We start from the raw sequence: 55818 nt of genomic DNA on the forward strand, positions 1-55818 counted from the left end.
GATACTATTTTGCGGTGATCAGAACCTATAGGTTCTGATCACCGTCCTCAACCGCCGGCGCCAACATTCGTTGGCTTGGCTACGCCGCACGTGCGGTGCTGTGGCGGTCGCCGCCGGACCAATTTGCGATGAGTTCTACTCATCGCAAATTGGTATCAGGCCGGCACGAACGGCAGGCGCAGCCAAAAGCGGCTGCCGTCGCCTTCGGCCGGCTCGTACCCGATGGTGCCGCCCATCGCCTGTGCCAGTTGGCGGCAGATGGCAAGCCCCAGGCCGCTGCCGCCGAAGCGGCGGCTGTGCGAGGCGTCGGCCTGGTAGAAGGCCTGGAACAGCCTGTCCCGCCGCTCCGGCGCAACACCGATGCCGGTATCCACCACATCGGCCCGCAGCCATGACCGCCGGTCATCCTGCGCGTCAAGGCGGAGCGTGACGGTGATGCCGCCCTTGTCGGTGAACTTGGCGGCGTTGAACAGCAGGTTGCCCAGAATCTGCTGCAACCGCAGCCCATCGCCCCGCAACCGGTCCGGCAGGCGGGGGTCGATCGTCAGTTCCAGTGACAGACCCTTGTCCTGGCACACCTTCTCCACAAGCCGCTGACTGCGCTGCGCCACCTCGGCCGGCCGAAAGGGCCGGTCCTCCAGTTCGACGGTGCCGGATTCCAGCTTGGCATAATCAAGCGTGTGGTTCAGCAGGTGCAGCAGGTCGCGGCCCATCTCATGCACGGTGCGGGCATAATCACCCAGCGGTTCGGGCAGGCCGGCACGGTCCAGCAACTCCCCGAAACCCACGATGCTGTTCAGCGGTGTCCGGATCTCGTGGCTCATCACGGCCAGGAAGCTGGCCCGCGCACCGGCCATGCGCTCCGCCGCCTCCCGTGCGGCCGCAGCGTCCCGCAGGGCCCGGTCCAGGGCAAGCTGATCCATGGCGATGCCGGCCAGGGTTTCCAATGTCTCGACCTGTTCCGGTCCGAAATCCAGCCGGGGGCGTCTGTCCAGCACACAGAATACGCCCAGCGTCTGTCCGGCGGGCGTGCGGATGGGCGCGCCCGCGTAGAAGCGCAACCCGTCAGCGGCGGCCACGGCGGGCAGGGCCGCGAACCGGGGATCGGCGGACAGATCGCCCATAACCAGGGTGCCGTCCTGCACCACCAGATTGCACAAGGATGTTTCGCGGGGCATGCGGACGGCGTTGATGCCGTCCGCCGCCTTCGGCCACATGTCCGTCGCGTCGATCAGGTTGACCATGGCCATGGGGATGCCGAATTTCCGGCGGGCCAGCCGGGTCAGCCGCAGGAAGCGCGGATCGGGCCCGTTATCGGGCCCGACATAGGCGGCAAATTCCTGCAGCCGCAGCTTTTCCAGCAGATCGCCGACAATCATGGTCCAGCATGCTCCGCCCGGTCTGGTCACAGCTTGGGCGTCGATGGCCCGGGGTGTCAATCGGCCAGGACCCCAGCGGAAGGTTATAGTTCCTGCGCCGCCTTCAGCACGGCATCCACATGGCCGGGGACCTTGACCTTGCGCCACACCCCGCGCACCACGCCATGCTTGTCGATCAGGAAGGTCGACCGTTCGATCCCCATGTATTTGCGGCCATACATGTTCTTTTCCGTCCAGGCGCCATAGCGTTCCGTCACATCGCCATCCTTGTCCGATGCCAGGATGAAGGGCAGGTTGTACTTGGCCTTGAACTTGTCATGGCTGGCCACGCTGTCCTTGGAAATGCCGATAATGGTGGCGTCCACCTTCTGGAACTGCGGCAGCGATTCGCCAAAGCCGCAGGCCTGTGCCGTGCAGCCGGACGTGTCGTCCTTCGGATAGAAATAGACGATCACGTTGCGGCCGCGCAGGTCCGACAGGCTGACGCTGCCATTGCCGTCGGTCGGCAGGGTGAAATCGGGCGCGGATTCGCCGATGGTGATGGTCATGGAACAGGTCCTTCGGGGATAATGGATCACGCCAAAGGATTTAGATGCCGGGCGCGAGTGTCAACCCGCCCGGCCTCAGGATGAAGGGAGGGATCCCATGATCAGCGTGGATTATGTGCGGGCCATGGTGGCCTACGGCCATTGGATGAACACCCGGATGATGGCGGCCTGCACGGGCATCCCCCCCGCCGACCGCGGCCGTGACCTGGGGGCCTTCTTCGGGTCCCTGCAGGGCACGCTGGACCATATCCTGTGGGCCGACCTGATCTGGATGAGCCGGTTTGAAGGCACCGCTGCGCCCAGCCCGGCGTCGGAAACGCTGTTTTGTCCCGACTGGGATGACCTGGTGGCCCGCCGCGCCGCGGCGGATGCCCATATTGCTGCCTGGGTGGAGCGGACCGTCACCCCGGAATGGCTGGCAGCGCCGCTGACCTATGTCACGCGCTTCAATCCGCACCGCTGGACCCTGCCGGCCTGGGTGCTGGTCACCCACATGATCAACCATGCCACCCATCATCGCGGGCAGGCCAGCACCCTCATGATGCAACTGGGCGTCGATCCCGGTGTCACGGACCTGCCGGCCCTGCCGGGCCTGTTCGACGGATCGCTGGGGGTCGCGGCAACGCGCGACGCGCTTGCCGTCTGACCTGACTGTTTCGGGTAACAGGGACCGCCGCTATGCCCTATGCTGCCCCCTGCCGGGAAAAGCGCTTCACGCAGGGAGGACAAGGCATGATCAGCGCCGACTATGTGCGGACCATGGTGCGCTATGGCGGTTGGATGAACCAGCGGATGATGGTGGCCTGTTCCACCCTGCCGGCTTCGGAACGGGAACGTGACCTGGGGGCCTTTTTCGGGTCCCTGCACCGCACGCTGGACCATCTGCTCTGGGCGGATCTTATCTGGATGCACCGGCTGATGGGGACCCCGGCCCCTGCCGCCGGCATCAATGAACATGCCTTCCCCGACTGGGCTGAACTGGTGGCCCGGCGTGCGGCGGCCGATGGCCTGATGGCCCGCTGGGCGGGGGAGATGGTGACGGATGCCTGGCTGGCCGCGCCCTTCACCTATGGCAGCAAGGTCGTGGGCCGCCGCCGCACCATGCCCGGCTGGGTGCTGGTGACCCATGTGCTGAACCATGGCACGCATCATCGCGGGCAGGCGACCACCCTGATGAAGCAGTTGGGTGCCGATCCTGGGGTCACCGACCTGCTGGTCATGCCGGCGCTGTTCGACGGGTCGCTGGGGATCACGGCGACGGACGAGGCGATATAGCCCGTCCCCCGCGCTTTACGCCGTGGCCGTGCCCACGATCCGGTCGAAGGCCGCCTTCGCCCCGGCGGCCTTGTCGCGCAGTATCTGCTCGATCCGTTCGAACGGCGTGCCCTCGGGCATGTCAGGCAGGGCGGCGCGGGCCAGGCCTGCCTTCAGGCCGGCCGGCGCCCTGGCCGCGTCGAAGCCGCTTTCCACGGTCAGGCGCAGGAAGCCCTGTACACGCCGCCAGGTCTTGTGCGTATCGATCAGCAGCTTGGCTGTCTCCACATCCAGATAGGCGCTGTCGCCCAGCCAGGCCAGCGCGCCCGTGGTGTTGGGGTCGATGATGTCCGGCTTTTCCGGCGCGTGCAGCAGGGTCAGGTATTGGGCGATGAACTGGATATCGATCATGCCGCCGCGCACATATTTCACGTTCCAGATGTCGTCCGTCCGGTGCTGCTGGTCGATCCGTGTGCGCATCGACGCCACATCGGTGCGCAGCTTTTCCCTATCGCTGGGCCGGGTCAGCACGGCGCGGATCTCCTCCGCCAGTTTCCGGCGCAGCCCCTCCGGTCCCGTCACCGGCCGGGCGCGGGTCAGGGCCATATGTTCCCAGGTCCAGGCGCTTTCCCGCTGATAACGGGCGAACCCGTCGAAGCTGACGGCCAGTGGCCCGGCATTGCCGCTGGGGCGCAGGCGCATGTCGACCTCGTATAAAGTACCCTCAGCCGTCTGGGCCGTGATGGCGTTGACCAGCCGCTGCGTCAGCTTGATGTAGTAATCGTTGGGCGATAGCGGCCTGTCGCCATCGGATTGGGTGACCCCGTCCGGCACCTCGTAGACGGTGATCAGGTCCAGGTCGGACCGCAGCATCAGCGATCGTGCCCCCACCCGGCCCAGGCCCAGGATGGAAAGTCCGGCCCCCGGCAACCGGCCATGGCGTCTGGCGAATTCATCTTCAACCGCCTTCTGCAGGCCGGTCAGCGCCACTTCCGCCACCTCCGTCAGGAAGGCGCCCAGCCGGTCGGCATCGCTGACATGGCGCAGGATGTGGACACCGGCCCGGAACTTGTGCTCGCTGACCCAGCGGCGGGTCAGGTCCAGCACCTCCTCGAAATAGCGGGCACCGCCGACCAGCGCCTCGAATCCAGCTTCCAGTTCCTCCCGGTCCGGCAGGGTGCCGAAGAAGCCGGGCAGAAGCACGGCGTCCAGCGCCTGCGGTCGCCGGGCCAGTTGTTCCGCCAGGCGCGGCGCGGTGCCCATCACCTCTGCCACCAGGTCCAGCAGATTGGGATTGGCATAGAACAGGCTGAACAATTGCACGCCGGCCGGCAGCCGGCTCAGGAATTCATCGAACTTCAGGAAGGCCTGATCGGGATGCGGCGTCTTGGCGAAGGCTGCCAGCAGCGTGGGCACCAGTTCGGTCAGCAACTCCCGTGAGCGCTGGCTGCGCGTGGCCCGGTAGCGGCCATGATGCCAGGCCCGGATCTGTCCCGCGACGGCCGACGGGTTGGCATAACCCATCGACCGCAATGTCTCCATGGTCTCCGGGTCATCCTCGGTGCCCGTGAAGACCAGGTTGCCGGAACCGGACAGCGCCGGGCTTTCGGCGAACAGGCGGTCGTAATGGTCCTCCACCACCGTCAGGGTGGCCATCAGCTTTGCCCGGAAGCTCTGCGCATCGGCAAAGCCCAGGAAGGCGGCGATGCGGTCCACGCCCTCGTCCGTCCTGGGCAGTTCGTGGGTCTGCTGGTCATCCACCATCTGCACCCGGTGTTCCACCGTGCGCAGGAACCGGTAGGCGGCGGCAAGGTCGTCGGCCACCTGCCGTTCCACCCGGTCGGATGCCACCAGGGCGTACAGCGTTTCCACCGTGCCGCAGGTGCGCAACGACCGGTCGCGGCCGCCGAAGATCAGTTGCTGTGTCTGGGCGAAGAACTCGATCTCACGGATGCCGCCACGCCCGATCTTGATATTGTGGCCGTTGACGGTCTTTTCCCGATGGCCCTTGTGGGTGCCGATCTGGCGCTTGATGGAATGAATGTCCTGGATGGCTGCGAAATCCAGGTTCCGGCGCCAGATGAAATGCCGGATGATGTCCATGAAGCCCTGGCCCGCCGCCAGGTCGCCGGCCACGGGCCGCGCCTTGATCATGGCGGCCCGTTCCCAGTTCTGGCCCAGGCTGCTGTAATAGGCCTCCGCCGCCGAAACGCTGACCGCCACGGGCGTGGCACCGGGATCCGGGCGCAGGCGCAGATCGGTGCGGAAGACATAGCCGTCGGCCGTGCGCTCATCCATGATGCGCACCAGTTCGCGCGTCACGCGCACGAACAGCTTCGTCATCTCCCCGTCCGGAACCTGTACGATGCCATCGTCGTACAGCACGATCAGATCGATGTCGGACGAATAATTCAGTTCGCGCGCCCCGAACTTGCCCATGGCCAGCACGATGAAGCCGCTGCCCTTTTCCGCCTGCCCGATATCGGGCAGGACCAGCTTGCCGCTTGCGGCGGCTTGCCGCAGCACCAGACGTGTGGCCAGTTGCAGGCTGGCCTGGGCGAAGTCGGACAGGGCGCCGGTCACCTGTTCCAGCGTCCAGTCGCCGCCCATGTCGGCCAACCCGATCAGCAGGGCGGCCCGCCGCTTGGCGATGCGCAGCGCCTTCATCAGGCGGTCGCTGCCTGTCTCTCCGCCATGATCACGCCACAGACCTTCAAGAAGGTCGGCGAAAGCCGCGTCGAAGCCCTTGTCCAGGATGGTGCGGAAGAAGCCCATTTCCCGCACCAGGGCCGCCCCCAGAAAGGGGCTGTTGGCGAAGACCGCCGCCAGAACGGCGCGTCCTTCGGAACCCGCGGCATAGGAACGGGCGAATTCCGCGAGATCGGGGTCACAGCCGGGGCCGGCCGCATCGTGCCAATGTTCCAGGCCGACGGCGGCACGTTGCGGATCACCGAGGCGGGGGAGGGATTCTTGATTGAACATCATGTGTCTGCCGGGCTATCCCAACCTGTACGCGGGCGGCGGTCAGACTGCGCCGCGTGTGTGTACAAGGTCAAGCCGCCCGTAACCGCCCGGCCTCCGGTGCCGGAGAACCGAGACTGATGCTGCGTCGCACCGCCCTTGTCCTGCTGGAACTGGTTGCCGGGCTTCTGTTGATGCTGCTGGTGGGGGGCGGCTTCCTGACATGGCGCCTGGCACAGGGGCCGATGCAGATCGATTTCGTCACCCCCTATCTGACCCAGGTTTTGAGCAGCGATGGTGTCGTCCAATTGGAGGTGAAGGGAACCGAACTGGCCTGGGCCGGGTTCGGGACGCCCATCGATATCGGGGTCTTGGGGGTGGAGGCGCATGGTGCCAGCGGCGCGCTGCTGGCCGCGGTGCCGGAAATGCGCCTGGGCCTGTCGGTTCCGGCCCTGCTGCGCGGGCGTGCGGCGCCGACACGGATCGACCTTGTCGAACCCGCCCTGTATGCCGAGCGTCTGCCCGATGGCAGTTTCCGCCTGGATGTCGGCAGTGACGGTGACGATCCGGGCGCCGGCGCCCGGATCCTGGCCGACCTGATCGAGGCCATGCGTAGCCCGCCCGATCCGGAAGCCGCCATGGGTGCGCTGCATGATCTGCGCATCACGCGCGGCCGGCTGGTCGTGGCCAACCTGGCGACGCAGACCACCTGGCAGGTGCCCCGGCTGGATTTGCGGCTGCGCCGCGACGTGACGGGTGTACGCGGCCGCATGTCGGCCGATATCGACATGGGCGGACAGATCAATCAGGTGGCCGCGGACGTGGCCTGGCGGGCAGACGATGGCGGCATCACCCTGCGCAGCGAGATGACGGACCTGTCCCCGGCCGATTTCGCCGATATCGCGCCCGTGCTGCATCCGCTGCGCGGGCTGGAGGTGATGCTGGCCGGGTCGGTGCTGCTGGAACTGGATGCCGATCTGGCGCCGGTCAATCTGGTGCTGGGCCTGACGGGGGGCAAGGGCCGGCTGTCGCTGCCGGGGCAATTGCCGCAGCCGCTGGATTTCGATCATGTGGAACTGCATGGCACGCTGGACGATGCCGGCCGCCGGCTGGTGCTGGACCGGTTCAATCTGGAAATGCCGGGGCCGGCGGAACTGACCGTCACGGGCACGGCGCATCAGCATGACAAGAATATCGATGTCGCGCTGACCACGGAACTGACGGGTCTGCCCATGGCGGACCTGCCGAAATACTGGCCCGTCGGCGTGCAGGAGAATACCCGCAACTGGATGGTGGCGAACCTGGCCGATGGCATGTTCGACCGGACGGTCTTTACGCTGGAAGGCGCCGGTCCCGTCGATCACCCCGAGGCGTTCCACGTCTCGCGGATGGTCGGTGACTTTGCCCTTTCCGGCTTCACGGTCCATTACCGCCGGCCCTTGCCGCCCGTGACGGGCGTGTCGGCCACGGCCCGGTTCGATGGCAAGACCTTCGATATCGACGTGCATGACGGTACGCTGCTGGACCTGAAGGCGGGGCCAGGCACGATCCGTATCCTGGGGCTGGACACCGACGTCACGGACAGCATCGATATCCGGGTTGCCCTGGAGGGGCCGCTGGCCTCTGCCCTGACCGTCCTGGACCATCCGCCGCTGGGCTATGCCGCCAAGGTCAATCTGGTGCCGGAAATGGCCGGCGGCCATGCGCGGGCCGATCTGCATTTCGCCTTTCCGCTGGTTCACGACCTGACCATGGACATGGTGGACCTGCATGGCGAGGCAACGCTGACCGATGTGTCGATACCCGACATCGTGGCCGATATTTCCGCCACGCAAGGGGCCGTGCAACTGACCGTGACGGGGCAGGACCTGCGCATGGCGGGTACGGCCCTGCTGAACGGCGTGCCCGCCCAGGTCGAATGGCTGGAAAATTTCCCCGCCGACGCCCCCATCGGCACCCAGGTGCGTGTACGCGGGCAGGTGGATGACGAGCAGCGCGGCCGTTTCCACCTGGATTTCCCCGACTGGCTGAACGGTCCGGCCGGCATCGACATGACCTATACCAGCGAGCGCAAGGACGGGCAGCGGGTACAATCCATCCAGGCCGAGCTGGATCTGACACCGTCCGTCCTGCGCATCGATCTGCTGAAATGGCGCAAGGAGGCGGGGCAACCCGGCCAGGCCCGCGGCACGGTGCGCTTCCATGACGGCAAGCCCCTGCTGATCCCCGCCTTTGTGGTGACGACGGAAGCCTTGACGGCCATCGGGTCCCTGACCCTGCGCGAGGCCGATTACGGTCTTTCCCACCTGAAGCTGGACCAGTTCAAGCTGGGGGAAAGCGATGCCGTCATCGATATCCGCGATACCGATGGAAAAGGCGGGCTGGCCATCGATGTGCGCGGCGCCAGCTTCGACGCCCGCCCCCTGCGCAGCCGGGAGAAGGGGCCGGATGGCCGGCCGCTTGTGCCGGAACCGGTGGATGTGGACGCGCCCAAGCCGCCTTTGTCCATCACCTTCGATCTGGGTCGCGCCGTCATGGGGGATGAGGGGCGCGAAATCCGCAACGCCCGGGGCCGCATGGATCGCGATACCCGCATCTGGTATCGCACCGAACTGGATGCCGAGGTGGGGGAGGGAGGTCGCCTGACGGTGCATTACGCGCCCGATCCGGCCGACGGGCGCATCCTGACCCTGGCGGCGGAAACCAACGATGCCGGCGCCACCCTGCGCGGATTGGACATCATCAGCCAGCTTAAGGGCGGGCGGCTGGCGCTGACCGGCCGCAGCAATCCCGATGATCCCGCACAGGCCATCGCCGGCAAGGCCGAACTTACGGATTACCAAGTGCAGGATGCACCCGTGCTGGCCCGTCTCCTGTCCGCCGCGTCGCCGCGCGGCTTTGCCAATTTCCTGTCGGGCCAGCCCATCGCCTTTTCCCGGCTGACGGGCGACTGGCTGTGGCACAAGGACGGTATCACCCTGCGGGATATGCGCACCTCCGGCTCGCAGGTGGGGTTGACGCTGGAAGGCAATGTCGACCTGAAGCGCGACCATGTCGCCCTGCAGGGCACCATCGTGCCGTTCACCACCGTGAACAAGCTGCTGGGCGTGATCCCGGTGCTGGGCGATCTGCTGATGGGTGGGGAGGGGCAGGGGCTGTTCGCCGCGACCTACAGCGTCAAGGGGCCGGCCAGCGACCTGTCGGTCGGGGTCAATCCGCTGGCCGTGCTGGCGCCGGGTTTCCTGCGCAACCTGTTCTTCCTGTCCCAGCCCGAGGGGGAGGAAATGCCAAAGGAAGGCAAGCCGAAGCATTGACGTGCCCTTCAGCGCCCTCTCCTGGCGGGGGCGCGCCCATCAGCCCGGCGGGCGCAGCAGGCCGCGGTAAAGGCCGGGTTCGCTGTCAGGAATGGGGATGGCGCCAACCGCCCGCCGGTAGAAATCCACCGGCCCCGCCCCGCCGATGACGGCGTAGGCATAGCCATCCGCCGCCATGGCGCGCAGGGCGGCCAGCAGCAGCGCCGTGCCGATGCCCGTGCCGCGGGCCGCCGCATCGACGCCGGTGGGGCCGAACAGGCCCCGGGCCGTCACGTCATGGCAGGCGAAGCCCAGCAGGGTGCCGTCATCCCGATGGGCCAGATACAGGCGGGCCGGGCAGGCCGACAGGGCGGCCGCCGCCTCGGCCTGCCACCCGTCCCCGAACCGCGCGGCGATCCAGGGCAGGATGGCCGGCGCCTCCGGCGCCAGCGCCCGTCGCAGGGTGACACCGGGGGGCAGCGGCTCCGGACCGGGGGGCAGGGTGTAAAGCTTGACCAGCAGATCCATGGTTCCGGTTGCCTTATCCGCGGGGAAGGGAAGGGGGCGCCGTCATTCACCCAGCGCGCGGCGCAGATTGCCGCCCGCCCGCGCCAGGGCGGCCAGCGCCGCTGCCGGTGCCAGTCCCCGCAGCAGCACCAGGGCCGCCGGCTTCAGCGCCCCGTCGCAATCCGTCAGCGCCTGCGCTGCCCGGTGCGCGTCCGCGCCCGTGATGCGGCACAGCATGTCCAGCGCCCGGGCGCGCAGCTTTGCATTGTTCACCTGTACATTGACCATCAGGTTGCCATGCACATGGCCCAGCCGCACCATCAGCGCCGTGGAGAACAGGTTCAGCAGCAGCTTCTGGGCCGTGCCGGCGGCCAGCCGGGTGGACCCGGCGATCACCTCCTCCCCGCTGTCCACGAACAGGGGGTGCCCGGCCGCCCGCAACAGGGGGCAATCCGGATTGCTGGCAATTGCCACCGTCTGGGCACCGGCATGGCGCGCGGCGTCCAGGGCCCCTACGGTAAAGGCACTGCGCCCGCTTGCCGAAACACCGATCACGATGTCGGACGGGGTCGGCCCCAGCGCCCGGACCGCGTCCGCCCCCGCATCGCCGGCATCCTCCACCGCCCCGTCGAAGCCCCGGCGCAGGTCGCCAATACCGGCCAGCACCAGTTCGATGCGGTCCAGGGGAAAGCCGAAGGTGCCCGGCAGTTCCAGCCCGTCCAGGGCGGCCAGTACGGCCGATGATCCCGCCCCGGCATAAATCAGCCTTCCCGTTCCGCCCAACCGCGCCGCCGCCGCGTCCACGGCCGCGGACAGGGCGGGCAGCGTGGCCAGACAGGCTGACACCGCCCGCGCCTGTCCACCCCACAGGGCTTCCAGAATGTCGGGCGTGGACCAGAGGTCCAGGTCGGCAAACCGCCGGCCCGCCTTCTCGGTCATGGACATGGCAATGCCCTGGTCTTGTTGAAATGCAGAGATGACCATACCAGTCATTGCGGAGATCGCCACAAAAATCGGCACATATTGCCATTTGGTATTATATTGGTATCATACCTGTTGTGTGGTTGGTCAAGACCAGATACACAGGATCGGAACCCCGATCCCTCAAGATGCGAAGGTGCCGCGGCATGCCCCTTTCACCGTCCCCAGGCCCGCTATTCATCGGTATCGATGGCGGTGGCACCCGCTGCCGGGCACGACTGGCCGATGCCGGCGGGGCCACGCTGGCCGAAGGTGTCGGCGGTGCGGCCAATATCCGCCTGGGGCTGGATGTGGCCTGGTCCGCCATCATGGTGGCGGTGGACGCGGCCCTGGCGGCGGCCGGAATGGGGCGGGAGCCGCTGGCCGGTGCCTTCATCGGGTTGGGGCTGGCCGGTATCACGGGGGATGCGGACCGTCAGCGGGTGACGGCGACCGCCCCGGTGACCTTTGCCGGCATCTTGTCCGATACCGACGCCTTCACCGCCTGCCTGGGTGCCCATGCCGGTGCCGACGGGGCGATCCTGATTTCCGGAACGGGCAGCGCCGCACAGATCATCACCGGCGGGCAGGGACGGGGCATCGGCGGCTGGGGTTTCGAGGTGTCGGACGACGGGTCCGGTGCCGCCCTGGGGCGGGAGGCCGTGCGTGCCGCCTTGCGCGGTCATGACGGGCTGGGGCCGGAAACGGCGATGACGCGCGCCATCATGGAAAGGCTGGGCGGTGATCCGCCCGCCATCGTGGCCTGGGTCGGGACGGCCCGGCCCGGCGATTACGGCGCGCTGGTCCCGCTGGTGCTGGATCATGCCCGTCAGGGCGACGGCGTCGCCGCCCGTCTGGTGCGCGAACAGGCCGATCATCTGGTCAACCATATCGTCCGGCTGCGCGCACTGGACGCCCCGGCTATCTGCCTGATGGGGGGGCTGGCGCCCGTGCTGCTGGAATGGATGCCGCCCTGGGTGAATGGCGTGCTGAGCGCGCCCAAGGGCGATGCCATGGCCGGCGCCATCCTGCTGGCCATGCGTCATCCGGAGGTTGCGCGATGAGCCTTCCGCCTCCGCTCTATGATCCGGCCGCCTTGTCACCGGACAATCCGTCACCGCTTTATATGCAGTTGGCCCGCCATCTGCGGCGCCTGATTGCGGGGGGCACGCTGGCGGCCGATGATGCGCTGCCGGCGGAACGCGACCTGGCCGAAGGCTTTGCCGTGTCGCGCGTGACGGTGCGCAAGGCCGTGCAGGCGCTGGTGGACGAGGGCCTGCTGCACCAGCGGCCGCGCGCGGGCACCTTCGTGGCCAAGGCCCCGCATGTGGAACAGCCACTGTCCGCCCTGACGGGCTTTTCGGAGGATATGCGGTCACGCGGGCTGGAGCCGTCATCGCGCTGGTTGTCGCGCAGCATCGCGCCGGCCAGCCCGGAAGAAGCGATGGTGCTGGGCCTGGCCCTTGGCGAGCGGGTCAGCCGTCTCTGGCGTCTGCGTCTGGCCGATGACGTGCCCATGGCGATCGAGCTTTCAGTCGTTCCGGCCCGTGTTCTGCCCGATCCGATGCAGGTCACCGGCTCCCTCTATGATGTCTTGCGCGGTCTTGGCCATCCGCCGCACCGGGCCCTGCAACGTCTGTCGGCCGGTCTGCTCAGTGCCGATCAGGCCGGCATCCTTCAGGTGCCGGAAGGCACGCCCGCCCTGTTCATCGAACGGCGCAGCTTTCTGGAAAACGGCCGGCCGCTGGAATTCGTCCGCAGCCAGTACCGGGGCGATGCCTATGATTTCATTGTCGAACTGAATCTTTCCACAGGCGGTTCGACGCCAGCCAGCGAGACCGTGACATGACCATTTCCAAGCCCGACAGCACCAGCACGCAAATGGCCGTGGAGGCGGCGGAAAGTGCCGAGGCCGTTCAGCGCCAGATCGACCGCTGTGCCCCCCTGTTCCGGGCGCTGGGCGAGCGGCTGCGCGCGCTGGACCCGGCATTGGTCGTCACCTGCGCGCGCGGCAGTTCCGACCATGCCGCCACCTATGGCAAATACCTGATCGAAACGCATCTGGGGCTGCCCGTGGCATCGGTGGGGCCATCGGTCGTGTCGCTTTACAACACCGACCTGAGGCTGAAGGGCGCCCTGTTCATCGCCGTCTCGCAGAGCGGGCGCAGCCCCGACCTGCTGCGGCTGGCGGCGGCGGCAAAGCAGGGCGGGGCCTTCGTTGTCGCCTTCGTGAATGACGAAGCATCCCCCCTGGCCGCGACGGCGGATCTCTGCATCCCGCTATGCGCCGGACCGGAAATCAGCGTTGCCGCCACCAAATCCTATCTGACCAGCGCTATGGCTTTCCTGGCCCTGGTCGCGGAATGGAAGCAGGACGCCGTGCTGCGCCGCGCCGTGATCCAGGCCCCGGCGATCCTGGCCGCGGCGGCGGAACTGGACTGGACGCCGGCGCTTCTGGGGCTGGCCGACAAGACCGGCCTTTACGTCATCGGCCGCGGTCTCGGCACCGGTGCCATCATGGAGATGGCCCTGAAATGCAAGGAGACCTGCCGGCTGCATGCCGAGGCGTTCAGCGCGGCGGAGGTGATTCACGGTCCGCTGGCCCTGGTCGGTCCGGACTTCCCCGTGCTGGCCATCAACCAGGACGATGCGACGGCGGCGGCGACGCGGGCCGCGATTGCCCGCTGCGTGGCGCTGGGCGGGCCGGTCTATAGCAGCGATGACGGTGTGCCGGGCGTGATCGCCCTGCCATCGCTGCCGGGGCTGGCCCCCGAACTGGCGCCGCTGGCCGCCGTGCAGAGCTTCTACATGGCCATCCATACGGTGTCGCGGCGCCGGGGCCTGAACCCTGACGTGCCGGCCAATCTGCGCAAGGTGACGGAGACGGTGTGATGGCAGAAACCCTGCTGACCGGCGCGCGCGTCTTCACAGGCAGCCACATGGTGGCGGCCGACATCCTTTTACGGGCCGACCGGGTTGCCGCCCTGCTGCCGCCGGGAAGCCCGTTGCCTGAAGGTGCGGCGCTTCGGCGCTTATCCGACGGCATGCTTCTGGCGCCCGGTTTCATCGATACCCAGGTGAATGGCGGTGGCGGCATCCTGTTCAATGACCAGGCGACCGTGCAGGCGGCACTGTCCATCGCCCGTGCCCATCGCCGGTTCGGCACCACGGCGCTGCTGCCCACCTTCATCACCGACACGGTGGAGGGGATGCGGGCCGCCGGTCGGGCGGCGGCGGTGGCCAGCGCCATGCCGGGGTCCGGTGTCGTGGGCGTGCATCTGGAAGGCCCTTTCCTGGCGCCCGAGCGGCGTGGCGTCCACAGCCTTGCCCATGTCCGGCCGATCGATGCGGCCGACTTGGATTTCCTGACGGGGCTGCCCGCCCGCTTCGGGGCGGATGCCCGTGTGCTGCTGTCGCTGGCGCCCGACCGGGTGGAGCCGGCGGTTGTCGCACGGCTGGTCGCAGCCGGCCTGATCGTGGCCGGCGCGCATTCCGCCGCGACCTATGCCCAGACCATGGCGGCCGTGGAGGCGGGCCTGTCCGGCTTCACCCACCTGTTCAACGCCATGCCGCCGCTGGCCAACCGCGAGCCGGGCATCGCCGGGGCGGCGCTGGCCGCCCGGGACACGGTGTGCGGCATCATCGCCGACGGGGTGCATGTCCATCCGGCCATGCTGCGTCTGGCGCTGGCGGCCAAGGGGCCGGGCGGGCTGATGCTGGTCACCGATGCCATGCCGCCGACCGGCACGGCGGCGGAAAGCTTCACGCTGCATGGCCAGATGATCCACCGTCGTGACGGCCGGCTGGTCACCGATGACGGCACGCTGGCCGGGGCCGATATCGACATGGCGCAGGCCGTGCGCAATGCGGTCGCCCTGATGGGTGTCGGGCTGGAGGAGGCGCTGCGCATGGCCTCCCTCTATCCTGCGCGTTTCCTGCGCCTTGATGACCGGCTGGGCCGCATCCGGGCCGGCTATCAGGCCGATCTGGTGTTGTTGGACGCGGACCTGCAGGTGGCCGGGACCTGGGTTGCGGGACAATGGTGGGATGCCACCGCGAACGAGGGGGAAGCAGGAACATGACGAAGCGTCGTTACACCACCGAGGAAGTGGCGCAAAAGCTGGTCTTGGCCGACGCATTGTTGAACGAGGGCTACAAGATCGTCGATATCGCCCGCGAACTGGGCGTGACGCGCGTCACCTATTACCGCTGGCGACAGGATCAGGCGGGGGACAAGCCGGCCATGGTGCGCCGCCTGGAACGGCTGGAGCGGGAGAATGCCGACCTGCGCCGCAGACTGGCCGACCTGGTGCGGGCCGGATGCGGGACGGGGACCGCAGCGGCGGCCTGACGGCAAGAAAAGGGCGCCCGGACGCAAATGGTCCGGGCGCCTTGTCATGCGGTGTCTGGGGGCCGGATGATCAGGCCTTGGGCTTGGGGGGCGCTGCCGGAGCCGGGGCGGCCTTCGGCTTGCCAGCATTGCGCAGTACCATCGCCAGATGGGAATGCAGGTTGGCATTGGCGGCCAGGACGGAACCGCTGGACAGCGGTGCCTTGCCCGTCCCGATCTCGCTGACGAAGCCGCCGGCCTCTGTCACCAGCAGCAGGCCGGCGGCAAGATCCCAGGGCTTCAGATCGGCCTCGAAGAAACCATCGTAGCGGCCCGCCGCCGTATAGGCCAGATCCAGCGAGGCGGCGCCCCAGCGGCGGATGCCAGCCACCTGACCCATCAGCGCTTCCAGCTGGCCCAGGAACACGGGCGCGTTGCCATGGCCCTTGAAAGGGATGCCTGTCGCGATCAGCGCATCCGCCAGCGCCCGGCGGGAGGAGACCCGCAGGCGCTGATGGTTGAGGAATGCACCGGCGCCCTTTTCCGCCCAGAACATCTCGTCATGCACGGGTTCATAGACGACACCGGCGATGATCTCGCCCTCACGCTCCAGCGCGATGGAAATGGCCCAGTGCGGCAGGCCGTGCAGGAAATTCGTGGTGCCGTCCAGCGGATCGACGATGAAACGGTGGGCGGTATCCTTGCCCTTGATCTCCCCGCTTTCCTCCATCAGGAAGCCGAAATCGGGGCGCGCCTTGGACAGTTCCTCGCGCACGATGCGCTCGGCCTTCTGATCGGCGGCGGAAACGAAGTCCGACGGGCCCTTGCGGGACACCTGCAGGTGTTCGACCTCGCCGAAATCGCGCAGGATGGCCTTGCCGGCCTTCTCCGCCGCACGTGTCATGACGTTCAGGATGGCCGAACGGGCTGCCATGGTCGAACTCTCCACAATGTCGAAGAAACCGCGGTCCGTGATGACCGCCTTATACCAAAAGCGAAGCGCCCGCGCGTATTATTCCTCGCGCGGGCGCCATCAGCCAAGGGAAAGGCCCGGACGGATCAGTCCTTGGCGCGTTCCATATATTCACCGGTCTCGATATTGACCACGATGCGGGTCCCGGATTCGATGTGCGGCGGGACCATGACGCGGGCGCCATTCTCCAGCACGGCCGGCTTGTAGGAGGAAGAGGCGGTCTGCCCCTTCACCACCGGATCGGCCTCGGTGATCATCAGGATGACCGACTGCGGCAGTTCCACCGACAGGGGGGTGCCTTCGAAGGACTGCACGACGACTTCCATGCCATCCTGCAGGAAAATCTTGCCGTCGCCGATGATGTCGCCGGCGATGGTGACCTGCTCAAAGGTCTCCTTGTCCATGAAGGTGTAATTGTCATCTTCGGCGAACAGGAACGTCATCTCGTGATCGTCCAGGCGGGCCCGCTCGACGGCTTCGCCGGTGCGGAAGCGCTCGATGTTCTTGTTGCCGCTCTTCACGTCCTTCATTTCAAGCTGGATGAAGGCGCCGCCCTTGCCGGGCTGAACGATCTGGGTGCCGGTGATGACATAGAGCCGGCCGTTATGCTCAAGGATATGACCCTTGCGCATGGTATTCGCATTGACCTTCATGACACGCTTCTCAACTTGAAAGGAATCGAGCGGCGCGGAAACTAACAGGTTGCCTCCCGTCAGGCAAATGCGCAGTAGCCCCGCCCGCCGCATAGGCAACCGGCGGGGCGTGCAGGGGCCGCACGGCGGTTTTTTGACCGGCCCATCGACCATTTGCCGCCTTTCCGCCGTGATTGCAGTATAAGGCGCAAGACAAGGCTCCACGAAGAAGCATGGTTTGGATGATGATGTCGGGCGAGGGGGCGATGCCGGCGGCGCTGGTGAAGCGGATGCGGCTGGTGATGGCGCTGGTGGCCGTCGTGGCGCTGGTCCTGGACCAGGTGACGAAGGAATGGGTGATGACCGTGCTGTTGCCCTGCCTGTCGGGGCCGGCCGGGCCGGGATGTGTCGTGGTATCGCCGGCTATCGAGGTCACGGGCTTCTTCAACCTCGTCACGGCCTGGAATTTCGGCGTCAGCTTCAGCATGTTCTACAGCCAGCACGACCTGATGCCTTATGTGTTGAGCGTATTGGCCATCCTGATCAGCGGGGCTCTGCTCTGGTGGGGGCGTGCCAATGACCGGTTGCTGGCGGCCGTGGCGACGGGCATGGTGGTGGGTGGGGCCATCGGCAATGTCATCGACAGGCTTCGTTACGGCGCCGTCGCCGATTTCCTTGACTTTCACGTCGCGGGCTGGCACTGGCCGGCATTCAACGTGGCGGATTGCTGTATCGTCGTCGGCGTGGGCCTGTTGCTGATCGACGGGTTGTTCTCCGAGGCGGAGCGGCGGTAATCTTCGCTCCTCGTTAGAAGGGTACGGATCGGACCATGGGTGTGTTGAAGCAAGTGCGCAAGGCCGTGCCGGCCATCACCGTTCTCGCCATGGGCGGCCTGCTGGCGGGCTGTGGCCTGTTCGGCCGTCACGATGCGCCGGATGAATTCATGGTGGTGGCCCGCGCCCCGCTGGAAGTGCCGCCGGATTTCAGCCTGCGCCCCCCGCAGCCCGGCAGCCCGCGCCCGCAGGAAATGGCGCGCGACACGCGCTCGCAATCCTCGGTGTTCGGGGCCAGCAGCAGCAACGCCCTGATCGACCCGCGCGTCAGCCCGCAGCAGACGCCGGGCGAAGGCGCCCTGCTGTCCCAGGCCGGTGCCGACCAGGCCAATCCCGACATCCGCGCCATCGTCGACCGGGAGAATCCGGGCGTGGTGGTCGGCAGCCCCTCCTTCCTGGACAAGCTGATGTTCTGGAAGGATGAGCAGAATCCGGAAGTGCTGCCGCCGCCGGGCAGCACCCTGTCCACCACCCGCCAGGGCAACTGACGCTGCCTCTGACGCTCCGGACAGAGACGTTCGGCCCGTTGCAATGAATGACGCCCCGGCTCCGCGTTCGTGCGGGTCCGGGGCGTTTTCTCGGCGCCGGCCCCCTGTCCCCCGGGGATCGCACCCCTTGCATGTTGGGACAAGGCAACGCACCCGCTTCCCAACCGTGTCCGTCCGCCCTATCTTCCGGCCATGACCGACGCCGCCCCGCCCCGCCCCGCCATCACCCCGCCGCCCCGTCCACCCGCAGGGGAGGAAGGGCGTTTCTTCGGCTTCCGGGAAATCGACCCCACTGAAAAGGCGCCGCTGGTTCAGGGCGTGTTCGGCAGCGTGGCCGGCAAGTACGACCTGATGAACGACCTGATGTCGATGGGCATCCATCGCGTCTGGAAGGACGCCTTCGTCGATCTGGTCCGCCCGCGCGACGGGGAGGCATTGCTGGATGTGGCGGGGGGTACGGGTGACATTGCCTTCCGCTTGAAGAAGCGGGCGCCGGGTGCCAACGTGACCGTCTGCGACCTGACGGAGGCCATGGTCCGGGTCGGCCGTGATCGTGGTGTCGATGGCGGGTTGCTGTCCGGCATCGACTGGACCGTCGGCAATGCCGAGGACCTGCCGTTTCCCGCGCGGTCCATGGACGCCTATACCATCGCCTTCGGCCTGCGCAACGTGACGCGCATCGACAAGGCGCTGGCCGAGGCGCGGCGTGTCCTGAAGCCCGGCGGCCGGTTCTTCTGCCTGGAATTCAGCCATGTCGTCATCCCGGTGCTGCGCGACATCTATGACGGCTATTCCTTCAACCTGCTGCCGCGTCTGGGCCAACTGGTGGCCGGGGACCGCGACAGCTACCAGTATCTGGTGGAAAGCATCCGCCGCTTCCCCGAGCAGCAGGCGCTGTGTCGCCGGATAGAGGCGGCGGGCTTTACCGGCGCGCGGGCGCGCAACCTGTCGGGGGGCATCGCCTGCATCCATTCCGGCTGGCGCGTCTAAGGCGCCCGGATCATGCTGCGCGCCTTCCGCAACCTGCTGCGACTGGTCAGTATCGGCCGTACCCTCGGGCGTCACGGCGCCCTGCCGGTGGAGCTTTTCCGCGACAGCACCCCTCTGCTGGCCCTGCTTCTGCGGGCCATGAACCGCGACAAGGCGCCGGGACGGCCCGGGGAACGCCTGGCGGCGGCCTTGCAGGCGCTGGGTCCCAGCTTCATCAAGCTGGGGCAGGTCCTGTCGATCCGCGCCGATCTGGTGGGCGAGGAGGTGGCAAAGGACCTTGCCAATCTGCGCGACCGGCTGCCGGCCTTTCCCGGTGCCGATGCCCGCGCCATCATCGAGGCCGAGCTGGAGCGGCCGATCGACCTGCTCTATGCCCGGTTCGATGATACGGCCGTGGCTGCGGCCAGCATCGCCCAGGTACATTTCGCAGAGACGCCGGATGGCTGCGCCGTGGCCGTGAAGGTGCTGCGCCCCGGTATCGAGCAGGCCTTCCAGCGCGATATCGACCTGCTGATGTGGCTGGCGGATTGGGCGCTGCGGCTTCAGCCCAGGCTGCGGCGGCTGAAGCCGCTGGCCGTGGTCGAGACGTTCGCCCGCACCGTCGCGCTGGAAATGGACCTGCGCATGGAGGCGGCGGCCGCCTCTGAACTGGCGGAGAATTTCGCGGACGACCAGACGTTCGGCGTGCCCGCCATCGATTGGGACCGAACGGCCAAGCGGGTGATGACGCAGGAGCGCGTCATCGGCTTTTCCATCGACAGGCTGGACGATATCCTGGCCGCGGGTCTCAGCCCCGACCAGTTGCTGGCCCATGCGGCTGACGCCTTCTTCAACCAGGTGTTCCGCGACGGCTTCTTCCATGCCGACATGCACCCCGGCAACATGTTCGTGACGGCGGCGGGCCGCCTGGTGGCCGTGGATTTCGGCATCATGGGCCGCATCGATCGGCAGACCCGGCTTTATCTGGCCGATATGCTGATCGGTTTCCTGAACCGCGATTACGACCTGGTGGCCAAGGTTCATTTCGATGCCGGTTTTGTTCCGGCCAGCCAGGATCAGGAGCTTTTCAAGCAGGCCTGCCGGTCCATCGGCGAGCCGCTGCATGGCCGGCCCCTGTCGGATATCTCCGTCGGCCGGCTGCTGGCCCAGCTTTTCGCGGTGACTGAGAAGTTCCAGATGGAGACGCAGCCGCAATTGCTGCTTTTGCAGAAAAGCATGCTGACGGCGGAGGGCATGGGTCGCGTGCTGAACCCGCGGGTGAACATGTGGGAACTGGCCCGGCCGCTGATCACCCGCTGGATGATCGAGAATCGCGGGCTGGAGGCGCGTGGCGCCGACCTGATCAACAATATGGCCGGCATTGCGGCCCGCGTGCCGGCCCTGGTGCGCGACCTGGAACGCACGGCCAACATGCTGGCCGAAGGCGGGGGATTGCGGCTGCATCCCGAATCGGTGCTTGTGCTGGCTGCCGCGCGGGAGCGGGAGGGACGCCGCTGGCGGCGCCTGGGCTGGGCGGCGCTTGTGCTGGCGGCGGCCGGTCTGGCCGCGGCCCTGTCCTGAGCCTGCTTGCGTCCGCCCGCCTGTGCGGCCTAGGCTGCCGGCCGGTGACAGCCATGGATGGGGATCATGACGCTTGCCCGCAATGTTTTCGGTCTGGCCGGATGGAGCGGCAGCGGCAAGACGGTGCTGATGGCCCGGCTGATCCCCGCGATCGGCGCGCGTGGTCTGACGGTTGCCACCGTCAAGCATGCCCATCACGCCTTCGACATCGACCAGCCGGGCAAGGACAGCTATGTCCATCGCATGGCCGGTGCGGCGGAGGTTCTGGTTGCCTCTGCCAACCGCTGGGCGTTGATGCACGAAAACCGGGGCGCGCCCGAGCCTGCGCTGGCTGAACTGCTGGCCAAGCTGTCGCCGGTCGACCTGATTCTGGTGGAAGGCTTCAAGCGCGACGCCCATCCGAAACTGGAAATCCACCGGCCGGCCAACGGCAAGCCCCTGCTTTATCCCGATGATCCCCGCATCGTGGCCGTGGCCAGCGATGCCCCCCTGCCGGATTGTCCGCTGCCCGTGCTGGACCTGAATGATGTGGAACCGCTGGTCGACCTGATCCTGCGGGTCACAGGGGTGGGGGCATGACGGCAGGCGATGATTGTTTCGTTTCCGAACCAAAAATGCTGACGGTGCCGGAGGCGCTGGCGCTGATTGCCGACCGGTTCGATATCGTTTCGGGTTCGCAACAAGTGCTGCTGGCCGATGCATTGGACCGGGTACTGGCCGATGACATCCTGAGCCCGCGCGATCTTCCCCCCTTCGATAATAGTGCCGTGGACGGCTATGCGGTGCGGCTGGCTGATCTGGGGCGTGCGTTGACGGTGGCGGGGCCGGCGCTGGCCGGCGGGCCGACCATGCTGGTACCTCCGCTGGGCACGGCATTGCGCATCTTCACCGGCGCGTTCGTGCCGCCGGGCCTGGACCTTGTGGTGATGCAGGAAGATGCGGTCGCGCAGGGGGAACGGGTCGTCCTGCCCTCCGGCTTGCCGGCGGGCGCCAACCTGCGGCGGGCGGGAGAGGATGTGAGGGGCGGCGATCGGGTCCTGGCAGCCGGCCGCCGGTTGGGTCCGCGGGATCTGGGGCTGGCGGCCGGTCTCGGGTTGGACCGGCTTTGCGTGCGCCGGCCGTTGCGCGTGGCCCTGTTCTCGACGGGGGATGAGGTGACGGAGCCCGGACGCCCCCTGGCGGCCGGGGGCATCTATGATGCCAACCGCGCGATGCTGCGCGGTCTGCTGGCTCGGCTGGGCTGTGCCGTGACGGACCTGGGCATCCTGACCGATGAAGCCGAAACGATCCGGGTATCCATCCTGGGTGCAGCGCAGGATCATGACCTGATCATCACATCCGGCGGGGTGTCGGTGGGGGGCGCGGACCATGTACGGGCAGTGCTGGCGCAGTCGGGCTCGCTGACCTTTTGGAAACTGGCACTGAAGCCCGGAAAACCCCTGGCGCTGGGGCGTGTCGGCCCGGCCGTCTTCGCGGGCCTGCCGGGAAATCCCGTCGCCATGCTGGTGGCCTTCCTCGCCCTGGTGCGTCCGCTGGTGCTGCGGCTGGCGGGGGCGGCACCGGCTGACCCGCCGATGCTGACGGCACAGGCCGGGTTTCATTACCGACGCAAGCCGGGCCGACGGGAATATCTCCGCGTGATGCTGGATGCCGATGGTGTCGCCCGGATGGACCCGCGGGACGGCGCCGCCATGTTGGGCCGTCTGTCGGCGGCCGATGCGCTGGCCGTGCTGGAGGAGGAAAGGCAGGGTGTGGAGCCGGGAGAGCCCCTGCCGATCCTGCCGCTGGGCCTGCTGGGTGCTTGACCATTAAATCCGATATGGGATATATTTCCATGTCGGATTTAATGAGGTGCTCATGTTGGAGATTGTCGCCCGCCGCTGACCGGCACCCGGTCAGCTTTGTTCCGCGCAGCGCCGCTCCTGCCATGTGATGGCAGCGCGCGCGTCTGCCTCGGCATGCTGAACAGACGGCGACATCTCATCATGAATCTTTCCAAGGCGAAGCAGCGGACGCTGCACGCGCTGGCCCAGGGCGGCCGTATCACCCTGATTCGCAATCCGGACAACCATCGTGACATCCAGGCGGTGGAATGTCTCACCCGGGAAGGCTGGCTGCTGCTGGATTGCGGTCCGGCGGTCTTCCGGCGGCTGAAGGCCAGACGGCTCATCGCGTCGGCCGGCGGTGGTCCCTATCGTATCACCCGTTGCGGCCTGGCGGCCGTGCGCCCGCAACTCGACAACCGCTGACCGGCGCGGGAGGACGGCGGGGGTCCATGGTCCCCGCCGCTTACCCCCCTTGCTGCTCAACCCCCGCCGGCCGCATCCGTCAGCGCGGGCAGGGCCAGCGCCGCCGGCACCAGGACCGGCGGCCAATCCTCCTCCATCAGGTTTTCCAGCAACAGGCCCCCATCGGTGATGCTGGCGGCGTAAAGGTTGCCCAGCCGGCGCTGCGGCCGCGCGCCGCCCTGCAATCCCTCCAGGAATGTGGTGATGCCGGCCGTGTCGCCGCCCATGTCGGTCAGCAGCCAGTCGGCCAGCCATTCGGCCGGGTCATGTGTCATGGGCAGGTTTCCCCTGTCAGCGGAAAGGCGGTGTTGATACGTCCGTCCTTCAGTTCCCCGAACCGGATGACCAGGCGCTGCCCCTGGGGGCCGCGGCAATAGCCGGGCGTCGTCCCGTCAGGCGCGGCGCAACCCAGCCGGCCCCAGGGGCGCGCCGCGCCGAAACTGTTGCGCACGGCATGCAGGATGGACTTTTCGATATCCGCCGCCGTGCAATGGTCCGGGTAGAAGGTAGAGAATTTGGTCTTGCCGTTGCTGAACTCCACCCGCGCGCCATAGGTGCCGTCCGGCGCCCCGCCTTCCGGCCGGATGGCCTTCACCGGGGCCGTGCCGGCGATGGCACGGGCATGCAGGCCGACGACGTCACCATTGCCCTTGATCTCGCCACACAGCACATGGCGCATGTTGATGGCGGGTTCCGTCCGGCTCCACCGGAAATCGGCATCGCGGCAATCGGGCCCGTCGGCCAGGGCCGGAAAGGCGGCACCGCAGGATGCTGCCAGCGCCAGCAATGGCCCCAAAATCCGCCCTTGCCGCATCATCCGCCCCTATGCTGTTGCCGTTCCATGGTCTAAGGGAGAACTGTAGCAGTTCGGCGGCAAGCAAGCAGGGGAAACGCGATGAAGCGGGATCGTTTGGCGCGCATGGGGCTGGCGGTGATGGTCGGCCTGGTCATGGCGGCCGTTATCGCCTGGATGACCATCCGCCATGACCAGCGTCAGGCCGCAGGCACGGGTCTGGCCGTGGCGCCCGCCAGCATCGGCGGCGCCTTCACCCTGACCAGCCATGACGGGCGCACGGTCAAGGATACGGATTTCGACGGCAAATACCGGCTCATCTTTTTCGGCTATACCTATTGTCCCGACATCTGCCCGACCGAGTTGCAAACCGTGGCGCAGGCCATGGACCTGCTGGGGGCGGAGGCATCGGAGGTCCAGCCGCTGTTCATCACCATTGATCCCGCGCGCGACACGCAGGCGGTGCTGGCCGAATATGTCAGGCTGTTCCACCCGTCCATCATCGGCCTGACAGGCAGTGACGCGCAGATCGCCGACGTGGCCAAGGCCTATCGTGTTTACTACGCCCGCTCCCAGGGGGCCGAATATCCCGACGCCTATCTGATGGATCATTCGACCTTCGTTTATCTGATGGCGCCGGACGGCGGCTTCGTGACCGTGCTGGCCAAGGGTACGACGGCGGAGCAGATGGTGGAGGCGATCCACGCCCACAAGCGCTCCCGTCAGGGCTAAGCAGGTTTCGCCAGGCCGGGCCACATCCGCTCCGGCCTGGGGGACCCTGCTTAGCTCATAGGTTTGCCTATTCGTCGAGCCCATCCATGTGCGGGCGGCGTTCGGAAAATCTGCCTGGGCTCTGTAACGCGGGTGCGGCCGCTACCTGCATTTTCGGCGACAAAATGGCCAAATACGGTGCATCCGGCATGCCGCGCTGCGGCATCGGTCCTATGCGCGGCGTGTAAATCAATATTTATCAGATACTTAGGTCGGGGTGCTCCACCCTTGACAGGGGTGGGGCCTGACCGTATGGTGCGCCCGCTTTCGCACGGTATTCACCAATCTGGCGGAAGGGAGCCCGCGTCGTGAGCAATGATCACCCGCCCCCCTCGCTGGATGAACTCGAAACCCGCCTGCGCGAGGCGCGCCGCGCCGCTGGCCTGGAACCGCCGCCCGACCCCATTGCGGGGCAGGGGGGGGGCGACCGGTCGAGCAGTGATCTGGCCGCCGGTCTGCGCATAGGGGTCGAACTGGTGGCCGGTGTCGTCTTCGGGCTCGCGCTCGGTTATGGCATCGATCGCTGGCTGGATACCAAGCCCTGGGGGATGATCATCATGGTCCTTCTGGGTGCGATCGCCGGATTTATGAATGTGTATCGCCTGGCCAACCGTCAGGGATATGCCGCTGGGTTCGACAAGTCCCGGGATAGCCGGGACGGTGGGGAGTGAGGGCATCGTGGCTGGTCCGTTGGAGCAATTCGAGATCAAGCGCCTGGTCAGCCTGCCGGTTGGCAATCTTGATCTGTCCTTCACCAATTCCGCCCTGTGGATGGTGCTCGCCGTGATCGGTGCGACCTTCCTGCTGGTCTATGGCATGCGGGGTCGCGCCCTGGTACCGGGCCGCCTGCAATCCGTGGCCGAGCTTCTGTACGAGTTCGTGGCGGAAATGGTGCGCGACAATGCGGGGCCGCAGGCGCGCAAGTATTTTCCGCTGATCTTCACCCTGTTCATCTTCGTGCTGTTCGGCAATGTGCTGGGGTTGATCCCCTGGTCTTTCACCTTCACCAGCCACATCATCGTGACCTTCGTGATGGCGCTGTTCGTGTTCGTGATCGTGACCATCATCGCCTTTGCCAAGCATGGGCTGCACTTCTTCCACTTCTTCCTGCCGCATGGCACGCCGCTGTGGCTGGCGCCGCTGATCGTTCCCATCGAACTGATCTCCTATTTCGTGCGCCCCATCAGCCTGTCCATCCGACTGTTCGCCAACATGCTGGCCGGCCACACCATGATGAAGGTCTTCGCGGGCTTCACGGTGTCCATGGTTGCGGCTGGTGGTGGTCTGGCTGCGGTCGGCATGCTGCCGGTTCTCCTGAATGTCGCTCTGTTCGCCCTGGAGTTCCTGGTCGCCGGCATTCAGGCCTACATCTTCGCGCTGCTGAGCTGCGTGTATCTGCGTGACGCGCTGGAGATGCACTAAGCATCCTCCGGCTGTCCAACCCGTCTTATCCAAGAGACACTTCCAACCTAGAGGAACTTCAAAATGGAAGCTGAAGCCGCAAAGTTCATCGGTGCTGGTCTGGCCATGCTCGCTCTGCTGGGCGTCGGCATCGGTCTGGGCAATCTGTTCTCCGGCCTGTATCAGGCCGCCGCCCGTAACCCGGCCGCTCTGAACTCCTACAAGACCTTCGTCTTCATCGGTTTCGCGCTGACGGAAGCGACCGGTCTGTTCGCGCTGGTTATCGCCTTCCTGATCCTGTTCGCCTGATCGGCGGACGGTTTCTCACCGGCCCTTTACCGGGCCGGGGCTTCAGCGCCGGAATTGCCGCCGCTGCCGGTTCGTCATGATCCGACAGCGGCGGTCGCTCTATCGGGACGGTGTTCCGCCCGTGATGGCGCTGTTGGGATTTGGGCGTGACCGCCGGGCCCTTTGTGTGGTGCCGGCAGGTCAGCAGTGAATGGGTGCTTCTATGCCTGTCCAACGCTTTACGCGCCTGTGCGCCGGTGCCGCCATGGCGCTGACCACGGCCATCGTCCTGGCGGGACCCGTCCTGGCCGCCGAGGGTGAGCATGCCAAGGGCCTGCCGCAGTTGAATCCGGCCAGCTTCGCCTCCCAGGTCTTCTGGCTGGTGGTGACGTTCGGTCTGTTGCTGTGGCTGATGTCGAAGGTGGCGCTGCCGCGCGTCGCCGAGGTGCTGGAAGCCCGCCAGGAAAAGATTTCGAACGATCTTGAAAAGGCTGCGGCACTCAAGGCGGAAGCCGAGGGCGTTATGCAGGCCTATGAGAAGGCCCTGGCCGAAGCCCGCGCCAATGCCCAGAAGGGTGTGGCCGCCGCCGTTGCCGCTGCCGACGCCGATGCCGCCCGCCGCAGCGGGGAATTGGCGACCAGCCTTGCCGAACGCACCCGCGACGCGGAGGAGCGTATCCGGGTCGCCAAGCAGGCCGCCCTGGGCAATCTGCGCACTGTTGCCGCTGATGCCGCGCTGGAGGCGACCACCAAGCTGTCCGGCGCCCAGGTTTCCGCGGACATCGCCGCGGCCGCCGTTGATGCCGTATTGAAGGAGCGCGTGTGATGTTGCAGGACAGCAACTTCTGGTACGCCGTCGCCTTCCTGATCTTCATCCTGGGCGTGGCAAAGCTGGCCGGCCGTTCCATCCTGTCCGGGTTGGACGAGCGCGGCCGCCGGATCGCCGCCGAACTGGAACAGGCACAGAAGCTGCGCGAGGATGCGCAGGCTGCCCTGGCCCAGTTCCAGCGCAAGCAGCGTGACGCCCTGAAGGAGGCGGAAGCCATCGTGGCCCAGGCCCGTGAGGAGGCCGCCCGCATCAGCACCCAGGCCGCCACCGACCTGGAAGCCGCCCTGAAGCGCCGTGAACAGCAAGCCATGGACAAGATCGCCCAGGCTGAAGCCCAGGCGGTGCAGCAGGTCCGTGATCTGGCTGTCGATATCGCGGTCCATGCGACAGAAAAGCTGCTGGTCGAGAATATCGACGAGGTCCGTGGCAATCTGTTGGTGGAAAGCGCCATCAAGGAACTGCCGGCCAAGCTGCACTGAGCTTTGACCGTCCTTTCCTGCTTTGCAAAAAGGCCCGCCGATCACTCGGCGGGCCTTTTTGTCTTAAAGCCTGTCTGCTCTGGTCCGCTCATCGGCGGGACGGCTCTCCGGATCAGCCATCCCGCTTCCATCTTCCCCTTACGCTGCCTTCGTGCCGCCGACGGTCAATCCGTCGATGCGCAGGGTCGGCTGGCCGACGCCGACGGGCACACCCTGGCCGGCCTTGCCGCAAACACCGATACCGGAATCCATGGCGCTGTCATTGCCGATCATGGTGACCTTCGTCAGCGAGTCAGGGCCATTGCCGATCAGCGTTGCCCCCTTTACGGCGGCGCCCAGCTTGCCATCCTCGATCAGATACGCTTCGCTGGCGGAGAAGACGAACTTTCCGGACACGATATCCACCTGGCCGCCCGAGAAATTGGCGGCATAGATGCCCCGTTTCACGGAAGCGATGATTTCTGCCGGGTCCTTGTCTCCCCCCCGCATGACGGTGTTGGTCATGCGTGGCATGGGCATATGGGCATAGCCCTGTCGCCGGCCGTTGCCCGTGGGGCGGACACCCATCAGCCGGGCGTTCAGGCGATCCTGCATATATCCCTTCAGGATGCCATCCTCGATCAGCACGGTGCATTGGCTGGGCGTGCCTTCATCGTCGATGGTGATCGATCCCCGGCGGCCATCGATGCTGCCATCATCGACCACGGTCACGCCCGGCGCGGCGACGCGCTGGCCCAGCAGGCCGGAAAAGGCCGAGGTCTGCTTGCGGTTGAAGTCGCCCTCAAGCCCATGTCCGATGGCCTCATGCAGAAGGATGCCGCACCAGCCCGACCCCAGGACCACGGGCATCTCGCCGGCCGGCGCGTCGATGGACGCGAGATTGATCAGCGCGCCGCGCAAGGCCTCGTCAACATGGGCCTGCCAGACGGACGGCTCCAGAAACTGCTCGTAGGTGCGGCGGCCCCCGGCGCCATGGCTGCCGGTTTCCATGCGGTCACCCTCGCCCACGACGACGGACACGTTCAGCCGGACCAGTGGCCGGACATCGGCCACCCGTGTGCCGTCGGCGCGGATGATCTGCACCGCCTGCCATTCGCCCGTCAGGGAGGCGGAAACCTGCCGCACCCGGCTGTCCCTGGAACGGGCATAGGCGTCGATCTTCTCCAGCAGGCTCACCTTCGCCCCGAACGGCACAAGGTCCAGCGGGTTGCTGCTGGCGTAAAGCAGGCGGTTCGTGCCGATGGGGGCCTCCGCCATGATGCCGCCATGCCCGGCATGGACGGCCCGCACCGTATCACCGGCACGACGGATCGCATCTTCCGTCAGGACGGAGGAATGGGCATAGCCCGTGGCCTCGTCAGCCACGGCGCGCAGGCCGAATCCCTGGCTGGTGTCGAAGGAAGCGCTCTTCAGCCGGCCATCATCCCAGGCGAAGCTCTCACTCTGTGCATACTCCATGAACAGTTCGCCATCGTCGGCGCCATGCAACGCACCCTCCACCAGGACCGTGGTGCGGGCACGGTCCAGGCCGGCCTGACTGAAGAAGATATCGTCGGTTTGGGACAGCAGCGACATGGGGGACCGGGCTTTCCAGAATCGGGATGGGTTCTCGATGATGAGAATGGCGATGCCGGGCCCCGGCGGCAAGCCCGCAGCCCGTCGCCATGCGCTGGATCAAGCAAGGGGGGCCTGCGACGCATTGCCCGGGGCCGCCCTGGGGCTGCGGATACCGGACATCCTTGCCGTATGTGGGTGCTGCCTGTATGGTCTGCGACGATATGTGCGCCCCGTTGTGGTGGCGCATATGTTGTTCGTGAGCCCTGCGCGCGTGTAGTGTCCCGCCGAAACGGTTTGTTCCGTTCCGGGTCTGCGCCACACCGCGACGTTCCTGCCCACCGCCATTGGCGGGTGGTGAGGGGGATGGGCGGGCGGTCCGGCTGGCTGGAAGCGGGGGATCAACCCCGGCAACGACGAGAGTGTAAGGGATGTCTGTAAGCAAGATCGGCGCCGCTGTGACGGCCCTGTTTGTCAGCGCGATGGCCGGGGGCACGGCCTTGGCGCAGGAGGCGGCCCGGGCCATCGGGGCGCCTGTGCCCAAGCAGTTGGGCTTGCAGGAGGCGGCGTCGCCCGTGATGGAGCGGCTGCACGATTTCCACAACCTCCTGCTGTGGACCATCGTCGCCATCGCCGTGTTCGTCACGCTGCTGCTGCTGTACGTGATGATTCGCTTCAACAAGCGTGCCAACCCGGTGCCGTCGACCACGACGCATCACACCTGGCTGGAAGTGGCCTGGACCGGTATCCCTGTCCTGATCCTGCTGTTCATCGCCGTTCCGTCCTTCCGCGTCCTCTATTACATGGACAAGGCGCCGAATCCGGAGCTGACGGTGAAGATCACCGGGCACCAGTGGTACTGGAGCTTCGAGTATCCGGATCATGAGGGCTTGTTCTTCGAGTCGCGGATGATCCCCGAGGATGAGATCCAGCCCGGCCAGCTTCGTCTGCTGGAGGTTGATCAGCGCGTGATCGTGCCCGTGGGTGTCGATGTCCGCGTCCTGGTCACCGGTGCCGACGTGATCCATTCCTTCGCCATTCCGGCGTTGGGTGTGAAGAAGGATGCCGTGCCGGGTCGCCTCAACGAGACCTGGTTCAATGTCACCCGCGAGGGTGTCTATTACGGACAGTGCTCCGAGATCTGCGGCACCGGCCATGGCTATATGCCGATTGCCGTGGAAGCCGTGTCGAAGGAGCGCTTCCAGCAGTGGCTGGGCCAGCAGCAGGCCCTCAACAATAATGGCTCTGCGCCGCGTCAGGTCGCCGAAGCGGCCGCTCAGTAACGCTTCGGAAGAGAGGTAGATACCATGGGTGCTGTCACCGGGGCGCACGCCCACGATCATCACGATCACAAGCCGGGCTTCGTCGCCCGATGGTTTTTCTCGACGAACCACAAGGATATCGGCACGCTCTATATGTACTTTGCGGTGCTGGCGGGCCTGATCGGTGGCCTGTTCTCCGTGATCATGCGCCTTGAGCTGCAGGATCCGGGCATCCAGTACATGACGGCGTTTTCGGCCGATGCCGGCCAGCAGTGGAACGTGTTCATCACGGCCCACGGCCTGATCATGGTGTTCTTCGTCGTGATGCCGGCCCTGATCGGCGGCTTCGGCAACTGGTTCGTGCCGCTGATGGTCGGTGCGCCGGACATGGCATTCCCGCGCCTGAACAATATCAGCTTCTGGCTGATCGTTCCGGCCTTCCTGCTGCTGCTGGGCTCCGCCTTCGTGGGGCCCGGCGCCGGTACGGGCTGGACTGTCTATCCGCCGCTGTCGAGCCATGAATATGGCCATAGCGGACCATCGGTCGATATGGCGATCTTCGCCCTTCATCTGGCGGGTGCGTCGTCGATCCTGGGTGCCGTGAACTTCATCACCACCATCTTCAACATGCGCGCCCCGGGCATGACGCTGCACAAGATGCCGCTGTTCGTGTGGGCGATGCTTGTCACGGCCTTCCTGCTGCTGCTGTCGGTGCCCGTGCTGGGCGGCGCCATCACCATGCTGCTGACCGACCGCAATTTCGGCACGGATTTCTTCAATCCGGCCGGTGGCGGTGATCCGATCCTGTTCCAGCACCTGTTCTGGTTCTTCGGACACCCCGAAGTGTACATCATGATCCTGCCGGCCTTCGGCATCGTCTCCCACATCATCTCCACCTTCTCCAAGAAGCCGGTTTTCGGTTACCTGGGCATGGCCTATGCCATGGTCGCCATCGGCGTGGTCGGCTTCATCGTGTGGGCCCACCACATGTTCACGGTCGGCCTGTCGGTTGATACCCGCGCCTATTTCACGGCTGCCACGATGATCATCGCGGTGCCGACGGGCGTGAAGATCTTCTCATGGATCGCCACGATGTGGGGCGGGTCGATCGAATTCAAGGTGCCCATGGTCTGGGCAATCGGCTTCGTGTTCCTGTTCACCGTCGGCGGTGTGACGGGTGTCGTGCTGGCCAATGGCGGCATGGATATCGCGATGCACGACACCTATTACGTGGTGGCGCACTTCCACTATGTGCTGTCGCTGGGCGCCGTGTTCGCCATCTTCGCCGGCTACTATTACTGGATCGGCAAGATTTCGGGCCGTCAGCACCCGGCCTGGGCGGGACACCTGCATTTCTGGACGACCTTCATCGGCGTCAACCTGCTGTTCTTCCCGCAGCACTTCCTGGGGCTGGCCGGCATGGCGCGGCGCATGCCCGACTATCCGGATGCCTATCACTTCTGGAACATGGTCTCGTCCTACGGCGCCTACATCGCCTTTGCGTCGACCATCTTCTTCTGCGTGATGGCCATCTACACGATCCTCTTCGGCCGCCGCGTCGAAGGTGATTACTGGCAGACGGGTGGCACGACGCTGGAATGGACGCTGTCGTCCCCGCCGCCGTTCCACCAGTTCGAGACCCTGCCGCGCATCAAGTAAGGTCCGGACCGGGTTCCCTCCGGGGGACCCGACCCGAGTCATGGCCCGGACCGCGCGAGGGGCGACCCCCGCGCGGTTTTGCCAAGAATCAGAGTTCAGTTCCCTTAAGGTGTTTGAAGAGACCAGGATTATGACCGACGGTGTGATCGACACGCAGATCATGGACAGCCCGGCAACGGCCGGCACCGTAAGCGACTATGTGGCGCTGCTGAAACCGCGCGTCATGTCGCTGGTGGTCTTCTCCGGTTTCGCCGGCATGGTCGTGGCCCCGGGTTCGCTGCATCCCGTGCTGACCTTGGTCGCGGTGCTTTGCATTGCTTTGGCGTCCGGTGCGGCCGGCGCCATCAACATGTGGTACGACCGTGATATCGATGCGCTGATGGATCGCACGGCCAACCGTCCCATTCCGCAGGGGCGTGTGCCCGCGTCGGAGGCACTGGCCTTCGGCATCATCCTGACCATCGCCTCCGTGGCCCTGATGGGGCTGGCGCTCAACTGGGTTGCCGCAGGGCTGCTGGCCCTGGCATCGGCTTTCTATATCTTCATCTATACGATGTGGCTGAAGCGCCGGACGCCGCAGAACATCGTCATCGGCGGTGCCGCCGGGGCCTTTCCCCCGATGATCGGCTGGGCCGCGGTGACGGGTGACGTGTCGCTCGCCTCGATCGTGCTGTTCGCATTGATCTTCTTCTGGACCCCGCCGCATTTTTGGGCGCTGGCCATTTTCCGCCGGCTGGACTACCAGCACGCGGGCGTGCCGATGCTGCCCGTCGTCGCCGGGGAGGCGGAAACCAAGAAGCAGATGCTGATCTATACGCTGATCCTGCTGCCCCTGGCGGTGGTGCCCTATTTCCTGGGGATCGGTGGCCTGATCTATCTTATCGGATCGATGATCCTGGGCCTGGCCTTCGTGGGGTTGGCGATCCAGGTGTTGCGTAGCCGCGACCATAAGCCGGCCAGGCGCATGTTCACCTTTTCCATCCTCTATCTCTTCCTGTTGTTCGCGATCCTGATCGGCGAACATCTGGTGGCCTGACATGCAGGGAGCAACGGCCATGACCGAACCGCAGCAGAGCCAGCCCGTGCGTCGCCGCCATGGCGGCGATACCGAGGTCCATCGCCGTCAACGCGGCAAGAATCTGGCCGTCCTGGCGGCACTGGTGGCTTTCGTCGTCATCGTCTACGTCGTTGCCATGGTGCGCATGAGCGGGGGGACCTTCCCATGAGCGATCCCGTTCAAGGGGCGCCAACCCCGCCCGTGGTGGATGTCTCCCGCCGCAACCGGCGCATGGCCGGCGGCTTGACATTGCTGGTGGCCGGCATGGTCGGTCTGTCGTTCGCCGCGGTGCCGTTGTACGATCTGTTCTGCCGCGTCACTGGTTTCGGTGGCACCACGCAGGTGGCGCAGGAAGTGCCCGACCACATCCTGGAGCGCACCGTGACCGTGCGCTTCAACGGTGATGTGAACAATTCGATCAACTGGGCCTTCCGGCCGGAGACGACGGCCGTTGATGTGCATCTGGGCGAGGCGATGACCGTCGCCTATACGGCGCGCAATGATGAGAGCCGGCCCGTCATCGGCACAGCCACCTACAATGTCACGCCGGACAAGGCGGGGCGCTATTTCAACAAGCTGCAATGCTTCTGCTTTACCGAGCAGCGGCTGGAGCCCGGACAGTCGATCGAGATGCCGGTTTATTTCTATGTCGATCCCGCCATGGCGGACGATCCGGACATGGCCGACGTCAAGACGATCACACTGTCCTATACGTTCTTCCGTGCCGCGGATCAGAGTGCCGCGCTGCCGCCCACCCAGGGGGAGGGTGCGGCAGCCGGCGCACTGGACGCAGCGGGGGGGAAGGATTACCAAGGGTATGCTCAAGGTTCGGACAGCAAACCGCACCCTGGCGCCGCCCCCACGGACGGGTCGTAAGGCCCGAACCCGTTCTACCGCTTGAAAAGACCCAAAGTTCCTTGGTTTGAGGGAAAAAGAGAGATGGCTGACGTCAACGCCCACAGTGCTGGCGGCAATACCGGGGACGGCATTCCGCAGCCCTATCACCTGGTCAACCCGAGCCCCTGGCCGCTTCTCAGCTCCTTTGCCGCCGGCCTGCTGGCCGTGGGCGCGGTCATGCAGTTTCATGACCATGGCTGGTATCTGCTGGCTGCTGGCCTGACGGCCGTCCTGGCCTGCATGTTCGGCTGGTGGCGCGATATCGTGAAGGAGTCGGTGGTCGAAAAGGCCCATACGCCCATCGTGAAGATCGGCCTGCGTTATGGCATGTCGCTGTTCATCGCCTCGGAGGTGATGTTCTTCGCGGCCTTCTTCTGGGCCTTCTTTGACGCCTCCCTGTTCTATGGCGAAGCCATCCAGTATGGCCGCGTGGAAGCCACGGGCGGCGTGTGGCCGCCGGCCGGCATCGTGCCCTTCAACCCGTTCGACCTGCCGCTGCTGATGACTGTCATCCTGCTGCTGTCCGGCACGACGGTGACCTGGGCCCATCATGCCATGGTGGAAGGCAAGATGGACGAGGCCGCAAAGGCGCTGGGTATCACGGTGCTGCTGGGGATCGTGTTCTCCGGTTTCCAGATGTACGAATACAGCCACGCCGCGTTCGGGTTCGGCGAGAATGTCTATTCGTCCGCCTTTTTCATGGCCACGGGCTTTCATGGTTTCCACGTCTTCGTGGGCACCATCTTCCTGGCCGTCTGCTACTTCCGTACCAAGAAGGGCCATTTCACGGCCAAGAGCCATTTCGGTTTCGAGGCGGCTGCTTGGTACTGGCACTTCGTTGACGTGGTCTGGCTGTTCCTGTTCATCTCCATCTACTGGTGGGGTGCTGGCGGCCGTTGGGTCGCGCACTGATCGGGACACGCGCTTCCGTGACGGAGACGCCATCCTCCCTGCTCGGCGTGGGTTTGCGGTGCCGCTGCCCACGCTGCGGCCAGGGCGCCCTTTACGAGGGCTTCATGCGGGTCGTCGATCGCTGTTCGGTGTGTGGCCTGGAACTGGCCGCCAACGACAGCGGGGACGGCCCGGCGGTTTTTCTGATCTTTCTGCTGGGCTTCACCATCGTGCCGGCCGCACTCCTGGTGTCGCTGCGCGTGGATTGGCCCCTGTGGCTGCATGTGCTGATCTGGGGGCCGGTCATCATCGGTGCCACGGTTGGCCTGATGCGGCCGGCCAAGGCCCTGACCATCGCCTTGCAGTACCGTTATCGCCGCGACCAGTTCGACAGGGAACCGGGCGGCGGGGATGAGGGGTGATCCCATGTCAGCCCGCCGGTTCCGGCCCAGCGTGCCGGTCACCATCGCTACCCTGGTCGCTCTTGCCATCCTGATCGGACTTGGCACCTGGCAGATGGACCGGCTTGCCTGGAAGACGGACCTGATTGCTCATATCGACGCCGGATTGGCCGCAGGACCCGTCGATCTGCCGGGCGATGCCCCCGGTGCCATGGTCTGGGAGTACCGGCGCGTGCGGGTCACGGGGTACTTCCTGCATGATCATGAATCCTATATCGGCCCTCGGCTCTATACCGGTACGGACGGGCGGCAGCATCAGGGCGTCCATGTGCTGACGCCGTTGGTGCGCGCGGACGGCGCCGGGACGGTGCTGGTCGACAGGGGCTGGGTCCCGCTGGACCGGCGGGACCCGGCTACCCGTGCCGACGGGCAGGTCGTGGGGACGGTCACCGTGACCGCCATCGCGCGTGTACCCCAGGGACAGGGTTTCATGCAGCCTGACAACCGCCCCGACAAGCGTGACTTCTTCTGGCTGGATATGGGGGCGCTGGCGGCCATTGCCGGCGTGGACCGGCTGGCGCCGCTGGTTCTGCAGGCTGACGACACACCCAACCCCGGGGGCCTGCCCATCGGCGGACGCACCATCATCCAGCTCAAGAACGATCATCTTTCCTATGCGCTGACCTGGTACGGGCTGGCCTTGACGCTGGTCGGCGTCTATATCGCCTTTGGATTCCGACGTCAGGACCCGGCATGACCACGCCTCCCGCCGCCTATCTGGCGCTTGAAAGACAGTTCGCCCGCCGTGCCGGTCTGCAAGGGGCGCTGGGGATCCTGAACTGGGACAGCCGGACCATGATGCCGGCCGCATCGGCCGCGGCACGTGCCGATCAGGTGGCCGCACTGGAAGGGGCGATCCACGCGGCCCTGCTGGACCCGCGCGTGGATGACTGGCTGGACAGTGCGGCAGGGAACGCCCACCTGCTGGATGATTGGCAGCGGGCCAATCTGACCGAAATGCGTCGGGAGCATCGGCTGGCCACCGCCGTTCCGGCTGACCTGGTGGAGGCCAATGCCCGCGATGCCGCACGCTGCGAGGTGGTCTGGCGCACGGCAAAGGCCCGGAACGACTATGGGTTGTTGCTGCCGCATCTGCGTCAGGTGCTGGCCCACCAGCGGGAGATCGCGGCGGCCAATGCGGCGGTTCTGGATTGCGGCCTGTATGATGCGTTGCACGAGATTTACGAGCCCGGCAGCCGCGTGGCCGATTATGGCCCTATCTTTGATGATTATGCGGCCTTCCTGCCGGGCTTTCTGGCGGAGGTGGAGGCGGTGCAGGATCAGGAACCCGCGCCGGCACCCTTCCAGGGACTGTTCGATGTCACGGCCCAGCGTGAGCTTGTTCAGCGGCTGGCCGGTGTGCTGGGCTTTGCCGGGCGTGTGGACCAGTCGCTCCACGCCTTTTGCGGCGGTGCCACCGGGGATGTGCGCATCACGACGCGGCTGGACCCGGACAATTTCTTCAAGGCGCTGAAATCCGGCCTGCACGAGGCCGGGCACGCGCTTTACGAGATGGGCCGCCCGGCCGCCTGGGCGGCACAACCCGTTGGACTGGCGCGCGGCCTTGCCGTGCATGAAAGCCAGAGCCTGACCTTTGACATGCAGGTGGGGCGCCACCCCCGCTTTCTGGAATGGCTTGCCCCGCAATTGGCGGCGGCGTTCGGGGGACAGGGCGTCGCCTGGACGGCCGACAACCTGCGCCGCCGCTTCCGCCGGGTGGAACGCAGCTTCATCCGTGTCGATGCCGACGAGGTGACCTATCCGGCGCATGTCATCCTGCGCTGGCGGCTGGAACAGGCGCTGATCCAGGGGGCGATGGATCTGGCCGATTTACCGGATGCCTGGAATCAGGGCATGCGGGAGTTGCTGGGCATCACCCCGCCCGACACGGCCATGGGCTGTCTTCAGGATATCCATTGGCCCAGTGGCGCCTGGGGATATTTCCCGACCTATACGCTGGGTGCCATGATGGCGGCGCAACTGTTCCAGGCGGCGCTGACGGCCATGCCCGATCTTCCCGACAGGCTCGCACGGGGTGACTTCGCCGGTCTGGTCGCATGGCTGGGGGAGAATGTGCATCGTTGGGGCCGGTATCTGTCGACCCGCGACATGATGGTCCGCGCCACGGGCAAGCCGCTGGATGCCGGCATCTTCAAGGCGCATCTGCGGGCACGGTATCTGTAGGCGGGGCGCGCGTCAGCGGCCGCGCTTGACCTCGTTCGCCATCTTGTCGAGTTCCTGAAGGAAGCGGCTTTTGTCCTGCTTCGACATCGGGGCGTTGCCACCCGGCACCACCCCCATGTCGCGCAGATCCTGCATGAGCGCGCGTGAGGCCAAGGCGCCGCCAATATTGGCCGGTGTGAAGGGGCGGCCGTTGGAGCCCAGCACCTTGGCACCCTTGTCCAGGCAGCGTTTGGCAAGCTGGATGTCGGCGGTTATGGCAATGTCCCCCGGCCCGCAATGGTCGGCGATCCAGTTGTCGGCGGCATCAAAGCCGTCGGACACGACGACCAGCCGCACAAGGCCGCCGGGTGGCACGCGCAAGGGGCCGTTTGCCACCAGATGCACGGCCATGCCATAGCGTTCCGCCACGCGAAATGTCTCCTCCTTCACGGGGCAGGCGTCGGCATCGATGAAGATTTCCAGCATGGGGCCAAGTCCGTTGGGTCGATTGCCATGCCTGTACCGGCGGTGGACATGTTTCACCGTCAGTACGGCGGCGACTGCCGCCGCGCCATTTCTGCGGCGCAGCCTTTGCCCACGCATGCAGGCGTCGGCGATGGAAGGGCTTTGGAAAGCGTGTCCATCAGAGTCACGTTCCCAAACCGCTGCCGTCATAGCAAATACAGGCACCTCAGGCACAGCGGAAACGCCGTGCAGGGGTGGGGCCAAACGACGAACTCCCCCCTTGCCAACCACCGGGCGTCTCCGTCAAAACCAGATACCTTTGCCTGCCAAGACCCCATCATGGACCCGCTGGACGATCCACCGCCCTTCACCTGCCAGGATTGCGGCGCCTGCTGCGCCTATGCGGCCGATTGGCCACGTTTCACGCTGGAGGAGGACGCCGATATCGACCGCATTCCAGTGGCAATGGTGGCCCCGGACGGATCGGGTATGGGGTGGACGGGAACGCGCTGCACCGCCTTGCAGGGGGAGGTCGGCAAGACCACATCCTGTTCCATCTATGCCGACCGGCCGTTGGTCTGCCGTGATTGTGTGGCAGGGGACGAGGCCTGTCTGATGGCGCGGGAGCGGTACGGGTTGCCGCTGACGATTGCCATGAAAGCGTAATGGCCGGGCCTTAGGTCGGTCGCCGCCATCAAGGGAGATCGCCAGCCCATGCGCCTGCTGTTGCTGCTGCTGTCCGCCGTCCTGGTCGCTGCCTCCGGGGCTTCCGCCTTCGATCTTCAGGCCCATCGGGGCGGGCGTGCGTTGTGGCCGGAGAATACGCTGCCTGCCTTCGCCATGGCTCTGGACCTGGGCGTGGACACGCTGGAACTCGATCTCGGCGTGACGCGGGACGGGCATCTGATCATCGCCCATGACCCGCATGTTCCGGTCGATCTGGCGCGCGGTCCGGACGGCTCCTGGGTGGAAGGGGCGCAGCCTGCCTGGTACGACCTGACCCTGGCGCAGGCCCAAACCTACGATGTTGGCCGCATCCGCCCCGGCACCTCATATGCCGAGCGGTTCGCCAGCCAACAGCCCATCGACGGAACGCGCGTCCCGACCTTGGCCGCGCTTTTCGATCTGGTCCGGGCGCGCGGGGATGAAAAGGTCCGCTTCAATATCGAAACGAAGATCGATCCGACGCCGCCGGGCGACACGGTCGACCCCGATCGTTTCGCCCGCCTGCTGGTTGATGCCGTGCAGCAGGCCGGCCTGTCGGATCGCGTGACCATCCAGAGCTTTGACTGGCGCACATTGCAGGGGGTGCGCGACATCGCCCCCGGCATCCGCACCGCCTATCTGACCATCGTCACCCCTGAAGAGGGCAATGTCAGCCTGGAGGGAACCAGCCCCTGGACGGCCGGCTTCGACCCTGTTCGCTATGGCGGCAGCCTGCCGGCGGCGATTCGGGCGGCCGGCGGCACCATCTGGTCGCCTTATTATCCCAACCTGACGCCGAAGATGGTGAAGGAGGCGCAGGGGATGGGCCTGCAGGTCGTGCCATGGACGGTGAACGGGGAGGCCGAGATGCGGCAACTGGTTGAGTGGGGAGTCGACGGGTTGATCACCGACGACCCGGCCTTGGCAAGGCATGTGCTGGGGCGCTGAGGCTTGCTGCATCCCGCGGAAGCGGTTTCAGAAGCCGCGTGCTGGGTCCCCGGCGGGGCGTTGCAGCCAGTTGCCGGCCGGATAGGCACAGGCCCCGTCCACGACATGCACCGCGTAGGCATGGCGAGACAGGTCGGACCGGTTGGGTCCGGACAGGTGCGGCAGCAACCCATGCAGCAGGATCAGCGTGCCGCGGGCCGCTTCCAGCGGCACATAGCCGTTTTCCGGGGTGCAGTCGGGCCAGGTCCGGTCATCCAGTACCGTCATCCCGACCCCGCCATCGGCCGTCCGGCTGAAACGTTTCCGCAGCCCGTCGCGATGGCCGCCGGGCCGGGCCCACATGCAGCCATTCTCCAGGGTCGCGTCCTGTATCGCGAACCAAAGGCCGACGACGCTCATGGGCTCGGTATAGAGAAAGGTGCTGTCCTGGTGACACACGACCTCGCCACCGATGCGGGGCTGTTTGAAGATATACATGGACTGCATCAGCAGCGGTTGCGACAGGCCGATGTCGCGCATGATCACACTCAGGCGCGCATCCCGGGAAAAACGGTCGAAAAGGGCGTCCCGGTCATGCAGGGCATGGCCGATCTTGTTGATCGACAGATGCTTGTCCTGGCGCAGCCGCCCTTCGGCATCGAATGCCTCCTCCTCGAAGAAGAAGCGGATATCGTCGCCGGAGGACAGGAAATAGTCGTCGGACGTCTTCTGCTGGTCGACCGTGGAGAAGATGGAGGCGTGCGCGTCGGCATCGAACCCGTCCACCAGCGTCGCTGCCCGTGCCATCAGCGCATCACAATCCGCCGCCGATGCGAATCCGGGCAGCATGAGGAAACCATCTCGGTGATAGGCGGCGATCTGGTCGGGCGAAAGACAGGACATCGGCGGACGGGCCACGGGCTGGAAATGACCCGCAATCCTAGTCCCGCCGGTCGCTGCTTGAAAAGGGGCGGGAGCGCGGGTCATTGTCCCAGGGCGCGGGCCCGCAGGAAATGGTCGGCCAGCACGACGGCCATCATCGCCTCGCCCACGGGCACGGCGCGGATACCGACGCAGGGATCGTGTCGTCCCCGGGTCAGGACCTCCGTCTCCTGTCCTTCCAAATCCACCGTCTGCCGTGGTGTCAGGATGGAACTGGTCGGTTTCACCGCGAAACGGACGATAATATCCTGCCCCGTGGAGATACCGCCCAGGATGCCACCGGCATTGTTGGACAGGAAGACCGGCTTGCCGTCCGGGCCGGCGCGCATCTGATCGGCATTTTCTTCCCCGGTCAGGCAGGCCGCGTCGAAACCGGCACCGATCTCCACGCCCTTGACGGCGTTGATGCTCATCATGGCGCAAGCCAGGTCACTGTCGAGCTTGTCGTAAAGTGGTTCCCCCCAGCCGGCGGGCACGCCGGAGGCCACCACCTCGATCACGGCGCCGACCGAGGAACCGGCCTTGCGCACTACATCCAGATAGTCGGCCCAGGCCGCCGCGGTATCCGCGTCGGGGCAGAAGAAGGGGTTCCGGTCGACCTCTGCCCAGTCCCAGCGGGACCGGTCGATCTTGTGTGGTCCCATCTGCACCATGGCGGCGCGGATGGTGACGGGGCCGCCCGGCACGGTTTCCAGCACGCGCCTCGCCACGGCACCGGCCGCCACGCGGCTGGCGGTTTCCCGGGCCGATGACCGGCCGCCGCCGCGATAGTCGCGGATGCCGTACTTCGCCTGATAGGTGTAGTCGGCATGGCCGGGGCGGAACTTGTCCTTGATATCCCCGTAATCCTTCGACCGCTGGTCCTCATTCTCGATGAACAGCATGACCGGCGTGCCGGTCGTCCGCCCCTCAAACGTGCCAGACTTGATTTGCACCCGGTCCGGCTCGCGCCGCTGGGTGACATACTTGTTCTGTCCGGGCTTGCGCTTGTCCAGGAAGCCCTGGATGAAAGCCTCGTCCAGGGCAAGGCGCGACGGCACCCCGTCCACGATACAGCCGATGGCAGGGCCATGGCTTTCGCCGAAGGTGGTGAACCGGAACAGGGTGCCGAAGCTGTTGCCCGCCATTTACGCTCAGCCCTCGCCCATGCCGGCCAGCAGCTTGCCCGTCTCCACGGCGGCATCCACCTGCACCATGCCGACCGTGTGATAGCCGCTGTCGACATGCAGGTTTTCACCCGTCACACCGCTGCCCAGGTCGGACAGCAGGAACAGGCCGGCATTGCCGACCTCGTTGATGGTGACGTTGCGGCGCAGCGGCGCGTTCAACTCGTTCCATTTCAGGATATAGCGGAAATCGCCGATGCCACTGGCAGCCAGCGTCTTGATGGGGCCGGCAGAGATGGAATTGACGCGGATGCCCTGCGGCCCCAGATCGTTGGCCAGATACTTGACGCTGGCTTCCAGGGCGGCCTTGGCCACGCCCATGACATTATAATGCGGCATGACCTTTTCCGCCCCATAGTAGGAGAGCGTCAGCAGGCTGCCGCCTTCCTTCATCAAGGGCACGGCGCGCTGGGAAACGGCGGTGAAGGAATAGCAGGAGATGTCCAGGCTTTTCAGGAAATTGGCGCGGCTGGTATTGAGATAGAGGCCGTCCAGTTCGTTCTTGTCGGAAAAGGCGATGGCATGAACCACGAAGTCCAGGCCGCCCCACTTCTCGGCGATCGTCGCAAAGGCCGCATCGATGCTGGCCTCGTCCGTCACGTCGCAGGGCAGCAGGATATCGGAACCGGCCTGCTCGGCCAGCGGCTTCACGCGCTTCAGCAACGCATCGCCCTGATAGGTGAAAGCCAGTTGCGCCCCATGCTGGGCTGCGACCTGCGCGATGCCCCAGGCGATGGAACGGTCGTTGGCGACACCCATGATAAGGCCGCGCTTGCCGGCCATCAGGCCGTTCTGCACCGGGCTGCTGCTTTGGGTCGGGGCGCTGTTCGTCATTTGCTTCTCTCCGCCATGGCCGGTCGGCCATAATTGGCGGGCATCCTACACGAACGGAAATGAGGGTCAAACGCATGCGGGGCGGGGCAGGGTTTTCGGACTGGGTGAAGCGGGGCGTGCCCCGGCCGGTGCGCGACGGGGGAACCATCCTCATGCATGCCGCACGGCGGTTCGTGCGTGACAACGGCTTCAACGCCGCCAGTTCGCTCACCTACACGACGCTGCTGGCGCTGGTTCCTCTGCTGACCGTCATCTTTGCCATCTTCACGGCCTTTCCGGCCTTCCGGCGACTGCGCCAGCAGGCGGAGGACATGCTTTTCCAAAGTCTGGTGCCGCAGGTGGGTGACCAGATCCAGTCCTATGCGGCGGAGTTCGTCACCAAGGCGGGGGCCTTGACCGGATTCGGGGTCATCGGTCTGTCGGTGACGGCGATCCTGCTGTTCTTCTCCATCGAAGGGGCCCTGAATGCCATCTGGCGGGCGGTGGAACCGCGTCCCATGCTGACGCGGCTGCTGTCCTTCTGGGCGGTTCTGACCATGACGCCGCTGCTGCTGGGGGCCAGCCTGTCGCTGGGTATCGGCGCGATGGCCCAGGTCAAGGCGGACAGCGCCCCGGGCCTGGCCATGCTGCTGTCGCTGATCCCGTTCATCTGCGAGGCGGCGGCCTTCACCTTGATGTATGTGGCCATCCCCAACCGCGAGGTTGCCTGGAAGGACGCGCTGGCGGGCGGCGTCGTCGCCGCCCTGGCAACGGAGCTGGCCAAGACTGGATTCGCCTTCTATCTGGCCCTGTTCCCCACTTATGAGGCGATCTACGGGGCCTTGTCGGTCATCCCGATCTTCCTTCTCTGGCTTTACACCTTGTGGTCGGTCGTGCTGTTCGGTGCGGAGCTGACGGCATCGCTGCCTGAATGGCGGTCCGGGCGCCTGCACGGTGATATCGACGGAATCGGGGACCGATTGCCGCCGGCGCAGCGCTTCGTTGTGGCGCTGGGGGTCATCGACGTGCTGCATCAGGCCAGCAGCCACGGCCTGGGCCTGCGGCGTGAGGGAATCGCCCGGCGCGTGCCGGTGGGGGCATCGGTCATCGACAATATGCTGGAAACCCTGCGTGGGGTCCGCTGGGTGGAGCGCACGTCCCGCGGTGCTTGGGTCCTAAGCCGGGACATCCACAGGTTGACCCTGTGTGACCTGCACCATGCCCTGGACCTTGCGATTCGCGGTGATCTGGAGATCGTGGGCCGTTTTTCGCCCGCTTGGCTACCCGCGGTGGCCGGTATGATCGAAAATGCCGAACAGGCGACCCGCGATCATCTGAATGTTACAATAGCAACAATTCTTGCGTCGCAAAATGATCGGGAAGGGGCGTGACGCCCTCTGAATGGCGGATACAAAGGTGTTACACGCCTGCACCGCCCGCCCCCCCGCCGATCCGGGGGTGTTCCGCGGATTCCCCGCGCTGCGGACGGTATCAGTGCAAAGATGCAACGGTGGCGGCAATGTTGAGTCACCATTGTGAAACACCTATTGCAAGCGCGAGAGATTAGATTGTTATTTGCGGGCAGCAGCTATGCGGCTCGTCCGGCCTACTGGCTTCCAGGAAAGGGCAGGGGCGGGTGGCTTCGGCGCTGATCAGTGTCCGGAGCCTGGGGCAACCCCATCGGTGTCCATCAAAGGGCACCAGGAAAAGGGAAAGAGATAGATGAAGCAGTCCGTATATTCCGCGCGATCGATCCGCAGCTTCCTGATGGCTGGCGCTGCGGTCGGCGCCGCCATGACCGCCGTCCCGGCGTTCGCCCAGGATCAGACCCAGATCGAAGAAATCGTGGTGACCGGTTCGCGCATCGCGCGCGCCGATTACATGGCGAACAGCCCGATCACCACCGTCAGCGCCGAGGCTTTTGCGAACACCGGTTCGCTGACGCCGGAAGCCCTGCTGAACCAGCTGCCGCAGGTGGTGCCCGACGTGACGACCACGTCGAACAACCCCTCGGCCGGTGGTCAGGCCCGCGTCAACCTGCGCGGCCTTGGTGCCAACCGTAACCTGGTGCTGGTCAACGGCCGCCGTCCGACCCCGTCGGGCGCTGCCGGTATCGTCGACGTGAACACCATCCCGTCCGCTCTGGTGGAGCGCGTGGAAGTGGTGTCCGGCGGTGCGTCCGCCGTGTACGGCGCCGACGCCGTCGCCGGTGTTGTCAACTTCATCCTGAAGCGCGACTTCGAGGGTGCCGAGGCCGATGCCCAGTACGGCATCTCCGATCGTGGCGACGCCGAGGAATATTCCGGCACGCTGACCGTGGGCGGCAACTTCGCCGATGGCCGTGGCAACGTGGCCGTTTCGGTCAACTACGCCAAGCGCGCGCAGATGGGCAAGGGCGCCCGTTCCTATTCCGCCCAGGCCACCAGCACGACGTCGTTCTTCCCGATGTCGACCTATGTGCCGATCGGCACGAACGCGCCGACGCAGGCCGCGGTCGATGCGCTGTTCGGTTCCTATGGCGTCGGCGCCGGTCTGGTGTCCCGCACCGGCACCTTCGCTTTCAACACGGACAAGAGCCTGTTCGCCGTCGGTAATTCCAGCGCGGCGTTCGACGTGCAGAACTACCGTGGTGAGATCGACGACACCGTCGCGCAGAACTTCTTCCCCGACTTCTACAGCTTCAACTTCGAGCCGCAGAACAACCTGATCCTGCCGCTGGAGCGTATGTCGGTCAATTCCGTCGCCCATTACAAGCTGACGGACGCGATCGAGGTCTATGCCCAGACCAGCTTCACGAACTACAATGCGACGACGGCCCTGGCTTCCAGCCCGGCGCCGACGACCAGCAACATCACCAACCCGGCCGCTGGCGCGTTCTTCACCGTTCCGGTGACCAACCCGTTCCTGTCGGCCGACCTGCGTGCCCTGCTGGCCTCTCGTACGGGTGACTCGCCGGTCCTCCCCGGTTCCGGCGCGGACGAAGACTTCCTGATGCGTACGCGCTTCACGGGTCTCGGGCCTCGCGTTTCCACCTATTCCAACAATGTCTATCAGGTTCTGGGCGGCTTCCGCGGCCAGCTTGAGAATGGTTGGAACTGGGATATCTACGGCGCCCATGGCCGTGTCGACCTGACCGAGCGTCAGGATGGCAACGCTTCGGTGACCGCCGTTGAGCGTCTGCTGGATGCCGCCGATGGTGGTGCCTCGCTGTGCGCCGGCGGCCTGGACATCTTCGGCTCGCAGAACATCTCCGACGAATGCGCCGCCTATATCGGCGTGACGGCGAAGAACACCACCACCATCAAGCATGACGTGGCCGAATTCACCCTGTCAGGCGACTTCGACGACATGTTCACGCTGCCGGCCGGTTCCGTCGGCTTCGCGGTTGGTGGTCTGTATTGGAAGCAGAGCTACGAGTTCGTTCCCGACTCGGTGCTGGCGACCGGCGACGTTGCCGGCTTCAATGCCCAGCAGCCGCTGGCCGGTTCGGTGGACAACAAGGATCTCTACGCTGAAATCCTGATCCCGATCCTGTCCGACCTGCCGGGCGTCCAGGCCTTCAACATCACCGGTGGTTATCGTTACTCCGATCACTCCGCTGCGAACACCTTCAGCAGCTACAAGATCGAGAGTGACTGGACCATCATCGATCAGCTCCGCCTGCGCGGTGGTTATCAGCGCGCTGTCCGCGCGCCGAACATCAACGAGCTGTACCAGCCGCAGAACGACGACAACCCGCAGGGTAACGATCCCTGCGATATCGGCAGCGCGGCCCGTACCGGCCCGAACGCCGCCCAGGTCCGTCAGCTCTGCCAGGCAACCGGTATTGCTTCGGCGGTGATCGACAGCTACACGCAGATGAACTCCCAGTACTCGGCGCTGACCGGTGGTAACCCGAACCTGTCGGAAGAAACCGCCGACACGTTCACGATCGGCGCCGTCATCACCTCGCCGTTCGACTCGCCGGCCTTCGATCGTTTCTCGCTGTCGGTCGACTATTACAACATCAAGATCAAGGACGCGATCGGCTCCATCGACGCGCCGACGACCGTCAACCGCTGCTATGACCCGGCTTACAACCCGGACTTCTCGGCCTCCAACCCGTACTGCACGGCCTTCGTTCGTGACGCCACCGGCGCCCCCGACGAGATCCAGCAGTTCGTTCGCAACCTGTCGACCATCAAGACGGCCGGCGTTGACGTTCAGGTCGATTATGGCTTCGAACTGCCGAACGACGCGGGTGACCTGAGCTTCAACATGCTCGTGTCGTGGCTCGACAAGTTTGACGAGCAGATCGCGCCGGGCGACGCCTTCGAGCGTTATGCCGGCTCCATCGGTGACGAAATCGGCGACGCCCTGCCGGAATGGAAGGGCACGCTGATGACGACCTACAGCCAGGAGAGCTATGCGGTCTCCCTGCGTACCCGGTACATCCACAAGATGGACCACAAGTACAACCGCAACGGTGTCGATCCGACGGGTTCGGAGCCGGGCGTGAAGGCCACCTGGTACTTCGATCTGCTGGGTCGTCTGCAGGTCACCGACGGCGTCACCCTGCGCGCCGGCGTGAACAACCTGTTCGACCAGCAGCCGCGCCTGTATCCGAGCAACGTGCAGGCCGGTACCGATCCGTCGGTCTATGACGTTGTCGGCCGCCGCTTCTTCGTCGGCATGAACGCCCGGTTCTAATCGCGAAGACGGTACCGGTTCGCGGGATCGGGGGATGGTGGCTTCGGCCATCATCTTCCGGCCCGGCGATCCTTGCAGGTCCGAAGGCGCAAGCTGGACGGCCGGCATGACGAATTGAAAACGGCCCCGTTTCTGCGGGGCCGTTTTTTTATTTGCGGGCTTTCGGTTTGGCTGTCCGCCCCGCCGATGGCGGGTGTCAGGACGGGGCGAGGTCGAAGGCGATCGTGGTCCTGTATTCCGGACCCGAAAACGGGTTGGTCCCATGCCAGAAATAGGAAGGGAACAGGACCAGCAATCCTTCGTCGGGCTGGATGGTTCGGGCGGGCGTACGCAGACCGGGCAGAAACGGTGGCACGCCGAACCGCAACCAGCCTTCCTGCCGCGACTGGTCACGGCAGGAAGGCGGCACCTCTATATAATAGACGCCGCTGATCCAGCCCGCCGGATGGATATGGTCGGTATGGAAACCCTGATCATGCAGACGGGACGACCATGAACCCACGAAGGAGAGATCCGCCCGCCTGAGATCGGCCCGCCCTGGCCGTGACAGGAATGGATGACCATCCTCCGCTGGCAGAACCGCTTGATAATCTTTCACGGCCTGCGTGATCATCTGCTGCAACTGACGCAGCGCCAGGGGCTGATCCTGCCGGTCGAACAGGTTCTCCGATGTCTGGGTGCCGTGCCGCAGGGTCTGGTCGATCGGGGCGAGGCTGGTTGTCCGGTGAAGCGCGTCCAGTGTTTCCAGCAGGGTGCGGTTGAAATCCGGCATCGAGCCGTGCCCGTCCGGGACCGGCAACCGGATGGGGCGCACGAACCGGTCATAGTCGTTCAGCACGTTCAGGGCCGCATGGTCGCCCAGCAGGCCGAGAGCCAGCCCGCGCATGGCCAGTGCCGTCTGATCGCTGCCATCCAGGCCGAGGGCGCGGGAGGTGGCGGGCAGGGCGGTATCAGGCTGGCCAAGCCGTAACGCTGCCTCTGCCAGACCGTTCAGGGGGGCGCCCGATCCGGGGTCCAGGGCGGTCGCACGGTCAAAGGCCGTCAAGGCCTCCGCGGGCCGCTGGAGCCGTAGCATCAGGTTGCCGAAGGCGGTGAAGACCGCGGCCCGGTCGGGTGCCTTTCCCATCAGGGACCGGAATTCCGCTTCCGCCTCATCGTGGTGCCCGAACTCGGCCAGCGCTTCGGCAATCAGCAGCATGGCATCTGGGGAATCCGGCATCTGCTGACGCAACAACTCGTAGGAGGCCAGAACCTCCTCCGTCCGCCCCGTGCGCCAGAGCAGCTTGGACAGGTTCGTATGAATGTCCCTGTCCAGGATATTCAGCGTCAAGGCATGGCGATAGGCATGGATGGCCTCGTCGGGGCGGTTGAGGGCGGACAGGCAGTTGCCCAGGTTCAACCAGCTTTCCCAGTGCCGTGGGTCCTGGGCCAGCGACTGGCGGTAATGGGTTTCGGCGTCATGGAACCGGCCCCGATGTTTCAGGACCAGTCCCAGATTCATATGCGCACGGGCCGAGTGGGGCAGCAGCTGCAGGGCGCGGCGCAGACTGGCCTCAGCGTCGTCAAGACGCTTCAACTGCAACAGCGTCACACCGCGATTGACCAATGCCGGCACATGATCGGGTGTCAGCGCCAGGGCCCGATCCAGGCTGGCCAACGCATCCGGATGGCGGCCCAGCATGCCCAAAGCCTTGGCGCGGTTGAACCAGGCATCGCGATAATCGGCCCGGATGCGGACCGCCCGGTCATATTCAGCCAGCGCCCCCGCCGCATCGCCACGGTCCAGCAGGAGATTGCCGAGATTGTTATGCACATGCGGCTGGTTGGCGGCGGCCGCGATCGACCGGCGCATCCAGTCCTCTGCTTCCGCCGGACGGCCTGCGGCCTTGGCGGTCAGGCCCAGAAGCTGCAGCGCATCGGGGTGCGAGGGGTGCAGCCGCAGAACGGCCTTGAAGCAATCCGCCGCCACGGATAGCTGTCCGGCCCGGTGTGCCGCCATGCCCTGCTGGATCAGCCGCATGATGTCGGCCTGACGATTATTCTGGATCGGTGGCCGTGTCACGGGGGGCGTTCCTTCCTGCCGGTCAGGTCGCGTCCCGCAGCCAGCCCGTGATCCCGTAGCGCCCGGCGGCGGCGAACGGGGTCACATAGCTGACATGGTGCCAACTGGGCACATAGAACAGGTTGAGGGTGTTATAGGCCGGCATGAAGCCGTCGATGACATTGCCGTCATCGTCGGTGAATTCCAGGATGCCGCCCCATTCGGTCCGCCAGACGGGCGTCATGTTGAGCACATAGGCCATCCGCCGGCCCTTGGTCCGATAATCGCCATCGGTATGGCGGGCCAGGAAATGACCGTTGCGGAACAGGGTCGCCTGCGCATCGGTCATGGCGATGCTGTCCACGCCGGAGATTTCGCGGATGAAATCCAGGAATTCCGGACTGTTGAAGAATTCCACGAACCGGAACACATAAAGATCGGGCGCGATCTTCTTATCCAGCAGGTCCCAGATCGGGTAATTCTCGTATAAGGACTGGTATCCGTCCCGGGCCCTGTCGATGACAAACTGTGTCAGCCATTGATGGTGGGCTGGCGTCATGGCCGCCACCTGGGTGGGGTGCAGGGCATGAACCTTCTGGTCCCCCTCGCTGAAGATCGTATTCCAGGGCACCTGTTTGCTGAGGCATTCGTAAAGGGCGTCTGCAACGGGCTTCGGGAAGATGTTCTTCACCTGCGCACGCCGGCCGGCCTGCAACGCCCGGCCGATCGCCGGCCGGTCCAGGGAGGGGTTCAGGTGGATCGCTGGATGTTTCTGACTGTTCATGGAAAGCGAAACCTGCAAAGGGACGGGGCGTGGCGGGGGCGGCCGGGTCAGCCCGGCACGGCCATATGGCCCAGTTCCGCCACCACCTGCTCATAGGTTGCCCGTTTGAAGGGCACAATGAGCCGTGTCAATTCGTTGATCGGCACCCATTGCCAGGCGTCGAATTCCGGATGCTGTGTGGCGATGTCGATATCGGCATCGCTGCCCGTGAACCGGCAGGCCACCCATTTCTGTGTCTGGCCGCGATAGCGGCCGCCCCACACCTTGCCGACCAGATGCGGCGGCAGGTCATAGGAAAGCCATTGCGTGCTTTCGGCCAGAATTTCCGCCTTGGCCGTGCCGATTTCCTCCTCCAGTTCGCGCAGGGCGGCCATGGCCGGTGTTTCCCCGTCGTCGATGCCGCCCTGGGGCATTTGCCAGGCGCCAGGGGTGTCGGTGCGTTTGGCGACGAAGATATGGCCATCGCGATTGATCAGCATGATGCCGACGCAGGGGCGATAGGGAAGGCTGGCGGGATCGGTCTTGTGTTTGGACATGGCGGGATGTTTTCCGGATCGCGGTGCTTTATCGTTGCTACCGTGAGCCTAGCGCAGCCAAGCCCCCCGCGTCACCTGCCGCAATGCCAACGGGACAGGGGGTGGTCGGCGTCAGTCGATCCGGGCCCGCCGCAGTTCGGGCGCCGATCGCGCCTTGCCGTCCAATATGGCGCCGCGCAGGTCGGCGGCGGCGAAATTGGCGTTGGTGAAGCTTGCACCCTCCAGACGGGCCTTGCGCATGACCGCGCCACGGGCATCGGTCCCCGCCAGGTTGGCTTCCCGCAGGTCCGCCGGCCAGTCGCGGTCCAGTGACTTTCCGTCTGCGTCGCGCAGCGGGACGGGACCAAACTGCGTATCCAGCAGGCTTGCCTCCCGCAGGTCGGCCCGGAAGAGGTTGGCCCCGTCGAATACGGCGTCGCGCAGTTCCGCCCCGCGAAAGCTGGAACCGGTGAGCTTTGCCATGCGCCACACCGATTCCCTCAGATTGGCCTTGTCGAACCGGGCATAGGTCAGTTCGGCGCCCGACAGGTCACAGCCCGTCAGGTCGGCCCCGGACAGGTCGGGCTTCAGCATCACCATGCGCTGGCCTTCCCGCCCATTGGTGATGACCCAGCGCTGGTGCTCCGCGATGGCATCGCGCAGGAGGGCGGACAGCTTGCCGCGATCGGCGCTGAAACGTGCGCCGTCGGTGTAGGCCGCCTTGAAGTTGGCGTCGGTGGGGCAGACATTGCGCAGCCGGGCATCGCGCAGGTCGGCGCGGGCGAAATTGGCACCGGCAACCTGGGCATTGTCCAGGATGGCGCCTTTCATTTTTGCTTCGGTGAAATTGCTTCCCCGCAGATCGGCGCCTGACAGGTTGGCCGCGAACAGATGCGCGCCGGCCAGGTCGGCGCCAGCCAAGTTGACATTGCGCATGTCGGCCCCCGACAGGTCGGCCCCGGCCAGTGAGGCATTGGCCATATCGGCATTGCTCAGGTTGGCCGTCTGGATGACCTTCTGCTGGACCTTGCCGACCCAGATGACAAGCTGACCCTGGCGCAGGTCGGCACGGTCGAACCGGCTCTGTCGCAGATTGGCGCCGGCCAGGTTGATCCCGCGCAGGTCGGCGGAGACCAGGCTGGCGCTTTCCATATCGGCCCTGGCCAGGTTGGCGCCGAACAGGTCGGCCCCATCCAGGAGGGAAGCGCGCAGATGCGCTTCCTCCAGGTTGACCCCGCTCAACAGGGCCGTTCGCATGTCGGCACCATCAAGCTGCCCGCCACGCAGTTCCAGTGACTTCAATTCCAGCCGTCTGCCGCCCGGCCGGCCTTCCAGGTAGCGCTGATGCAGGATCAGCGATTGCCGCAGCGCCTGTTCCGTGGTCACCGACAATTCCAATCCGGCCGACAAATTCACATCATGGAAACCATATTTACTCCCACCGCATCGGGACGGGCGCATCCTTCCACCTGACCCGATGCATAGGGTCTTTGCCGATTCTCGCCCGCGTCGGACCCACCATGGCGATGTTGCACTGCACCACCGCAATGCGGCAGCAATATTGCCCTATTATGGCGGGCCATCCTGCATCAATCGGTCGGGAAAGCGCGGAATCGGGTTCTAAAATAAGTCAGTAGAACTGACCTATTTTGTGGGTTACCGTGATGTTAATCCGGGTCATTATTCGGGCCGTATGTGTCGGCCCGAAAGGGGAGGGTTCCGATGGCTGATGCCGCCCGCGCGCTTGCGACCGTTTCGCTGGACGATAAATACGCCTTGGAGCAGGGGCGTGTCTTCATGACAGGCACCCAGGCTCTGGTGCGGCTGCCCATGCTGCAAAGGCAGCGTGACCAGACCGCGGGCTTGAACACGGCCGGCTTCATTTCCGGTTATCGCGGGTCACCACTGGGTGCCTATGATCAGGCGCTGTGGCAGGCCCGCAAGTTTCTGGGGCGCGGCGGCATCCATTTCCAGCCCGGCGTGAACGAGGAACTGGGCGCCACGGCCGTCTGGGGCAGCCAGCAGGTGAACCTGTGGCGGGGCGCCAAGGTCGATGGCGTGTTCGGCATCTGGTACGGCAAGGGCCCCGGCGTGGACCGGTCCATCGATGCCATCAAGCATGCGAATTTTGCGGGCACCAGCCGGCATGGCGGCGTGCTGGCCTTCGCCGGCGATGATCACAGCTGCAAATCCTCCACCCTGCCGCACCAGTCGGATCAGGCCTTCATCCATGCCTTCATGCCGACCATCAATCCGGCCGGTGTCCAGGAGTTCCTGGATCTGGGCCTGGCGGGCTTCGCCCTGTCGCGCTATGCCGGCGCCTGGGTCGGGTTCACCTGCATCGCCGACACGATCGACACCACGGCCATCGTCGATATCGATCCGCGACGTGTGCAATTGCAGGTGCCGACCGATTTCGAACTGCCGCCCGGCGGCCTGAACATCCGGCTGCATGACACGCCGTTGATCCAGGAAGCCCGGATGATCGATTGGAAGCTGGACGCCGCCCGCGCGTTTGCCCGCGCCAATCGTCTGGACAAGGTGGTGTTCGGCCATGCCGCCCCGCGTCTCGGCCTGATCACCATCGGCAAATCCTATCTGGATGTGCGCCAGGCGCTGGATGAGCTTGAAATCAACGAGGAGATGGCCACGCAGTGGGGTCTGGGCATCTACAAGGTGGCCATGGCCTGGCCGCTGGAGCCGGTGGGCCTGCGCGATTTCGCGCATCCGGCCGAGGAACTGCTGGTCGTGGAGGAAAAGCGTTCCGTCCTGGAAAGCCAGATCAAGGAACAGCTATTTCACTGGGATCGCCGCCCGCGCGTCCTGGGCAAGACCGACGAGATGGGCAAGCCGCTGTTCACGGAGAAGGCGGAACTGAGCCCCGTGGATATCGCCCGCGTGCTGGCGGCCCGCATCCTGGCCTTCGGGCCGAACGAGTATGTGTCGGAGCGCCTGGCCCGTATGGAACACCGGGTGCGGCAGAATACGCCTTCATCCACTGTGGTGCGCACCCCGTTCTTCTGTTCCGGCTGCCCGCACAATACCTCCACCCGCCTGCCCGAGGGCAGCCGTGGTCTGGCCGGCATCGGCTGCCATTACATGGTCACCTGGATGGGCCGCAGCACCGATGTGTTCAGCCAGATGGGCGGCGAGGGCGTGCAGTGGATCGGCCAGTCGAACTTCACCGAGGAAGGGCACGTCTTCGCCAATCTGGGGGACGGCACCTATTTCCATTCCGGCATCCTTGCCGTGCGTGCGGCCGTGTCGGCCAAGGTGAACATCACCTACAAGATTCTTTACAATGACGCGGTCGCGATGACGGGCGGCCAGCCTGTGGACGGCACCCTGTCGGTCTACGACATCGCCCAGCAACTGGATGCGGAGGGCGTGTCGCGCATCGTGGTGGTCAGCGACGGGCCGGAGAAATACGGGCTGGGCCGGGGTCTGCCGCATGGCACCAAGGTGTTCCATCGTGATGAACTGGATCAGGTTCAGCGGGACCTGCGACAGGAGAAGGGCGTCACGGTCCTTATTTATGAACAGACCTGTGCGGCGGAAAAGCGTCGTCGTCGCAAGCGGAACAAGTACCCCGATCCCGCGCGGCGCGTGGTGATCAACGAACTGGTCTGCGAAGGCTGCGGTGATTGTTCGGCCAAGTCATCCTGCCTGTCCGTGGTGCCGGTGGAAACGGAGTTCGGCCGGAAGCGCCAGATCGACCAATCCTCCTGCAACAAGGATTTCTCCTGCCTGAAGGGCTTCTGCCCCAGCTTCGTGACGGTGGAGGGTGGCGCGCTGAAGAAGCCCAAGCCGGCTGCCGTGAAGGGCGAGGATTGGGGAGTGCTGCCGGAGCCGGAGATCAGTCCCCTGGACAAGCCCTGGAACATCCTGGTCACCGGTATCGGCGGGACGGGCGTGGTCACCATCGGCGCCATCCTGGGTATGGCGACCCATCTGGAAGGCCGCGGATTCACCGCCATGGACATGGCGGGCCTGGCCCAGAAGGGCGGTTCGGTGACCAGTCACCTGCGGATCGCTGAACGGCCCGATCAGATCCACGCGAACCGCATTGTCGCCGGCGGGGCTGACCTTGTCCTGGCCTGTGACATCGTGGTGGCCGCCAATGCCGATGCCCTGTCGAAGATGGCGCCCGGCCGCACCCATGCCGTGGTCAATACGGCGGAGACGATGACGGCTGCCTTCATCAGCAATCCGGACGCCACGGTGCCGTCCGCCGGCCTGACGCGCACCATCGCATCCGGCGTGGGCGGTGCCGATGCGGTGTCGGCCATCGATGCCGCACGGATCGCCACGGCGCTGTGCGGTGACAGCATCGCCACCAACATGTTCATGCTGGGCTATGCCTGGCAGAAGGGGCTGGTCCCGACCACCGCCGCGGCGATCGAAAAGGCTATCGAGATGAACGGGGCGGCCGTGAAGATGAATACGGACGCCTTCCGCTGGGGCCGCCGTGCCGCCGTCGATCCGGCCCGCGTCATCGCCGCTGCGACCCCGAAGCCGGACAAGTCGGGTGCCTTCGGCCACCGCCGCGCGTCGGAGACTCTGGCGGAAATGGTGGAACGCCGTGTCGCCTATCTGACCGACTATCAGGATGCCGCCTATGCCGGCCGTTACAAGGCGCTGGTTACCCGCGTGCAGGCCGTGGAAACGGAACGCACGCCGGGTCGCGACGGCCTGTCGCGTGCCGTCGCCCGCTATCTGTTCAAGCTGATGTCCTACAAGGACGAGTACGAGGTGGCACGGCTTTACAGCGACGGCCGTTTCCAGGCGCAGATCGCCGCCCAGTTCGAGGGCGATTACAAGCTGAAATTCCATCTGGCCCCGCCGGCCACCGCCCTGCGTGATCCCGTGACAGGCCACCTGAAGAAGCAGGAATTCGGGCCGGCCATGATGCTGGGTTTCAAGCTGCTGGCGAAGATGAAGGGCTTGCGCGGCGGCAGCCTGGATGTCTTCGGCCGCAACCCGGAACGGGTGATGGAACGTCAGCTCATCACTGACTATATCGCGGTGGTGGAGGAACTGCTGGCCGGCCTGTCCCCCGCCAATGCCCTTCTGGCCGTGGAAATTGCCTCGGTGCCGGAAAATATCCGCGGTTTCGGCCACGTGAAGGATGAGCATCTGGCCAAGGCCAAGGCGGAAGAGGCGGAATTGCTGGCCCGCTGGCGCCGTCCGCTGGCACCCATCAGTGCCGCGGCGGAATGATCCGCCAAACCTGCCCTTGTTTCTCCTGACCGCTGCGCGAAAGCAGGCGG

53 protein-coding genes are annotated in these 55818 nt (G+C 65.7%); 35 read left to right on the plus strand and 18 right to left on the minus strand.

Annotation, left to right across the window (positions count from 1 at the left end; genetic code table 11):
- Positions 1–155: 155 nt before the first annotated feature.
- Positions 156–1379 carry a GAF domain-containing sensor histidine kinase gene (locus ACM9LZ_RS13660; protein WP_416620033.1) on the minus strand — a complete coding sequence of 408 codons (1224 nt, stop codon included), beginning with the start codon at positions 1377–1379 and terminating at the stop codon, positions 156–158.
- Positions 1380–1462: 83 nt separating this feature from the next.
- Entirely contained in the window at positions 1463–1927 is a 465-nt protein-coding gene (gene bcp, locus ACM9LZ_RS13665; RefSeq protein ID WP_416620034.1) for a thioredoxin-dependent thiol peroxidase, read from the minus strand.
- Between the two features lie 97 nt (positions 1928–2024).
- Between bcp and ACM9LZ_RS13670 the strand changes: the two genes are divergently transcribed.
- On the plus strand, positions 2025–2573 hold the full coding sequence (locus tag ACM9LZ_RS13670; protein ID WP_416620035.1) for a DinB family protein: 549 nt from the start codon (positions 2025–2027) through the stop codon (positions 2571–2573).
- An 86-nt stretch (positions 2574–2659) separates the two neighbouring features.
- On the plus strand, positions 2660–3202 hold the full coding sequence (locus ACM9LZ_RS13675) for a DinB family protein (RefSeq protein ID WP_416620036.1): 543 nt from the start codon (positions 2660–2662) through the stop codon (positions 3200–3202).
- A 15-nt stretch (positions 3203–3217) separates the two neighbouring features.
- Here ACM9LZ_RS13675 and ACM9LZ_RS13680 read toward each other — a convergent pair whose 3' ends face one another.
- Positions 3218–6166, minus strand: coding sequence for a bifunctional [glutamine synthetase] adenylyltransferase/[glutamine synthetase]-adenylyl-L-tyrosine phosphorylase (locus ACM9LZ_RS13680; RefSeq protein ID WP_416620037.1), 2949 nt, complete (start codon positions 6164–6166; stop codon positions 3218–3220).
- Between the two features lie 116 nt (positions 6167–6282).
- Between ACM9LZ_RS13680 and ACM9LZ_RS13685 the strand changes: the two genes are divergently transcribed.
- Entirely contained in the window at positions 6283–9456 is a 3174-nt protein-coding gene (locus tag ACM9LZ_RS13685; RefSeq protein ID WP_416620038.1) for a YhdP family protein, read from the plus strand.
- 39 nt (positions 9457–9495) lie between these two features.
- On the opposite strand, the gene ACM9LZ_RS13690 is transcribed toward ACM9LZ_RS13685, so the two are convergent.
- Both ACM9LZ_RS13690 and ACM9LZ_RS13695 read right to left on the minus strand, forming a co-directional pair.
- Positions 9496–9963: a GNAT family N-acetyltransferase gene (locus ACM9LZ_RS13690; RefSeq protein ID WP_416620039.1), complete on the minus strand. Its 468-nt coding sequence runs from the start codon at positions 9961–9963 to the stop codon at positions 9496–9498.
- Positions 9964–10005: 42 nt separating this feature from the next.
- Positions 10006–10887, minus strand: coding sequence for an N-acetylmuramic acid 6-phosphate etherase (locus tag ACM9LZ_RS13695; RefSeq protein WP_416620040.1), 882 nt, complete (start codon positions 10885–10887; stop codon positions 10006–10008).
- Positions 10888–11069: 182 nt separating this feature from the next.
- Between ACM9LZ_RS13695 and ACM9LZ_RS13700 the strand changes: the two genes are divergently transcribed.
- Genes ACM9LZ_RS13700 through ACM9LZ_RS13720 form a run of 5 tightly spaced genes read left to right on the plus strand, consistent with a single transcriptional unit; the run spans position 11070 to position 15253 of the window.
- Positions 11070–11966 (plus strand): glucosamine kinase nucleotide-binding domain-containing protein, encoded by an 897-nt coding sequence (locus tag ACM9LZ_RS13700; protein ID WP_416620041.1) that lies wholly within the window; start codon positions 11070–11072, stop codon positions 11964–11966.
- Entirely contained in the window at positions 11963–12751 is a 789-nt protein-coding gene (locus tag ACM9LZ_RS13705) for a GntR family transcriptional regulator (protein WP_416620042.1), read from the plus strand. Before ACM9LZ_RS13700 ends, ACM9LZ_RS13705 begins: the two co-directional genes overlap by 4 nt.
- Entirely contained in the window at positions 12748–13794 is a 1047-nt protein-coding gene (locus tag ACM9LZ_RS13710; RefSeq protein ID WP_416620043.1) for an SIS domain-containing protein, read from the plus strand. Before ACM9LZ_RS13705 ends, ACM9LZ_RS13710 begins: the two co-directional genes overlap by 4 nt.
- Positions 13794–14984: an N-acetylglucosamine-6-phosphate deacetylase gene (nagA, locus tag ACM9LZ_RS13715; RefSeq protein ID WP_416620044.1), complete on the plus strand. Its 1191-nt coding sequence runs from the start codon at positions 13794–13796 to the stop codon at positions 14982–14984. Before ACM9LZ_RS13710 ends, nagA begins: the two co-directional genes overlap by 1 nt.
- Positions 14981–15253 (plus strand): transposase, encoded by a 273-nt coding sequence (locus tag ACM9LZ_RS13720; protein ID WP_416620045.1) that lies wholly within the window; start codon positions 14981–14983, stop codon positions 15251–15253. The genes nagA and ACM9LZ_RS13720 overlap by 4 nt, the downstream gene beginning before the upstream one ends.
- Before the next feature lie 70 nt (positions 15254–15323).
- On the opposite strand, the gene ACM9LZ_RS13725 is transcribed toward ACM9LZ_RS13720, so the two are convergent.
- Both ACM9LZ_RS13725 and efp read right to left on the minus strand, forming a co-directional pair.
- Positions 15324–16166 carry an inositol monophosphatase family protein gene (locus tag ACM9LZ_RS13725; RefSeq protein ID WP_416620046.1) on the minus strand — a complete coding sequence of 281 codons (843 nt, stop codon included), beginning with the start codon at positions 16164–16166 and terminating at the stop codon, positions 15324–15326.
- A gap of 125 nt (positions 16167–16291) precedes the next feature.
- Complete coding sequence (gene efp / locus ACM9LZ_RS13730; RefSeq protein ID WP_416620047.1) at positions 16292–16858, minus strand: elongation factor P; 567 nt, start codon at positions 16856–16858, stop codon at positions 16292–16294.
- A gap of 212 nt (positions 16859–17070) precedes the next feature.
- Between efp and lspA the strand changes: the two genes are divergently transcribed.
- The 7 genes from lspA to ACM9LZ_RS13765 all read left to right on the plus strand — a co-directional run bounded on the left by lspA (position 17071) and on the right by ACM9LZ_RS13765 (position 22957).
- A complete protein-coding gene (lspA, locus tag ACM9LZ_RS13735; protein WP_416620048.1) occupies positions 17071–17631 on the plus strand; it encodes a signal peptidase II in 561 nt (186 codons plus the stop codon).
- 35 nt (positions 17632–17666) lie between these two features.
- On the plus strand, positions 17667–18158 hold the full coding sequence (locus ACM9LZ_RS13740) for a DUF3035 domain-containing protein (protein WP_416620049.1): 492 nt from the start codon (positions 17667–17669) through the stop codon (positions 18156–18158).
- Positions 18159–18350: 192 nt separating this feature from the next.
- Complete coding sequence (locus ACM9LZ_RS13745) at positions 18351–19148, plus strand: class I SAM-dependent methyltransferase (RefSeq protein WP_416620050.1); 798 nt, start codon at positions 18351–18353, stop codon at positions 19146–19148.
- 12 nt (positions 19149–19160) lie between these two features.
- Positions 19161–20708, plus strand: a complete 1548-nt coding sequence (ubiB, locus tag ACM9LZ_RS13750; protein WP_416620051.1) for a 2-polyprenylphenol 6-hydroxylase — start codon at positions 19161–19163, stop codon at positions 20706–20708.
- A 66-nt stretch (positions 20709–20774) separates the two neighbouring features.
- Positions 20775–21287: a molybdopterin-guanine dinucleotide biosynthesis protein B gene (gene mobB / locus ACM9LZ_RS13755; RefSeq protein ID WP_416620052.1), complete on the plus strand. Its 513-nt coding sequence runs from the start codon at positions 20775–20777 to the stop codon at positions 21285–21287.
- Positions 21284–22513: a molybdopterin molybdotransferase MoeA gene (locus ACM9LZ_RS13760; protein WP_416620053.1), complete on the plus strand. Its 1230-nt coding sequence runs from the start codon at positions 21284–21286 to the stop codon at positions 22511–22513. The genes mobB and ACM9LZ_RS13760 overlap by 4 nt, the downstream gene beginning before the upstream one ends.
- 180 nt (positions 22514–22693) lie before the next feature.
- Positions 22694–22957: a YjhX family toxin gene (locus ACM9LZ_RS13765; protein ID WP_416620054.1), complete on the plus strand. Its 264-nt coding sequence runs from the start codon at positions 22694–22696 to the stop codon at positions 22955–22957.
- 56 nt (positions 22958–23013) lie between these two features.
- On the opposite strand, the gene ACM9LZ_RS13770 is transcribed toward ACM9LZ_RS13765, so the two are convergent.
- Together ACM9LZ_RS13770 and ACM9LZ_RS13775 are read right to left on the minus strand one after the other, a co-directional pair.
- Complete coding sequence (locus ACM9LZ_RS13770; protein WP_416620055.1) at positions 23014–23271, minus strand: hypothetical protein; 258 nt, start codon at positions 23269–23271, stop codon at positions 23014–23016.
- Positions 23268–23783 carry an EndoU domain-containing protein gene (locus ACM9LZ_RS13775; protein ID WP_416620056.1) on the minus strand — a complete coding sequence of 172 codons (516 nt, stop codon included), beginning with the start codon at positions 23781–23783 and terminating at the stop codon, positions 23268–23270. Before ACM9LZ_RS13775 ends, ACM9LZ_RS13770 begins: the two co-directional genes overlap by 4 nt.
- Before the next feature lie 108 nt (positions 23784–23891).
- Here ACM9LZ_RS13775 and ACM9LZ_RS13780 point away from each other — a divergent pair, with 108 nt between their 5' ends.
- From ACM9LZ_RS13780 to ACM9LZ_RS13805, 6 genes are all read left to right on the plus strand, one after another.
- Positions 23892–24521, plus strand: coding sequence for an SCO family protein (locus tag ACM9LZ_RS13780; RefSeq protein WP_416620057.1), 630 nt, complete (start codon positions 23892–23894; stop codon positions 24519–24521).
- A gap of 347 nt (positions 24522–24868) precedes the next feature.
- A complete protein-coding gene (locus tag ACM9LZ_RS13785; protein ID WP_416620058.1) occupies positions 24869–25231 on the plus strand; it encodes an AtpZ/AtpI family protein in 363 nt (120 codons plus the stop codon).
- Positions 25232–25238: 7 nt separating this feature from the next.
- A complete protein-coding gene (locus tag ACM9LZ_RS13790) occupies positions 25239–25982 on the plus strand; it encodes a F0F1 ATP synthase subunit A (protein WP_416620059.1) in 744 nt (247 codons plus the stop codon).
- A 63-nt stretch (positions 25983–26045) separates the two neighbouring features.
- Positions 26046–26270, plus strand: a complete 225-nt coding sequence (locus ACM9LZ_RS13795) for a F0F1 ATP synthase subunit C (protein WP_416620060.1) — start codon at positions 26046–26048, stop codon at positions 26268–26270.
- 202 nt (positions 26271–26472) lie between these two features.
- A complete protein-coding gene (locus ACM9LZ_RS13800; RefSeq protein WP_416620061.1) occupies positions 26473–27075 on the plus strand; it encodes a F0F1 ATP synthase subunit B family protein in 603 nt (200 codons plus the stop codon).
- Positions 27075–27557 (plus strand): F0F1 ATP synthase subunit B family protein, encoded by a 483-nt coding sequence (locus tag ACM9LZ_RS13805; RefSeq protein WP_416620062.1) that lies wholly within the window; start codon positions 27075–27077, stop codon positions 27555–27557. Before ACM9LZ_RS13800 ends, ACM9LZ_RS13805 begins: the two co-directional genes overlap by 1 nt.
- Positions 27558–27695: 138 nt before the next feature.
- Here ACM9LZ_RS13805 and tldD read toward each other — a convergent pair whose 3' ends face one another.
- Positions 27696–29132 (minus strand): metalloprotease TldD, encoded by a 1437-nt coding sequence (gene tldD, locus ACM9LZ_RS13810; RefSeq protein ID WP_416620063.1) that lies wholly within the window; start codon positions 29130–29132, stop codon positions 27696–27698.
- A gap of 410 nt (positions 29133–29542) precedes the next feature.
- Between tldD and coxB the strand changes: the two genes are divergently transcribed.
- The 9 genes from coxB to ACM9LZ_RS13855 all read left to right on the plus strand — a co-directional run bounded on the left by coxB (position 29543) and on the right by ACM9LZ_RS13855 (position 37522).
- Positions 29543–30394: a cytochrome c oxidase subunit II gene (coxB, locus tag ACM9LZ_RS13815; protein WP_416620064.1), complete on the plus strand. Its 852-nt coding sequence runs from the start codon at positions 29543–29545 to the stop codon at positions 30392–30394.
- A gap of 24 nt (positions 30395–30418) precedes the next feature.
- Positions 30419–32032, plus strand: coding sequence for a cytochrome c oxidase subunit I (gene ctaD / locus ACM9LZ_RS13820; protein WP_416620065.1), 1614 nt, complete (start codon positions 30419–30421; stop codon positions 32030–32032).
- A 130-nt stretch (positions 32033–32162) separates the two neighbouring features.
- Positions 32163–33068 (plus strand): heme o synthase, encoded by a 906-nt coding sequence (gene cyoE, locus ACM9LZ_RS13825; protein ID WP_416620066.1) that lies wholly within the window; start codon positions 32163–32165, stop codon positions 33066–33068.
- A 19-nt stretch (positions 33069–33087) separates the two neighbouring features.
- Positions 33088–33258 (plus strand): hypothetical protein, encoded by a 171-nt coding sequence (locus ACM9LZ_RS13830; RefSeq protein WP_416620067.1) that lies wholly within the window; start codon positions 33088–33090, stop codon positions 33256–33258.
- Positions 33255–33965 (plus strand): cytochrome c oxidase assembly protein, encoded by a 711-nt coding sequence (locus tag ACM9LZ_RS13835; protein WP_416620068.1) that lies wholly within the window; start codon positions 33255–33257, stop codon positions 33963–33965. The genes ACM9LZ_RS13830 and ACM9LZ_RS13835 overlap by 4 nt, the downstream gene beginning before the upstream one ends.
- A gap of 63 nt (positions 33966–34028) precedes the next feature.
- On the plus strand, positions 34029–34898 hold the full coding sequence (locus ACM9LZ_RS13840; protein WP_416620069.1) for a cytochrome c oxidase subunit 3: 870 nt from the start codon (positions 34029–34031) through the stop codon (positions 34896–34898).
- A 17-nt stretch (positions 34899–34915) separates the two neighbouring features.
- Positions 34916–35299 carry a DUF983 domain-containing protein gene (locus ACM9LZ_RS13845; protein WP_416620070.1) on the plus strand — a complete coding sequence of 128 codons (384 nt, stop codon included), beginning with the start codon at positions 34916–34918 and terminating at the stop codon, positions 35297–35299.
- Between the two features lie 4 nt (positions 35300–35303).
- On the plus strand, positions 35304–36035 hold the full coding sequence (locus ACM9LZ_RS13850; protein ID WP_416620071.1) for an SURF1 family protein: 732 nt from the start codon (positions 35304–35306) through the stop codon (positions 36033–36035).
- Positions 36032–37522, plus strand: coding sequence for a carboxypeptidase M32 (locus tag ACM9LZ_RS13855; protein ID WP_416620072.1), 1491 nt, complete (start codon positions 36032–36034; stop codon positions 37520–37522). The genes ACM9LZ_RS13850 and ACM9LZ_RS13855 overlap by 4 nt, the downstream gene beginning before the upstream one ends.
- 12 nt (positions 37523–37534) lie before the next feature.
- Here ACM9LZ_RS13855 and ACM9LZ_RS13860 read toward each other — a convergent pair whose 3' ends face one another.
- Complete coding sequence (locus tag ACM9LZ_RS13860) at positions 37535–37984, minus strand: YaiI/YqxD family protein (protein WP_416620164.1); 450 nt, start codon at positions 37982–37984, stop codon at positions 37535–37537.
- Between the two features lie 321 nt (positions 37985–38305).
- Here ACM9LZ_RS13860 and ACM9LZ_RS13865 point away from each other — a divergent pair, with 321 nt between their 5' ends.
- Positions 38306–38632, plus strand: a complete 327-nt coding sequence (locus tag ACM9LZ_RS13865; protein WP_416620073.1) for a YkgJ family cysteine cluster protein — start codon at positions 38306–38308, stop codon at positions 38630–38632.
- Positions 38633–38680: 48 nt separating this feature from the next.
- Positions 38681–39619 carry a glycerophosphodiester phosphodiesterase gene (locus tag ACM9LZ_RS13870; RefSeq protein ID WP_416620074.1) on the plus strand — a complete coding sequence of 313 codons (939 nt, stop codon included), beginning with the start codon at positions 38681–38683 and terminating at the stop codon, positions 39617–39619.
- A 27-nt stretch (positions 39620–39646) separates the two neighbouring features.
- On the opposite strand, the gene ACM9LZ_RS13875 is transcribed toward ACM9LZ_RS13870, so the two are convergent.
- The 3 genes from ACM9LZ_RS13875 to fabI are packed head-to-tail and all read right to left on the minus strand — an operon-like array spanning position 39647 to position 42540.
- Positions 39647–40585: a phytanoyl-CoA dioxygenase family protein gene (locus ACM9LZ_RS13875; protein ID WP_416620075.1), complete on the minus strand. Its 939-nt coding sequence runs from the start codon at positions 40583–40585 to the stop codon at positions 39647–39649.
- Entirely contained in the window at positions 40582–41667 is a 1086-nt protein-coding gene (aroC, locus tag ACM9LZ_RS13880; RefSeq protein ID WP_416620076.1) for a chorismate synthase, read from the minus strand. The genes ACM9LZ_RS13875 and aroC overlap by 4 nt, the downstream gene beginning before the upstream one ends.
- Positions 41668–41673: 6 nt before the next feature.
- Positions 41674–42540 carry an enoyl-ACP reductase FabI gene (fabI, locus tag ACM9LZ_RS13885; protein WP_416620077.1) on the minus strand — a complete coding sequence of 289 codons (867 nt, stop codon included), beginning with the start codon at positions 42538–42540 and terminating at the stop codon, positions 41674–41676.
- A gap of 74 nt (positions 42541–42614) precedes the next feature.
- On the opposite strand from fabI, the gene ACM9LZ_RS13890 reads away from it, so the two are divergent.
- The gene (locus ACM9LZ_RS13890; protein ID WP_416620078.1) at positions 42615–43910 is read left to right on the plus strand and encodes a YihY family inner membrane protein; all 1296 of its coding nucleotides are present in this window, start codon (positions 42615–42617) and stop codon (positions 43908–43910) included.
- Positions 43911–44241: 331 nt separating this feature from the next.
- Positions 44242–47208, plus strand: a complete 2967-nt coding sequence (locus tag ACM9LZ_RS13895; RefSeq protein ID WP_416620079.1) for a TonB-dependent receptor domain-containing protein — start codon at positions 44242–44244, stop codon at positions 47206–47208.
- A 196-nt stretch (positions 47209–47404) separates the two neighbouring features.
- Here the strand turns inward: ACM9LZ_RS13895 and ACM9LZ_RS13900 are convergent, their stop codons facing one another.
- The 4 genes from ACM9LZ_RS13900 to ACM9LZ_RS13915 form a co-directional block, all read right to left on the minus strand.
- Complete coding sequence (locus tag ACM9LZ_RS13900; protein ID WP_416620080.1) at positions 47405–49270, minus strand: tetratricopeptide repeat protein; 1866 nt, start codon at positions 49268–49270, stop codon at positions 47405–47407.
- Between the two features lie 22 nt (positions 49271–49292).
- On the minus strand, positions 49293–50033 hold the full coding sequence (locus tag ACM9LZ_RS13905) for a 2OG-Fe(II) oxygenase (RefSeq protein WP_416620081.1): 741 nt from the start codon (positions 50031–50033) through the stop codon (positions 49293–49295).
- A 47-nt stretch (positions 50034–50080) separates the two neighbouring features.
- Positions 50081–50569 carry an RNA pyrophosphohydrolase gene (locus ACM9LZ_RS13910; protein ID WP_416620082.1) on the minus strand — a complete coding sequence of 163 codons (489 nt, stop codon included), beginning with the start codon at positions 50567–50569 and terminating at the stop codon, positions 50081–50083.
- A 111-nt stretch (positions 50570–50680) separates the two neighbouring features.
- Positions 50681–51958 (minus strand): pentapeptide repeat-containing protein, encoded by a 1278-nt coding sequence (locus ACM9LZ_RS13915; protein ID WP_416620083.1) that lies wholly within the window; start codon positions 51956–51958, stop codon positions 50681–50683.
- A gap of 312 nt (positions 51959–52270) precedes the next feature.
- On the opposite strand from ACM9LZ_RS13915, the gene ACM9LZ_RS13920 reads away from it, so the two are divergent.
- Entirely contained in the window at positions 52271–55768 is a 3498-nt protein-coding gene (locus tag ACM9LZ_RS13920; RefSeq protein ID WP_416620084.1) for an indolepyruvate ferredoxin oxidoreductase family protein, read from the plus strand.
- The last annotated feature ends 50 nt before the right edge of the window (positions 55769–55818 follow it).

Source organism: Niveispirillum fermenti, assembly GCF_048066175.1.
Lineage (GTDB): Bacteria > Pseudomonadota > Alphaproteobacteria > Azospirillales > Azospirillaceae > Niveispirillum > Niveispirillum fermenti.

What these genes read in the sequence shown, in the direction of transcription:
- ACM9LZ_RS13660 (WP_416620033.1), bottom strand. Translation starts at nt 1,379, where the DNA reads ATGATTGTCGGCGATCTGCTGGAAAAGCTGCGGCTGCAGGAATTTGCC.
- bcp (WP_416620034.1), bottom strand. Translation starts at nt 1,927, where the DNA reads ATGACCATCACCATCGGCGAATCCGCGCCCGATTTCACCCTGCCGACC.
- ACM9LZ_RS13670 (WP_416620035.1), top strand. Translation starts at nt 2,025, where the DNA reads ATGATCAGCGTGGATTATGTGCGGGCCATGGTGGCCTACGGCCATTGG.
- ACM9LZ_RS13675 (WP_416620036.1), top strand. Translation starts at nt 2,660, where the DNA reads ATGATCAGCGCCGACTATGTGCGGACCATGGTGCGCTATGGCGGTTGG.
- ACM9LZ_RS13680 (WP_416620037.1), bottom strand. Translation starts at nt 6,166, where the DNA reads ATGATGTTCAATCAAGAATCCCTCCCCCGCCTCGGTGATCCGCAACGT.
- ACM9LZ_RS13685 (WP_416620038.1), top strand. Translation starts at nt 6,283, where the DNA reads ATGCTGCGTCGCACCGCCCTTGTCCTGCTGGAACTGGTTGCCGGGCTT.
- ACM9LZ_RS13690 (WP_416620039.1), bottom strand. Translation starts at nt 9,963, where the DNA reads ATGGATCTGCTGGTCAAGCTTTACACCCTGCCCCCCGGTCCGGAGCCG.
- ACM9LZ_RS13695 (WP_416620040.1), bottom strand. Translation starts at nt 10,887, where the DNA reads ATGTCCATGACCGAGAAGGCGGGCCGGCGGTTTGCCGACCTGGACCTC.
- ACM9LZ_RS13700 (WP_416620041.1), top strand. Translation starts at nt 11,070, where the DNA reads ATGCCCCTTTCACCGTCCCCAGGCCCGCTATTCATCGGTATCGATGGC.
- ACM9LZ_RS13705 (WP_416620042.1), top strand. Translation starts at nt 11,963, where the DNA reads ATGAGCCTTCCGCCTCCGCTCTATGATCCGGCCGCCTTGTCACCGGAC.
- ACM9LZ_RS13710 (WP_416620043.1), top strand. Translation starts at nt 12,748, where the DNA reads ATGACCATTTCCAAGCCCGACAGCACCAGCACGCAAATGGCCGTGGAG.
- nagA (WP_416620044.1), top strand. Translation starts at nt 13,794, where the DNA reads ATGGCAGAAACCCTGCTGACCGGCGCGCGCGTCTTCACAGGCAGCCAC.
- ACM9LZ_RS13720 (WP_416620045.1), top strand. Translation starts at nt 14,981, where the DNA reads ATGACGAAGCGTCGTTACACCACCGAGGAAGTGGCGCAAAAGCTGGTC.
- ACM9LZ_RS13725 (WP_416620046.1), bottom strand. Translation starts at nt 16,166, where the DNA reads ATGGCAGCCCGTTCGGCCATCCTGAACGTCATGACACGTGCGGCGGAG.
- efp (WP_416620047.1), bottom strand. Translation starts at nt 16,858, where the DNA reads ATGAAGGTCAATGCGAATACCATGCGCAAGGGTCATATCCTTGAGCAT.
- lspA (WP_416620048.1), top strand. Translation starts at nt 17,071, where the DNA reads ATGGTTTGGATGATGATGTCGGGCGAGGGGGCGATGCCGGCGGCGCTG.
- ACM9LZ_RS13740 (WP_416620049.1), top strand. Translation starts at nt 17,667, where the DNA reads ATGGGTGTGTTGAAGCAAGTGCGCAAGGCCGTGCCGGCCATCACCGTT.
- ACM9LZ_RS13745 (WP_416620050.1), top strand. Translation starts at nt 18,351, where the DNA reads ATGACCGACGCCGCCCCGCCCCGCCCCGCCATCACCCCGCCGCCCCGT.
- ubiB (WP_416620051.1), top strand. Translation starts at nt 19,161, where the DNA reads ATGCTGCGCGCCTTCCGCAACCTGCTGCGACTGGTCAGTATCGGCCGT.
- mobB (WP_416620052.1), top strand. Translation starts at nt 20,775, where the DNA reads ATGACGCTTGCCCGCAATGTTTTCGGTCTGGCCGGATGGAGCGGCAGC.
- ACM9LZ_RS13760 (WP_416620053.1), top strand. Translation starts at nt 21,284, where the DNA reads ATGACGGCAGGCGATGATTGTTTCGTTTCCGAACCAAAAATGCTGACG.
- ACM9LZ_RS13765 (WP_416620054.1), top strand. Translation starts at nt 22,694, where the DNA reads ATGAATCTTTCCAAGGCGAAGCAGCGGACGCTGCACGCGCTGGCCCAG.
- ACM9LZ_RS13770 (WP_416620055.1), bottom strand. Translation starts at nt 23,271, where the DNA reads ATGACACATGACCCGGCCGAATGGCTGGCCGACTGGCTGCTGACCGAC.
- ACM9LZ_RS13780 (WP_416620057.1), top strand. Translation starts at nt 23,892, where the DNA reads ATGAAGCGGGATCGTTTGGCGCGCATGGGGCTGGCGGTGATGGTCGGC.
- ACM9LZ_RS13795 (WP_416620060.1), top strand. Translation starts at nt 26,046, where the DNA reads ATGGAAGCTGAAGCCGCAAAGTTCATCGGTGCTGGTCTGGCCATGCTC.
- ACM9LZ_RS13800 (WP_416620061.1), top strand. Translation starts at nt 26,473, where the DNA reads ATGCCTGTCCAACGCTTTACGCGCCTGTGCGCCGGTGCCGCCATGGCG.
- ACM9LZ_RS13805 (WP_416620062.1), top strand. Translation starts at nt 27,075, where the DNA reads ATGTTGCAGGACAGCAACTTCTGGTACGCCGTCGCCTTCCTGATCTTC.
- tldD (WP_416620063.1), bottom strand. Translation starts at nt 29,132, where the DNA reads ATGTCGCTGCTGTCCCAAACCGACGATATCTTCTTCAGTCAGGCCGGC.
- coxB (WP_416620064.1), top strand. Translation starts at nt 29,543, where the DNA reads ATGTCTGTAAGCAAGATCGGCGCCGCTGTGACGGCCCTGTTTGTCAGC.
- ctaD (WP_416620065.1), top strand. Translation starts at nt 30,419, where the DNA reads ATGGGTGCTGTCACCGGGGCGCACGCCCACGATCATCACGATCACAAG.
- cyoE (WP_416620066.1), top strand. Translation starts at nt 32,163, where the DNA reads ATGACCGACGGTGTGATCGACACGCAGATCATGGACAGCCCGGCAACG.
- ACM9LZ_RS13830 (WP_416620067.1), top strand. Translation starts at nt 33,088, where the DNA reads ATGACCGAACCGCAGCAGAGCCAGCCCGTGCGTCGCCGCCATGGCGGC.
- ACM9LZ_RS13835 (WP_416620068.1), top strand. Translation starts at nt 33,255, where the DNA reads ATGAGCGATCCCGTTCAAGGGGCGCCAACCCCGCCCGTGGTGGATGTC.
- ACM9LZ_RS13840 (WP_416620069.1), top strand. Translation starts at nt 34,029, where the DNA reads ATGGCTGACGTCAACGCCCACAGTGCTGGCGGCAATACCGGGGACGGC.
- ACM9LZ_RS13850 (WP_416620071.1), top strand. Translation starts at nt 35,304, where the DNA reads ATGTCAGCCCGCCGGTTCCGGCCCAGCGTGCCGGTCACCATCGCTACC.
- ACM9LZ_RS13855 (WP_416620072.1), top strand. Translation starts at nt 36,032, where the DNA reads ATGACCACGCCTCCCGCCGCCTATCTGGCGCTTGAAAGACAGTTCGCC.
- ACM9LZ_RS13865 (WP_416620073.1), top strand. Translation starts at nt 38,306, where the DNA reads ATGGACCCGCTGGACGATCCACCGCCCTTCACCTGCCAGGATTGCGGC.
- ACM9LZ_RS13870 (WP_416620074.1), top strand. Translation starts at nt 38,681, where the DNA reads ATGCGCCTGCTGTTGCTGCTGCTGTCCGCCGTCCTGGTCGCTGCCTCC.
- ACM9LZ_RS13875 (WP_416620075.1), bottom strand. Translation starts at nt 40,585, where the DNA reads ATGACCCGCGCTCCCGCCCCTTTTCAAGCAGCGACCGGCGGGACTAGG.
- aroC (WP_416620076.1), bottom strand. Translation starts at nt 41,667, where the DNA reads ATGGCGGGCAACAGCTTCGGCACCCTGTTCCGGTTCACCACCTTCGGC.
- fabI (WP_416620077.1), bottom strand. Translation starts at nt 42,540, where the DNA reads ATGACGAACAGCGCCCCGACCCAAAGCAGCAGCCCGGTGCAGAACGGC.
- ACM9LZ_RS13890 (WP_416620078.1), top strand. Translation starts at nt 42,615, where the DNA reads ATGCGGGGCGGGGCAGGGTTTTCGGACTGGGTGAAGCGGGGCGTGCCC.
- ACM9LZ_RS13895 (WP_416620079.1), top strand. Translation starts at nt 44,242, where the DNA reads ATGAAGCAGTCCGTATATTCCGCGCGATCGATCCGCAGCTTCCTGATG.
- ACM9LZ_RS13905 (WP_416620081.1), bottom strand. Translation starts at nt 50,033, where the DNA reads ATGAACAGTCAGAAACATCCAGCGATCCACCTGAACCCCTCCCTGGAC.
- ACM9LZ_RS13910 (WP_416620082.1), bottom strand. Translation starts at nt 50,569, where the DNA reads ATGTCCAAACACAAGACCGATCCCGCCAGCCTTCCCTATCGCCCCTGC.
- ACM9LZ_RS13920 (WP_416620084.1), top strand. Translation starts at nt 52,271, where the DNA reads ATGGCTGATGCCGCCCGCGCGCTTGCGACCGTTTCGCTGGACGATAAA.